Source organism: Pararhizobium qamdonense, from assembly GCF_029277445.1.
Lineage (GTDB): Bacteria > Pseudomonadota > Alphaproteobacteria > Rhizobiales > Rhizobiaceae > Pararhizobium > Pararhizobium qamdonense.
In genome coordinates this window covers 2,796,716-2,851,838 of sequence record NZ_CP119566.1, presented here as the reverse complement: position 1 = coordinate 2,851,838, position 55,123 = coordinate 2,796,716, and the positions used below count along the sequence as shown (strand labels likewise).

Annotated in this window: 59 protein-coding genes and 3 tRNA genes (2 of these 62 cut by a window edge); 45 read left to right on the top strand and 17 right to left on the bottom strand. The window is 59.2% G+C overall.

Going from position 1 to position 55,123, the window contains the following annotated elements; genetic code table 11:
- The 9 genes from scpB to PYR65_RS13795 all read left to right on the top strand — a co-directional run.
- Nucleotides 1-592 carry the 3' portion of an SMC-Scp complex subunit ScpB gene (gene scpB, locus PYR65_RS13835; protein ID WP_276118416.1) on the top strand. Its footprint begins 140 nt before the window's first position, so 592 of the gene's 732 nt are visible here — the last part of the coding sequence; the start codon falls outside the window, past its left edge; its stop codon occupies nt 590-592.
- A 236-nt stretch (nt 593-828) separates the two neighbouring features.
- Nucleotides 829-1,035 (top strand): twin-arginine translocase TatA/TatE family subunit, encoded by a 207-nt coding sequence (locus PYR65_RS13830; RefSeq protein WP_060638243.1) that lies wholly within the window; start codon nt 829-831, stop codon nt 1,033-1,035.
- 72 nt (nt 1,036-1,107) lie between these two features.
- Nucleotides 1,108-1,743 carry a Sec-independent protein translocase protein TatB gene (tatB, locus tag PYR65_RS13825; protein ID WP_276118415.1) on the top strand — a complete coding sequence of 212 codons (636 nt, stop codon included), beginning with the start codon at nt 1,108-1,110 and terminating at the stop codon, nt 1,741-1,743.
- Nucleotides 1,740-2,558 (top strand): twin-arginine translocase subunit TatC, encoded by an 819-nt coding sequence (gene tatC, locus PYR65_RS13820; RefSeq protein WP_060638241.1) that lies wholly within the window; start codon nt 1,740-1,742, stop codon nt 2,556-2,558. The genes tatB and tatC overlap by 4 nt, the downstream gene beginning before the upstream one ends.
- 67 nt (nt 2,559-2,625) lie before the next feature.
- Complete coding sequence (serS, locus tag PYR65_RS13815; protein WP_276118414.1) at nt 2,626-3,909, top strand: serine--tRNA ligase; 1,284 nt, start codon at nt 2,626-2,628, stop codon at nt 3,907-3,909.
- Nucleotides 3,910-3,934: 25 nt separating this feature from the next.
- Entirely contained in the window at nt 3,935-4,705 is a 771-nt protein-coding gene (gene surE / locus PYR65_RS13810) for a 5'/3'-nucleotidase SurE (protein ID WP_276118413.1), read from the top strand.
- A 35-nt stretch (nt 4,706-4,740) separates the two neighbouring features.
- Nucleotides 4,741-5,355 carry a protein-L-isoaspartate(D-aspartate) O-methyltransferase gene (locus PYR65_RS13805; protein WP_407951327.1) on the top strand — a complete coding sequence of 205 codons (615 nt, stop codon included), beginning with the start codon at nt 4,741-4,743 and terminating at the stop codon, nt 5,353-5,355.
- 301 nt (nt 5,356-5,656) lie between these two features.
- Nucleotides 5,657-6,313: a hypothetical protein gene (locus PYR65_RS13800; protein ID WP_060638237.1), complete on the top strand. Its 657-nt coding sequence runs from the start codon at nt 5,657-5,659 to the stop codon at nt 6,311-6,313.
- A gap of 279 nt (nt 6,314-6,592) precedes the next feature.
- Nucleotides 6,593-8,122, top strand: coding sequence for a peptidoglycan DD-metalloendopeptidase family protein (locus tag PYR65_RS13795; protein WP_276118412.1), 1,530 nt, complete (start codon nt 6,593-6,595; stop codon nt 8,120-8,122).
- A gap of 90 nt (nt 8,123-8,212) precedes the next feature.
- On the opposite strand, the gene PYR65_RS13790 is transcribed toward PYR65_RS13795, so the two are convergent.
- On the bottom strand, nt 8,213-9,085 hold the full coding sequence (locus PYR65_RS13790; protein ID WP_060638235.1) for an ATP-binding protein: 873 nt from the start codon (nt 9,083-9,085) through the stop codon (nt 8,213-8,215).
- A gap of 242 nt (nt 9,086-9,327) precedes the next feature.
- Between PYR65_RS13790 and yajC the strand changes: the two genes are divergently transcribed.
- The 5 genes from yajC (at nt 9,328) to PYR65_RS13765 (ending at nt 14,097) form a co-directional block, all read left to right on the top strand.
- Nucleotides 9,328-9,663 (top strand): preprotein translocase subunit YajC, encoded by a 336-nt coding sequence (yajC, locus tag PYR65_RS13785; RefSeq protein WP_060638234.1) that lies wholly within the window; start codon nt 9,328-9,330, stop codon nt 9,661-9,663.
- Between the two features lie 58 nt (nt 9,664-9,721).
- The gene (gene secDF, locus PYR65_RS13780; protein ID WP_276118411.1) at nt 9,722-12,280 is read left to right on the top strand and encodes a protein translocase subunit SecDF; all 2,559 of its coding nucleotides are present in this window, start codon (nt 9,722-9,724) and stop codon (nt 12,278-12,280) included.
- Nucleotides 12,281-12,667 (top strand): Mth938-like domain-containing protein, encoded by a 387-nt coding sequence (locus PYR65_RS13775; protein WP_276118410.1) that lies wholly within the window; start codon nt 12,281-12,283, stop codon nt 12,665-12,667.
- 9 nt (nt 12,668-12,676) lie between these two features.
- Entirely contained in the window at nt 12,677-13,546 is an 870-nt protein-coding gene (locus PYR65_RS13770; RefSeq protein ID WP_276118409.1) for a phytoene/squalene synthase family protein, read from the top strand.
- Nucleotides 13,547-13,662: 116 nt separating this feature from the next.
- Complete coding sequence (locus tag PYR65_RS13765) at nt 13,663-14,097, top strand: hypothetical protein (RefSeq protein ID WP_276118408.1); 435 nt, start codon at nt 13,663-13,665, stop codon at nt 14,095-14,097.
- Here the strand turns inward: PYR65_RS13765 and trmFO are convergent.
- The 3 genes from trmFO to PYR65_RS13750 form a co-directional block, all read right to left on the bottom strand.
- Nucleotides 14,085-15,506, bottom strand: coding sequence for a methylenetetrahydrofolate--tRNA-(uracil(54)-C(5))-methyltransferase (FADH(2)-oxidizing) TrmFO (gene trmFO, locus PYR65_RS13760; RefSeq protein WP_276118407.1), 1,422 nt, complete (start codon nt 15,504-15,506; stop codon nt 14,085-14,087). The genes PYR65_RS13765 and trmFO overlap by 13 nt on opposite strands.
- Before the next feature lie 145 nt (nt 15,507-15,651).
- A complete protein-coding gene (locus PYR65_RS13755) occupies nt 15,652-15,795 on the bottom strand; it encodes a DUF1127 domain-containing protein (RefSeq protein ID WP_081927849.1) in 144 nt (47 codons plus the stop codon).
- Nucleotides 15,796-16,301: 506 nt separating this feature from the next.
- Nucleotides 16,302-16,445, bottom strand: coding sequence for a DUF1127 domain-containing protein (locus tag PYR65_RS13750; RefSeq protein ID WP_068955544.1), 144 nt, complete (start codon nt 16,443-16,445; stop codon nt 16,302-16,304).
- Between the two features lie 1,059 nt (nt 16,446-17,504).
- Here PYR65_RS13750 and PYR65_RS13745 point away from each other — a divergent pair.
- The 4 genes from PYR65_RS13745 (at nt 17,505) to tig (ending at nt 21,131) form a co-directional block, all read left to right on the top strand.
- Nucleotides 17,505-18,617 (top strand): DUF2157 domain-containing protein, encoded by a 1,113-nt coding sequence (locus tag PYR65_RS13745; RefSeq protein WP_276118406.1) that lies wholly within the window; start codon nt 17,505-17,507, stop codon nt 18,615-18,617.
- Nucleotides 18,614-19,195, top strand: a complete 582-nt coding sequence (locus PYR65_RS13740; protein ID WP_060638226.1) for a GDYXXLXY domain-containing protein — start codon at nt 18,614-18,616, stop codon at nt 19,193-19,195. The genes PYR65_RS13745 and PYR65_RS13740 overlap by 4 nt, the downstream gene beginning before the upstream one ends.
- Nucleotides 19,196-19,407: 212 nt before the next feature.
- Nucleotides 19,408-19,492 (top strand) — tRNA-Leu (locus PYR65_RS13735).
- A gap of 172 nt (nt 19,493-19,664) precedes the next feature.
- Complete coding sequence (gene tig / locus PYR65_RS13730; RefSeq protein WP_276118405.1) at nt 19,665-21,131, top strand: trigger factor; 1,467 nt, start codon at nt 19,665-19,667, stop codon at nt 21,129-21,131.
- 274 nt (nt 21,132-21,405) lie between these two features.
- Here tig and sthA read toward each other — a convergent pair whose 3' ends face one another.
- The gene (sthA, locus tag PYR65_RS13725; RefSeq protein WP_276118404.1) at nt 21,406-22,812 is read right to left on the bottom strand and encodes a Si-specific NAD(P)(+) transhydrogenase; all 1,407 of its coding nucleotides are present in this window, start codon (nt 22,810-22,812) and stop codon (nt 21,406-21,408) included.
- Nucleotides 22,813-23,052: 240 nt separating this feature from the next.
- Between sthA and PYR65_RS13720 the strand changes: the two genes are divergently transcribed.
- Nucleotides 23,053-24,144: a magnesium and cobalt transport protein CorA gene (locus tag PYR65_RS13720; protein ID WP_276118403.1), complete on the top strand. Its 1,092-nt coding sequence runs from the start codon at nt 23,053-23,055 to the stop codon at nt 24,142-24,144.
- A gap of 12 nt (nt 24,145-24,156) precedes the next feature.
- Here the strand turns inward: PYR65_RS13720 and radC are convergent, their stop codons facing one another.
- Genes radC through phaC form a run of 4 tightly spaced genes read right to left on the bottom strand, consistent with a single transcriptional unit; the run spans nt 24,157 to nt 28,406 of the window.
- Nucleotides 24,157-24,948 (bottom strand): RadC family protein, encoded by a 792-nt coding sequence (gene radC, locus PYR65_RS13715; protein WP_060638222.1) that lies wholly within the window; start codon nt 24,946-24,948, stop codon nt 24,157-24,159.
- A gap of 8 nt (nt 24,949-24,956) precedes the next feature.
- Nucleotides 24,957-25,784: a type I methionyl aminopeptidase gene (gene map / locus PYR65_RS13710; protein ID WP_060638221.1), complete on the bottom strand. Its 828-nt coding sequence runs from the start codon at nt 25,782-25,784 to the stop codon at nt 24,957-24,959.
- Between the two features lie 30 nt (nt 25,785-25,814).
- The gene (sfsA, locus tag PYR65_RS13705; protein ID WP_276118402.1) at nt 25,815-26,534 is read right to left on the bottom strand and encodes a DNA/RNA nuclease SfsA; all 720 of its coding nucleotides are present in this window, start codon (nt 26,532-26,534) and stop codon (nt 25,815-25,817) included.
- A gap of 18 nt (nt 26,535-26,552) precedes the next feature.
- Nucleotides 26,553-28,406 carry a poly(3-hydroxyalkanoate) polymerase subunit PhaC gene (gene phaC / locus PYR65_RS13700; protein ID WP_276118401.1) on the bottom strand — a complete coding sequence of 618 codons (1,854 nt, stop codon included), beginning with the start codon at nt 28,404-28,406 and terminating at the stop codon, nt 26,553-26,555.
- Between the two features lie 211 nt (nt 28,407-28,617).
- Between phaC and PYR65_RS13695 the strand changes: the two genes are divergently transcribed.
- The 4 genes from PYR65_RS13695 (at nt 28,618) to recJ (ending at nt 33,600) form a co-directional block, all read left to right on the top strand.
- Entirely contained in the window at nt 28,618-28,929 is a 312-nt protein-coding gene (locus tag PYR65_RS13695; protein ID WP_276118400.1) for a hypothetical protein, read from the top strand.
- A gap of 122 nt (nt 28,930-29,051) precedes the next feature.
- Nucleotides 29,052-30,269, top strand: a complete 1,218-nt coding sequence (locus PYR65_RS13690) for an LL-diaminopimelate aminotransferase (protein WP_037101088.1) — start codon at nt 29,052-29,054, stop codon at nt 30,267-30,269.
- An 82-nt stretch (nt 30,270-30,351) separates the two neighbouring features.
- Nucleotides 30,352-31,674: a homoserine dehydrogenase gene (locus tag PYR65_RS13685; protein ID WP_276118399.1), complete on the top strand. Its 1,323-nt coding sequence runs from the start codon at nt 30,352-30,354 to the stop codon at nt 31,672-31,674.
- 123 nt (nt 31,675-31,797) lie between these two features.
- Complete coding sequence (gene recJ, locus PYR65_RS13680) at nt 31,798-33,600, top strand: single-stranded-DNA-specific exonuclease RecJ (protein WP_276118398.1); 1,803 nt, start codon at nt 31,798-31,800, stop codon at nt 33,598-33,600.
- Between the two features lie 76 nt (nt 33,601-33,676).
- Here recJ and PYR65_RS13675 read toward each other — a convergent pair.
- Nucleotides 33,677-33,751 (bottom strand) — tRNA-Glu (locus PYR65_RS13675).
- Nucleotides 33,752-34,164: 413 nt separating this feature from the next.
- Here PYR65_RS13675 and PYR65_RS13670 point away from each other — a divergent pair.
- On the top strand, nt 34,165-34,938 hold the full coding sequence (locus PYR65_RS13670) for a hypothetical protein (RefSeq protein ID WP_276118397.1): 774 nt from the start codon (nt 34,165-34,167) through the stop codon (nt 34,936-34,938).
- Nucleotides 34,939-35,221: 283 nt separating this feature from the next.
- Here PYR65_RS13670 and PYR65_RS13665 read toward each other — a convergent pair whose 3' ends face one another.
- Nucleotides 35,222-36,001, bottom strand: coding sequence for a hypothetical protein (locus PYR65_RS13665; RefSeq protein ID WP_276118396.1), 780 nt, complete (start codon nt 35,999-36,001; stop codon nt 35,222-35,224).
- A gap of 128 nt (nt 36,002-36,129) precedes the next feature.
- Here PYR65_RS13665 and PYR65_RS13660 point away from each other — a divergent pair, with 128 nt between their 5' ends.
- The 8 genes from PYR65_RS13660 (at nt 36,130) to PYR65_RS13625 (ending at nt 41,116) form a co-directional block, all read left to right on the top strand.
- Complete coding sequence (locus tag PYR65_RS13660; protein ID WP_276118395.1) at nt 36,130-37,380, top strand: phage portal protein; 1,251 nt, start codon at nt 36,130-36,132, stop codon at nt 37,378-37,380.
- Nucleotides 37,373-37,714 carry a gene transfer agent family protein gene (locus PYR65_RS13655; protein WP_276118394.1) on the top strand — a complete coding sequence of 114 codons (342 nt, stop codon included), beginning with the start codon at nt 37,373-37,375 and terminating at the stop codon, nt 37,712-37,714. The genes PYR65_RS13660 and PYR65_RS13655 overlap by 8 nt, the downstream gene beginning before the upstream one ends.
- The gene (locus PYR65_RS13650; protein ID WP_276118393.1) at nt 37,711-37,935 is read left to right on the top strand and encodes a hypothetical protein; all 225 of its coding nucleotides are present in this window, start codon (nt 37,711-37,713) and stop codon (nt 37,933-37,935) included. The genes PYR65_RS13655 and PYR65_RS13650 overlap by 4 nt, the downstream gene beginning before the upstream one ends.
- Nucleotides 37,936-37,938: 3 nt before the next feature.
- Entirely contained in the window at nt 37,939-38,508 is a 570-nt protein-coding gene (locus PYR65_RS13645; protein WP_276118392.1) for an HK97 family phage prohead protease, read from the top strand.
- A gap of 2 nt (nt 38,509-38,510) precedes the next feature.
- Nucleotides 38,511-39,674, top strand: a complete 1,164-nt coding sequence (locus PYR65_RS13640) for a phage major capsid protein (RefSeq protein ID WP_276118391.1) — start codon at nt 38,511-38,513, stop codon at nt 39,672-39,674.
- A 70-nt stretch (nt 39,675-39,744) separates the two neighbouring features.
- On the top strand, nt 39,745-40,221 hold the full coding sequence (locus PYR65_RS13635) for a phage tail tube protein (protein ID WP_276118390.1): 477 nt from the start codon (nt 39,745-39,747) through the stop codon (nt 40,219-40,221).
- A 20-nt stretch (nt 40,222-40,241) separates the two neighbouring features.
- On the top strand, nt 40,242-40,805 hold the full coding sequence (locus PYR65_RS13630) for a hypothetical protein (protein ID WP_276118389.1): 564 nt from the start codon (nt 40,242-40,244) through the stop codon (nt 40,803-40,805).
- Nucleotides 40,802-41,116, top strand: a complete 315-nt coding sequence (locus tag PYR65_RS13625) for a helix-turn-helix domain-containing protein (protein WP_276118388.1) — start codon at nt 40,802-40,804, stop codon at nt 41,114-41,116. The genes PYR65_RS13630 and PYR65_RS13625 overlap by 4 nt, the downstream gene beginning before the upstream one ends.
- Before the next feature lie 346 nt (nt 41,117-41,462).
- Here the strand turns inward: PYR65_RS13625 and PYR65_RS13620 are convergent, their stop codons facing one another.
- Nucleotides 41,463-41,873, bottom strand: coding sequence for a GIY-YIG nuclease family protein (locus tag PYR65_RS13620; protein ID WP_276118387.1), 411 nt, complete (start codon nt 41,871-41,873; stop codon nt 41,463-41,465).
- Nucleotides 41,874-42,007: 134 nt separating this feature from the next.
- On the opposite strand from PYR65_RS13620, the gene PYR65_RS13615 reads away from it, so the two are divergent.
- The 8 genes from PYR65_RS13615 to PYR65_RS13580 all read left to right on the top strand — a co-directional run bounded on the left by PYR65_RS13615 (nt 42,008) and on the right by PYR65_RS13580 (nt 48,767).
- Nucleotides 42,008-42,298 carry a head-tail connector protein gene (locus PYR65_RS13615; RefSeq protein ID WP_276118386.1) on the top strand — a complete coding sequence of 97 codons (291 nt, stop codon included), beginning with the start codon at nt 42,008-42,010 and terminating at the stop codon, nt 42,296-42,298.
- Complete coding sequence (locus tag PYR65_RS13610) at nt 42,295-42,699, top strand: HK97-gp10 family putative phage morphogenesis protein (RefSeq protein ID WP_276118385.1); 405 nt, start codon at nt 42,295-42,297, stop codon at nt 42,697-42,699. Before PYR65_RS13615 ends, PYR65_RS13610 begins: the two co-directional genes overlap by 4 nt.
- Complete coding sequence (locus PYR65_RS13605) at nt 42,696-43,208, top strand: HNH endonuclease (RefSeq protein WP_276118384.1); 513 nt, start codon at nt 42,696-42,698, stop codon at nt 43,206-43,208. Before PYR65_RS13610 ends, PYR65_RS13605 begins: the two co-directional genes overlap by 4 nt.
- Complete coding sequence (locus PYR65_RS13600) at nt 43,208-43,615, top strand: DUF3168 domain-containing protein (protein WP_276118383.1); 408 nt, start codon at nt 43,208-43,210, stop codon at nt 43,613-43,615. Before PYR65_RS13605 ends, PYR65_RS13600 begins: the two co-directional genes overlap by 1 nt.
- Nucleotides 43,615-43,938, top strand: a complete 324-nt coding sequence (locus PYR65_RS13595; RefSeq protein ID WP_276118382.1) for a phage head closure protein — start codon at nt 43,615-43,617, stop codon at nt 43,936-43,938. The genes PYR65_RS13600 and PYR65_RS13595 overlap by 1 nt, the downstream gene beginning before the upstream one ends.
- 1 nt (nt 43,939) lies before the next feature.
- Nucleotides 43,940-44,353 (top strand): phage terminase small subunit P27 family, encoded by a 414-nt coding sequence (locus PYR65_RS13590; RefSeq protein ID WP_276118381.1) that lies wholly within the window; start codon nt 43,940-43,942, stop codon nt 44,351-44,353.
- Between the two features lie 2 nt (nt 44,354-44,355).
- Nucleotides 44,356-45,999, top strand: a complete 1,644-nt coding sequence (locus PYR65_RS13585) for a terminase large subunit (protein WP_407951236.1) — start codon at nt 44,356-44,358, stop codon at nt 45,997-45,999.
- A 197-nt stretch (nt 46,000-46,196) separates the two neighbouring features.
- Entirely contained in the window at nt 46,197-48,767 is a 2,571-nt protein-coding gene (locus tag PYR65_RS13580; protein ID WP_276118379.1) for a lysozyme family protein, read from the top strand.
- 15 nt (nt 48,768-48,782) lie between these two features.
- Here the strand turns inward: PYR65_RS13580 and PYR65_RS13575 are convergent, their stop codons facing one another.
- Both PYR65_RS13575 and PYR65_RS13570 read right to left on the bottom strand, forming a co-directional pair.
- A complete protein-coding gene (locus tag PYR65_RS13575) occupies nt 48,783-49,628 on the bottom strand; it encodes a hypothetical protein (RefSeq protein WP_276118378.1) in 846 nt (281 codons plus the stop codon).
- 45 nt (nt 49,629-49,673) lie between these two features.
- Nucleotides 49,674-49,952, bottom strand: a complete 279-nt coding sequence (locus tag PYR65_RS13570; protein WP_276118377.1) for an Arc family DNA-binding protein — start codon at nt 49,950-49,952, stop codon at nt 49,674-49,676.
- 90 nt (nt 49,953-50,042) lie between these two features.
- On the opposite strand from PYR65_RS13570, the gene PYR65_RS13565 reads away from it, so the two are divergent.
- Genes PYR65_RS13565 through PYR65_RS13555 form a run of 3 tightly spaced genes read left to right on the top strand, consistent with a single transcriptional unit; the run spans nt 50,043 to nt 51,530 of the window.
- Entirely contained in the window at nt 50,043-50,207 is a 165-nt protein-coding gene (locus PYR65_RS13565) for a hypothetical protein (protein WP_276118376.1), read from the top strand.
- Nucleotides 50,207-50,464 (top strand): hypothetical protein, encoded by a 258-nt coding sequence (locus tag PYR65_RS13560; RefSeq protein ID WP_276118375.1) that lies wholly within the window; start codon nt 50,207-50,209, stop codon nt 50,462-50,464. Before PYR65_RS13565 ends, PYR65_RS13560 begins: the two co-directional genes overlap by 1 nt.
- Nucleotides 50,465-50,468: 4 nt before the next feature.
- On the top strand, nt 50,469-51,530 hold the full coding sequence (locus PYR65_RS13555; protein ID WP_276118374.1) for a tyrosine-type recombinase/integrase: 1,062 nt from the start codon (nt 50,469-50,471) through the stop codon (nt 51,528-51,530).
- 93 nt (nt 51,531-51,623) lie between these two features.
- Here the strand turns inward: PYR65_RS13555 and PYR65_RS13550 are convergent.
- From PYR65_RS13550 to PYR65_RS13540, 3 genes are all read right to left on the bottom strand, one after another.
- Nucleotides 51,624-51,698: transfer RNA gene (locus PYR65_RS13550), tRNA-Glu, on the bottom strand.
- 137 nt (nt 51,699-51,835) lie between these two features.
- Nucleotides 51,836-53,263, bottom strand: coding sequence for a YcbK family protein (locus PYR65_RS13545; protein WP_276118373.1), 1,428 nt, complete (start codon nt 53,261-53,263; stop codon nt 51,836-51,838).
- Nucleotides 53,264-53,533: 270 nt separating this feature from the next.
- Nucleotides 53,534-53,974, bottom strand: coding sequence for a VOC family protein (locus tag PYR65_RS13540; RefSeq protein WP_276118372.1), 441 nt, complete (start codon nt 53,972-53,974; stop codon nt 53,534-53,536).
- Nucleotides 53,975-54,169: 195 nt separating this feature from the next.
- Here PYR65_RS13540 and PYR65_RS13535 point away from each other — a divergent pair, with 195 nt between their 5' ends.
- A complete protein-coding gene (locus tag PYR65_RS13535) occupies nt 54,170-54,748 on the top strand; it encodes a cold-shock protein (RefSeq protein WP_060638213.1) in 579 nt (192 codons plus the stop codon).
- Nucleotides 54,748-55,123, top strand: the 5' portion of a protein-coding gene (locus PYR65_RS13530) for a DUF192 domain-containing protein (protein ID WP_276118371.1). It continues 110 nt past the right edge of the window; only the first 376 of its 486 coding nucleotides appear in the window; it begins with the start codon at nt 54,748-54,750; its stop codon lies off the right edge, out of view. The genes PYR65_RS13535 and PYR65_RS13530 overlap by 1 nt, the downstream gene beginning before the upstream one ends.

Below are 55,123 nucleotides of genomic sequence, written 5' to 3'. Positions count from 1 at the left end.
GGTCTCCGAAGGCTATATTGCCGCCCGCCTGCCGCAAGGCGCAGACGTCAGGCGCATCATGATGCGGCTCAAATCCATCTATGCCGGCCGGGGCGTCAACCTGGTGCAGGTTGCCGATTACTGGGCGTTCCGCACGGCCGCCGATCTCTCCTTCGTGGTGCAGGCGGACGAAAACGAGGTGCGCAAGCTCTCGCGCGCAGCCCTCGAGGTTCTGGCGATCATCGCCTATCATCAGCCGGTGACGCGGGCCGAAATCGAGGATATTCGCGGTGTCCAGACCTCCAAGGGCACGCTGGACGTGCTGATGGAAGCTGGATGGATCCGCTTTCGCGGACGGCGCCGCACACCCGGGCGGCCGGTGACATTCGGCAGCACGCGCGATTTCCTCGACCATTTCGGGCTGGAGGAACTGCGCGATCTTCCGGGTCTTGAGGAGTTGAAGGGGGCCGGCCTGCTTTCCGGCCGCATTCCTGCGAATTTCCAGATCCCGGTTCCGCTCGGCGACGATGGTTTTGGCGATGACGAGGATCCGATCACGCAGCTCGATCTGGAAGAACTCGGGCTTTTGCCGCCATCGGGCGGGGACGGCTGATAGCGCCGTGTTCTGATCCTGCTCTTTCCACCGTTTTCCGGTCACGTCCCCGTGAGCATACGGTAAAATGCGCTGGAAAGCTTCGATATTCCGGCAGTTGGCTCTATCGCCGCCTCAGTCTCGCTGTAAGGATTGCGCGACGCGCACCTTTCCGCTAACCAGCGAAATGAATTGCTGTTTGAAAAAGATGGTTGAACATCTTAAATCGGGGTTACAGGCTTCAAGGGAGTAAGAATATGGGTTCCTTTAGTATTTGGCATTGGCTGATTGTTCTCGTCGTGGTTCTGCTGCTGTTTGGCCGTGGCAAGATCCCCGAACTGATGGGCGACGTTGCCAAGGGCATCAAGAGCTTCAAGAAGGGCATGACGGACGACGAAGCGGCGGCTGCCGAAAAGGGCGTCGATGGCAAGACCGTCGAACACAAATCCGACGAAGTCCGCTGATCATGCATTTTGTTCAGGGCCTGACCTTTAAGGGCGGGCCCTGTCGCCTTCGGTTTTGTGGAGTTCCTGAGAATGCTTGATGTCGGCTGGACCGAGCTTGTCGTTATCGCGATCGTTCTGATCATCGTGGTGGGGCCGAAAGACCTTCCGCCCATGTTACGAACCTTCGGCAAGATGATGACGAAGATGCGCGGCATGGCGAATGATTTCCGCCAGCAGTTCGATGAAGCGCTCAAGGAGGCCGATCTCGACGACGTGCGAAAGACGTTGAGTGACGCTCAAAAGCTCAATCCGGCCCACACCATCCGCGAGGCGATGAACCCGCTGCGGCAGATGGGCAACGAGATCAAGGCCGATCTGCAAAAGGCAACGGCCGCCGAGAGCAAGCCGGCGGCGCAACCGGATGTGCCGGCTGCAGCTGAAGTTTCCGCCGATGCCGTCGTTCCCGCAGAACAGCCGAAAGTCGATCCGGTTGCCGCCGCCGCTGTCGCTTCCGCAGCCAAGCAGCTGAACCGGGCAGCAGAGGCTGAAAAGCCGAAGGTCAAGCGTGTTTCCAAGCCGAAGATTGTGGCTGCTGACGCCGCTGCCGTTGTTGTGCCGGTTGCCAAAGCACCGGCAAAGCGGGCGAAAGCGGTTCTTGCCGGCGATGTGAAACCGGCTGTGAACAAGCCAGCTGCCAAGACGACGAAGAAAAAAGGTGACGCATGAGCGGCGATATTGAAGACAAGCCCCAGCCGCTGATGGCGCACCTGATCGAACTGCGCGCCCGCCTGATGTGGGCGGTCGGCGCATTTTTCGTGGCGTTTCTTGTCTGCTTCTATTTTGCCAAGGGCATCTTCAATATCCTGGTCCAGCCTTTCAAATGGGCCGTTGACTGGGCAGGGCTCAATCATGGTTCGGTCGAGCTGATCTACACGGCGCCGCAGGAATTTTTCTTCACCCAGATCAAGGTGGCGATGTTCAGCGCGCTGGTGATCGCGTTTCCGGTGATCGCCTCGCAGGTCTATAAGTTCGTGGCGCCGGGGCTTTACAAGAACGAGCGCGCGGCCTTCCTGCCGTTTTTGATTGCATCGCCGCTGCTGTTCATCATGGGCGGCTGCCTTGTCTATTTCTTCTTCACGCCGATGGTCATGTGGTTCTTCCTGGCCATGCAACAGGATGGCAGCAACGGGCAGGTGTCGATCCAGCTTCTGCCCAAAGTCTCCGAATATCTCAGCCTGATCATGTCGCTGATCTTCGCATTCGGCCTGGTGTTTCAGCTGCCTGTCATCACCACGCTTCTGGCGCGCGTTGGTTTCGTGACGGCTGATGGCCTGAAGGAAAAGCGAAAATACGCGATCGTCATCGCCTTCATCGCTGCAGCAATCCTCACGCCGCCGGATCCGGTTTCCCAGATCGGCCTTGCCCTGCCAGCCATCCTTCTCTACGAGATTTCCATCTACACGGCCCGACTCATCGAGCGGCAACGGGCGCGCGACGCTGCTGCGCGCGAGCTTGCCGAGGCGGAGGAAAACGCCGGCTGATACCAGAAGTATCAGCCGAGGCGTTCGGGTCATAGCTTTACCAAGACCGATCAGGACCTGAACGACCATGCTTGATATCAAATGGATTAGGGACAATGCCGAAGCCCTGGACGCCGCACTGGCAAAGCGCGGCGCGGAGCCCCTGTCGGCCGCACTGATTTCACTCGATGAAAAGCGCCGTTCCCTGGTCCAGTCGCTGCAGGACATGCAGTCGCGCCGCAATGCCGCCTCCAAGGAGATCGGCGCTGCAATGGCGCAGAAGAACGGCGCGCTGGCCGACACGCTGAAGGCAGAAGTGGCCGAGTTGAAGACCACGATGCCGGCGCTGGAAGAGGAAAACCGGCTGACGGACGCCGCCCTCATCGAGGCCTTGTCCAGCATTCCCAACATTCCACTCGACGATGTGCCAGTCGGCAGCGACGAGCATGGCAACGTGGTCAAGCATACCTCTGGCCAGAAGCCGGGCTGGAACCACAAGCCGAAGGAACATTTCGAAATTGGCGAGGACCTTGGCTGGCTCGATTTCGAGGGCGCTGCCAAGATTGCCGGTTCGCGCTTCACCATCGTCAAGGGCCAGCTGGCGCGCCTTGAGCGGGCGCTTGGGCAGTTCATGCTCGACCTGCACACGAGCGAGCACGGCTATCTCGAAGTCCAGCCGCCGCTGATGACGCGGGATGAGGCCATGTATGGCACCGGCCAGCTTCCGAAATTTGCCGAGGACCTGTTCAAGACCACCGATGGCCGCTGGCTGATCCCGACAGCCGAGGTGCCGCTGACCAATATGGTGCGCGAGCAGATCCTTGAGGCCGACACGCTGCCGCTGCGCTTCACGGCGCTGACGCCATGCTTCCGGTCCGAGGCCGGCTCGGCTGGCCGCGATACGCGCGGCATGCTGCGCCAGCATCAGTTCAACAAGGTGGAACTTGTCTCGATCACCGACGCGGAAAGCTCGATCGATGAACATGAGCGGATGACGGCTTGCGCCGAGGAAGTGCTGAAACGCCTCGGCCTGCATTACCGCGTCATGACGCTCTGCACCGGCGACATGGGTTTCGGTGCCCGCAAGACGTATGATCTGGAAGTCTGGCTGCCTGGACAGGATGCCTACCGCGAAATTTCGTCCTGCTCTGTCTGCGGCGATTTCCAGGGGCGGCGTATGAACGCGCGCTACCGCGTCAAGGACGACAAAGCGCTGAAGTTCGTTCATACGCTGAACGGCTCCGGCACCGCCGTCGGCCGCGCCCTGATCGCCGTCATCGAAAACTATCTGAATGAAGACGGATCGGTAACCATCCCGGAGGTATTGTTGCCCTATATGGGCGGCCTCACGAAGATCGAAAAGGCCGGTTGAGCCGCGTCTTGCGGCAGGGGTTAAGATGCGAATTCTGCTGACAAATGACGATGGCATCCATGCCGAGGGCCTTGCCGTTCTCGAGCGGATTGCCCGCACGCTCTCCGACGACGTCTGGGTGGTGGCGCCGGAAACGGACCAGAGCGGCCTTGCGCATTCCCTGACCCTGTCGGAGCCCTTGCGGCTGCGGCAGATTTCGGAAAAGCATTTTGCCCTGCGCGGCACGCCCACCGATTGCGTCATTATGGGCGTGCGCAAGGTTCTCGACATCAAGCCGGACCTCATCCTCTCCGGCGTCAATGTCGGCGCCAATATGGCCGATGACGTCACCTATTCCGGGACGATCGCCGGTGCCATCGAAGGCACGCTGCAGGGCATCCGTTCGTTTGCGTTGAGCCAGGCGTTTCGCCATACGGACGGCGGCATCGTTCCCTGGGATGTCGTGGAAACCCATGCGCCAAAACTTTTGAAAAAGCTGATGACGCTGGATCTGCCCGACGGGACATTCCTCAATCTGAATTTTCCCAATTGTGCCGCTGATGCGGTTACTGGCACCGAAGTGACCTGCCAGGGCAAGCTCGATTTCGGCCTGACGATCGACGAGCGCTCCGACGGGCGCGGCCATCCGTATTTCTGGCTGCGTTTCGGCGAGCGCTTTGGGGATTTCCGGGCAGGGACCGATATTCATGCCATCCGCGAAAACAAGATCTCCGTGACGCCGTTGAAGCTCGACCTGACGGATTATGCCGTGCAGGACCGGGTCGCCCGAGCGCTTCTTGACGGAGAGGCCGATTGAGCCCGCGCGTCATCGAGCAGGAGGGATTTGCCGCCTTGGTGTTGCGCCTGCGGGCCGAAGGCATTTCCAGCAAGGAATTGCTCAACGCCGTCGAGCAGACGCCGCGATCGATATTCACGCCGCCGCAATACCAGGAAAACGCCTATTCCTCGCGGCTGGTACCGCTCGATTGCGGGTCGTTCATGGAAGGCTTCGATTTTGCCGTGCGGCTGTTGCATTGCCTCAATGTCAAATCCGGCCAGCGCGTGCTTGAAGTCGGCACCGGCAGCGGATTTACAGCCGGCGTCATGGGGCGGATGGCGGAGCGCGTGCTGACGATCGAGCGCTACAAGACACTGGCGACGGGCGCCCAGCGCAACCTCGAAAAAGCAGGCATCCGCAACGTCATCGTCCGTCACGCCGATGGTAGCATCGGCCCGACGGGCGAGGGGACCTTCGACCGCATCCTGGTGACCACCGCCTTCTCCAGCCTGCCGCGGGTGTTTTCCGATCACCTCGTTTCCGGCGGCATTCTCATCGTGCCGATCATGATGAGCGAAACAGAATGCCGGATCGTCCGGTTGACGCGCACCGGCAGCCGCTTCGACCGCGAGGACCTGTTCGAGGCGCCTTACCTGCCCTTCGTGCCGCAAGTCGCTTCATTCCTGTAAGTTCAGATATCCTGCCTTTGGCATGACGAGCGTCCGGGAAGCTTCGGGCAATCGCCTTGAATGCAGGCCGATTCCATCGGCTGCCGGGCAAAGCGGAAATTTGTGCGCGCTCACGGCTGCTTATCCGGTGATTTATTCCTGCAGAAACAGAGTGTTAACCCTCCGTTAACTTTGGTCAGTTTCGCGCAAGCTTCGGAGCCTAACCGAAGTCTGTACGCCATAGTCATACCGATGAGCTGACCTCTGAGCGGAAGCGTATATGTCAGTTCCGGTCCGGGCGTCAAAACGCAGGAGACGGCAGATGCAGATCGCGAACAGATTGACCTCGGCAGCCACCGGCGACGGCCTGAACAATCTTGCCGGCCGCGCAGGCGCGCCGGGCGCATCGGGCAACCGGGAGGACGGCGGCGCAGCAGTCTTGCCAGTGGGCGGCTATGATCCTTCCTCGCGTGTCTCGCTTTCGGCGGAAGCACTGCTGTTCCTCGGCCGCACCAAGCGGGTTCAGGAAAAATATCCGCCACTGACGCGGGACGAGTGGAGCAACCAGCTCTCACCGCAGCTTGCCGCACGCGAATACCAGGCTTTCGGCAAATATAGCGAAACAGGCGATCACAAAGCCTATTACCGCGCCTTCATCGAATATTACGACAACCTTCGGCCGGAAGATCAAAACAGCCTTCGCTATTTCGGCACAAGGGATGCGGCCATCGCCGGCGCCCGCTCCGTCGCCTATAATGACGAAAGTGGCATCGATGGCGCAGCGGCATTCCAGACGCTGGTCAGCGTTCTTCTGGACACGGACAAGGTACAGTCCGAACTGACTTCGACGCAGCCGACCGCCGGCATGGTCACCGGCGACATGTTCGGCTGGGACACCGGCACCATCAGCTACGAGGATGTCACGCAGACCCGTAGCCCCGTCTCCGGGATAGAAAAATTCTACCGCGAAAATTTCTGATCCCCGTATAAAAACCGCAAATGCAAAGCTTCCTGGGCTCTCGGGGCCGGGCGCTGGTTAATACGGAAGCCCTTTGATCATAAGGCGTCAGCGCCAGTCCGTGGCTTGTCTGCATGGGCATTTCCCCGGGCAAGCCAGGCTTGGTTCAGTCGGCTGCGGCGATCATGGTTATCAATTCATCAAAAAATATGGGTGCCGGGGGGGCGTTTTAACTGCGCGGTAACTCTAATGCGTTTTAATCATTTTACACCGAGTTGTGTTCCAAGTGGGTAAAGTGTCATGCGTATGAGAGTTTCGTCGAGTGTGGGAAAATCCGCTGTTCGCCTGCTTGCAGCGGTCTTGCTGGCAAGTGTCGCGACAGGATGCAGCTCCGATGCGAGCCGCTTTGGCGGGCTTTTTTCGAAGTCCGATAATCTAACGACCAGCTCCGTTCCCAATAACAATGTCCCCGTTCCGCGCAACGATGTGCAGGGTGGCGGCATGGCGATGGCGCCGGCGGCGAACAATCGACAGGATGCCGTCGATCAGCCGTTCCCTGATCCGGTGAACACCGCATCGATGCCGGTTTCACGGGCTCGTGAAGCCTCTACGCCGATCAACGTCCAGCGCGGCGTTCTTACCGAGCCCACCGCAAAGGCGCGCGATACCTCGCTGCAGCAGCCTTTCCCATCGGCCCGCGAAACGGCGAAGGCTGAGCGGAAGCTCAATGCCGATCCAGTCACGACAGCGACGACATCCAAGGGTGGATGGTCCACGGCAAATGCGCCGGCCGTCCTGCTTCGCCAAGGCGATACGGTCGCCACGCTCTCCAAGCGGTTCGGCGTGCCGGAAAAGGAAATCCTGAAGGCAAACGGCCTGACATCTTCGTCGCAGGCTGAGCCCGGCCAGCGCATTCTGATCCCGACCTTCGGCGTTGCCAGCAGTGCTGCCAAGGCGTCCGCATCGGATGCCGCCGCCAGCCTCGATGTCGACAAGCAGAAGAACATTCCGGTGCAGCCGGACAGCCGCGATGTGGCCATCCTTCCCGGACAGTCCCAATCCCGCGAAAAGGGCGTCAACCGTACCGACATGGCTGCCGGCAAGCAGCCGGTTTCGGGCGACGGCAACGGGCAGAGCGGCACCTACACCGTCAAGGCGGGCGATTCCATCAACCGGATCGCCAAGGCTAACAACGTGTCGGTCGATGCCCTGCGCAAGGAAAACGGCCTGACCAGTGCTGCAATCCGTATCGGCCAGACGCTGAAAATCCCAGGCGGCAATGCCGCAGGCGCCGATCAGGTCGTCACGGCTTCCGTTCCGAAAAAGGCCGAGGCGAAGGTTGCCAAGGCGGAAAGCGGCAAGCCTGCCGAATACACCGCGCCGGTCGCCAAGCAGTCGGTGACGGAAGTTGCCTCGAAGGAGGACACGACCGAGGCGTCGCCGAAGGCAACCGGGATCAGCAAGTACCGCTGGCCGGTGCGTGGCGCTGTCATCGCCGGCTATGGTGCCAATGTCGAAGGCAACCGCAATGACGGCATCAACATCTCGGTTCCCGAGGGAACGCCGATCAAGGCAGCCGAAAATGGCGTGGTCATCTATTCCGGCAGCAGCCTGAAGGAACTCGGCAACGCCGTCCTGGTTCGCCACGACGACGGCACGGTCACGGTCTATGGCAATGCGTCTGAGCTGAAAGTTCAGCGCGGCCAGAAGATCCAGCGCGGCCAGACGCTGGCTGCATCCGGCATGAGCGGCACGGCAACGCAGCCGCAGGTTCACTTCGAAGTGCGCAAGAACGCCGCTGCGGTCAACCCGGCGACCTTCCTCGAATAGCCGCTCCTGGCGCCATTAATCAGCACAGGAAAAGCCCCGTTTCGGGGCTTTTCTGCGTTTTGGCGCGCTTCCGGCTGACGATGAAGCGCTTTAGACCAGATCGATCTTCTTCTGCGCGCGCCCGGCGAGGTCCTGGATGAATTGCCAGGCGACGCGGCCGGAGCGCGCGCCGCGTGTCGTGCTCCATTCCAATGCATCCGCATGCAGCTGTTTGGGATCGGTCTCCAGCCCGAAATGAGCGGCATAACCGTCGATCATCGCCAGATAATCGTCCTGGCTGCACTTGTAGAACCCGAGCCAGAGCCCGAAACGGTCCGACAGCGACACTTTTTCTTCGACGGCCTCGGAGGGATTGATGGCGGTCGATTGCTCGTTTTCCATCATGTGACGCGGCAAGAGATGGCGCCGGTTGGAGGTCGCATAGAGCAGAACATTGGCCGGACGGCCCTCGATGCCACCATCGAGAACCGCTTTCAGCGACTTGTAGGACGTGTCATCGTGATCGAAGGACAGGTCGTCGCAAAAGACGATGACCGGAACCGGTGCGGCTTTGAGGATCTCCATCAGGGTGGGCAGCGTCGCGATATCCTCGCGATGCACCTCGACCAGTTTCAACCGCACGCCGGCATCCGCCGCAACGCTGGCATGGACCGCCTTGACCAGCGACGATTTACCCATGCCGCGCGCGCCCCAGAGCAGCACGTTGTTGGCCGGAAAACCCTGCGCAAATCTGAGCGTATTGTCGAACAGGATATCGCGGACATGATCGACGCTCTGAATGAGCTTGAGTTCGACGCGGTTCGGCTTGACGACCGGCTGGAGATGCAGGCGCTGGGGGGACCAGACGAAGCATTCGGCGGCATCCCAGTCGTTGACGGCAGGGGCGGGACCGGCGATCCGCTCGATTGCATCAGACAGCTTGCGCATCTCGGCGATCAGAAGGTCGATTTTCGTATCCTGCATGTGAACTTCCCCAAGAATGATTGTGGTTTTGGCTGTGGGGCCGAACTGTCCGGTAGCATGGCTGATCTAACGGTAAAAGGCGTGAAATCCAGTAGAAAGGGCTTCTCCTGAGACCGATTTCATGTATGAGGCTGAAGACAGAAGCCGGTTGGTCTGTTGTTGCATTGAAATCAGCCTTTCCTATAGTCCGGCGATCCGAAACGCGGGCATCCGTCCGCCAAACTGCATTCAAGGAGTGATTGATGTTCATTACCGAGGCATTCGCCCAGACGGCACCCGGCGCAAGCGCCGGCGGCGCTGATATTCTCATGTCGATCCTGCCGTTCCTGCTGATCTTCGTCGTGATGTACTTCCTGATCATCCGTCCGCAGCGCGCCAATATGAAGCGCCGCGAAGAACTGCTGAAGAACATCCGCCGTGGCGACCAGATCGTGACCGGTGGCGGAATTCTCGGCAAGGTGACGAAGGTCGTCGATGACAGTGAACTTGAAGTCGAAATTGCTGACGGCGTGAAGATTCGTGTGGTACGCAGTGGTGTATCCGAAGTCCGTGTGAAGGGCGAACCTGTCAAGGAATAAGCTTGCAGGGGGGCCGGGCACACTGGCCACCTTGTAACGACATACCTTCGAGAGCTTCATGCCGTATTTTTCCCGCTGGAAAACCATCATCGTCTGGCTCGTCGTGCTGTTCAGCATTCTGGTGGCTGTGCCCAACGCGGTACCGACCGCGACGCTGGCCAGCCTGCCGGACTGGCTTCCCAAGAAGCAGATGATGCTCGGCCTCGATCTTCAGGGCGGATCGCAGATCACGCTGAAGATCGAACGGGACGATGTCGTCAAGGCGCGGCTCGAAGCGGTGATCAACGATGTCGGCACGCGCCTTCGCGCTGCCGGCATCGGCTATTCCGGGCTTTCGGGAACGGGCCAGGCAATCCAGCTTCGCCTTCGCGACCCTGCCCAGGCTGACGCGGCGCGCGCGGCACTCAAGCCTTTGACCGATCTGGTCAAGGCTGCCGGCTTGACCAAGTCCGACTTCAACGAAGTCACCATCACCACGTCGCCGGACGGAACGCTCTCGATTGCCATCACTGACGAGGGCATCAACCACAGGATCGCAGCAACGGCCGATAGCGCGATCGCGGTTCTGCACAGCCGTTTGACGGAACTCGGCTCCCTGCAGCCGAAAATCCGCAGGCAGGGTGGCGACCGGATCATCGTCCAGATCCCCGGGCGCTATGATCCAGAGCAGGTCAAATTCATTCTCGGCCAGGCGGGGGCTCTGTCCTTTCGCAGCATCGATATGTCGATGCCGGTGCAGGACGCGGTCAACGGCCAGCCGCCGGTCAATTCTGAAATTCTCTATTCGGCCGATGACCCGCCGATCGGCTATCTGTTGCGCCGTCAGCCCATCATCGACAACAATGACATCACCGACGCCCGGTCGGCCGTCAATGCCCAGTCGGGAAATCCCGTCGTCAACCTGCGGCTTGGGCCGGATGGCACGACGCGGCTTGCGCAGGCGACGGCCGATAGTTCCGGCACGACGATTGCGATCGTTCTCGATGGCGCGGTCATTGCGACGCCCCTGGTGCGCAAGGCGATTACGGACGGTACGATCCAGCTTGCTGCGGATATGAGCACGGAAGGCGCTGACGATCTGGCGCTTCTGTTGCGCGCCGGCGCCTTGCCGACGCCGCTGACCGTTGTCGAGGAACGGTCCATCGGGGCTGGACGCGGCGCTGATTCGATCCACTCGATCATGACAGCCGGCGCCATCGGCGCCGTCCTCGTCATTGCCTTCATGGTTGGTTTCTACGGATTGTTCGGCGCGGTTGCGAGCCTTGCAGTCACGCTCAACGTCGTGATGATCATTGCGGTTCTGACCGCAACCGGTCTGCCCTTGACACTGCCAGGCATTGCCGGGATCGTGTTGACCATCGGCATGGCGGTTGATTCGAACGTGCTTATCTATGAGCGTATCCGCGAGGAGGTCCGCCAGGGCCGCTCGGTGCGGGACGCTCTGCAATATGGTTTCTCGCGCGCCTTTGCGGCCATCGTCGATGCCAATATCACCACCCTGATCGCCGCCATCATCCTGCTGTTTCTCGGAACCGGCTCAGTCCGCGGCTTCGCCGTCACGCTTGCCATCGGTATCGTCACCACGCTGTTCACCGCCTTTACGCTGACGCGTGTGATGCTCGAAATCTGGGTTGATCGCCGCCGCCCGACGGCCCTGCCGGATGGGATCCGCACCGGCATATTCGATGGTGCCGCCTTCCGCTTCATGGCGATTCGCAACTACGTCTTTTCGCTGACGGCAATTTTGTCCGTCATCAGCATGCTGCTGTTCGGCGCGCTCGGCATCAATCTCGGCATCGATTTTTCCGGCGGCTCGGTGATCGAGCTGAAGGCGCGCGAGGGCAATGCCGATATCGAGGATATTCGCGGCCGCCTCTATGAACTGAATATCGGCGATGTCACGGTCAGGCCGTTCGGTTCGCCGCAGGACGTGGTCGTACGGGTGCATTCGCGCGACGGCGGCGAAAATGCCGAGCAGACATCGGTGATCATGATCCGCGGCGAGCTTGAGGATCAATACGAGTTCCGCCGCGTCGAAGTTGTCGGGCCGTCGGTATCGGCCGATCTCACCACCGCTGCCACCATCGGCGTGCTGGTGTCGCTTCTGGCGATCCTGATCTACATCTGGGTGCGGTTCAAATGGCAGTTCGCTGCGGGCGCCATCGTCGCCACGCTGCACGATGTGCTGTTGACCATCGGCCTGTTCGTCGTGACCGGCATGGAGTTCAATCTGACGAGCATCGCCGCGCTTTTGACCATTGTCGGCTATTCGCTCAACGATACCGTCGTCGTCTACGACCGTGTCCGCGAGAATCTGAGGCGATATCCGCGCATGCCGCTGCCGATCCTGATCGATACGTCGATCAACCAGACCCTGTCGCGCACCGTGCTCACAGGCGCCACGACGATGCTGGCGCTGGCAGCGTTGTGCATCTTCGGCGGTGAGGCGATCCAGGCCTTTGCATTCGTCATGCTGTTCGGCGTCGCTGTCGGCACCTTCTCGTCGATCTATGTGGCGGGCCCGGTCCTCATTCTTTTCAAGCTCGGGCAGGGCACGCCCGGTGACGCCGAAAAAGCCGGCGGGATCGGCGTGCAGACGGCCAGGGGAGTGCAGTAAATGCGCAAGCCCATCGAAATCCGCCAGGCTCATTTTCCGGGCCGGGCGCCGATCGACAGCTATGGCAATGGTGGCTTCCGTTTTGCCGAAATGTCCCATCGCGGTTCGCTGCTGATGCTGCCTTCGGGCATTTACGGCTGGGACATGGTGGAAGGCGATCCCTTGACGCCGGAGAATTTTCAGCGAGTTTTCGAGGAAGCGGCCGATATCGAGGTTATTCTGGTGGGGACCGGCAAGGATATCCGGCCATTGCCCGCCGCCTTGAAGATGAAGTTCAAGGAATACGGGATTTCATCCGATCCGATGAGCACGGGCGCCGCCATCCGCACCTATAATATCATGCTTGCCGAAGGCCGCGCCGTCGCCGCCGCTCTCACTGTCCTTTGAACGATGCCCATGCCGGAAAATACCACGCCTGTTGCGCCGCCCGTTTACGATTTCAGCCTGGCCGCGCTGCGTGACAGCGACCGCGACCGTTATCTCGCTTGCCTGCTCTCGCCGCCGGATAAACGCGGACCGCTTTCGGCGCTCTATGCGTTTCACGCAGAGATTGCCCGCGTGCGCGACCTCGTGCGGGAACCCTTGCCCGGCGAAATCCGGCTGCAATGGTGGCGCGACGTGCTTGAGGATCCAACTGGCACAAGCGGCGAGGGCAATCCGCTCGCCGAGGCGCTCATGGACTGCATCAAGGCTCACAATCTGCCGGTCAATGTCCTCACCGACATGATCGATGCCCGCATCTTCGATCTCTATGACGATCCGATGGAAAGCCGCGCCTCGCTCGAAGGCTATGCGGGGGAAACGGCCTCAGCGCTCATTCAACTGGCCAGCCTGATTCTTGATCCGGCACATGCGCAGAATTCTGCTTCAGCGGCAGGGCACGCCGGCGTTGCCCAGACAATTGCCGGTCTGCTTCTGCTCCTGCCGCTGCATCGCCGCCGTGGTCAGGTCTATTTTCCGGCGGAGCTTCTGGCCGCGACCGGGCTGGACCGCGACAGTTTCCTGACGGGCAGCAACGAACAGTCGGTAACCTCCGCAATCCGCGCCTTTGCCGGTCTCGGCCGCGAACACCTGGCAAAGGCCAGGGCAGCAGCCGGTTCCATTTCGCACATGAACCGCTCTGCGTTCACCGCATTGGCGCTGGCAGAGCCGGTCTTCGATCGTGCCGAAAAGGCTGGCGCAAAGCTCTTTGATCAGTCGATCGTGCCGCCACAGTGGCGCCGCCAATGGTGGATGTGGGAAGCGGCCCGAAGCGGCAGATGGTAGAAGTGCCGGTTTTAGGATCAGCTCTTGGAATCAGGCGGCGGCACATTGGCGCAAGGTTCGCCTTTTAGGGTCGCTCCCGTGTTATAGTGATGAACTGTGTAAAAGGATGCGGCGTCATGGGTTGGCCGATTGTCATCATCTGCGTTCTGATCGCCGCCATGTTCTACATGCGCATGAAAGCGCGCGCCGACAAGGACAGGCGCGAGCCGGATGCCGGCATCGCTATCCTTGATTTCGGGCGGGCCTTTCCGGACGAGGCCATTCGGGCCATTCATGCGACTGCGGATGAAAAGGCCTATTTCGTCCGTCTCCACGACGGCAAGGCCGGCTTCATGGCGGCCCATGGCACGCATTTCGTCTGCCACCTCATCGAAGCCGGGAAGGTGAATGTCGGGAACGCGACGAGCGGTCGCGGGCTGATCATGCATTTCACCGACTTTTCGCATCTGGATGGTGTCTACGAATTCGAAAGCCCGGACATTGCAGCCGAGGTGTCCCTCTGGCTGCTGGGCAGTTTCCATCCGATATCCGAGCCCGTTCAGGCGCGTTGATCCGCCTGCAGCCAGGCCGCGCAGTCGTCGAGCGCGCGCTGCGCCACCAGCTGCTTCTTCATCACCGTCTTGTCCTTGCCGCGAAAGCGCTTGACGCCCTCCGGCTTGACAATGGCGCCGGGCTCCAGCAGCGGAAACAGGCCGAAATTGATGTTCATCGGCTGGAACGAGCGCTTGCCCGGTTCGTCATCCGAGACGATATGCCCGCCGGTGATGTGGTTGAGCAGCGCCCCGAAGGCGGTGGTCTCCGGCGGCAGCGGCAGCGGCTGGCCCTTGCGCTCGGCAGCGGCAAAACGGCCGGCCAGAAGGCCGATGCTGGCGCTTTCGACATAGCCTTCGCAGCCGGTGATCTGACCGGCGAATCGCAAGCCTGGCCGGGATTTCAGTGTCAGCGACCGGTCGAGCAGCACGGGCGAATTGATATAGGTGTTGCGGTGCAGGCCGCCGAGGCGGGCGAATTCGGCTTTCTCCAGTCCGGGGATCATCCGGATGACTTCGGCCTGCGCACCATATTTCAGCTTCGTCTGGAAGCCGACCATATTGTAGAGCGTGCCCAGTGCATTGTCCTGGCGCAGCTGCACGACGGCATAGGCTTTGACCGTGGGATTATGCGCATTGGTCAGGCCCATCGGCTTCATCGGCCCGTGACGCAGGGTTTCGCGGCCGCGTTCGGCCATGACCTCGATCGGCAGGCAGCCGTCGAAATACGGCGTGCCTTCCCATTCCTTGAAGCCGGTCTTGTCGCCGGCGATCAACGCATCGACGAAAGCATTGTACTGCGCCTCGTCCATCGGGCAGTTGATATAATCCTTGCCCGTACCGCCCGGTCCGACCTTGTCGTAACGGGACTGGAACCAGCAGACATCCATGTCGATGCTTTCGGTGTGGATGATCGGCGCGATGGCGTCGAAGAAGGCGAGCGCATCGGCCCCGGTTTCGGCCTGGATCGCACTGGCAAGCGACGGCGCCGTCAAAGGGCCGGTGGCAATGACGGCGAGATCCCAGTCTTCCGGCGGCAGTCCGCTGACTTCCTCGCGCGTCACGGTGATCAGCGGATGCCTGCTAATCGCCGCCGTCACGGCATCGGAGAAGCCGTCGCGATCGACAGCCAGCGCGCCGCCGGCTGGAACCTGGTTCTTGTCGGCGCAGGACATGATCAGCGAACCGGCAAGCCGCATCTCGGCATGCAGCACGCCAACCGCATTGCTGGTGGCGTCATCGGAGCGGAAGGAGTTGGAGCAGACCAGTTCGGCCAGCCCATCGGTCTTGTGCGCATCCGTGCCGCGCACGCCGCGCATCTCGTGAAGGATGACCGGAATGCCGGCCTCGGCGATCTGCCAGGCAGCTTCGGAGCCGGCAAGGCCGCCGCCGATAACATGGATGGGGGAGTGGGAAGATGTATCTGTCATGCGCCGTTTCTTAGAGCAAGGCGGGCAGGAAGGAAACCGGTTCCATGCGGATGATATCAACGCAAGGCCCGGAATCAAAAACGGCACCCGATGGTGCCGTTTTTAGGTCCTCGACATTCCCGGTCCGGTCAACGGACGGGTCCGATTAACGGAAGGAACGCGAAGCAATGTTGCGGATGTCGAAGCGGGTGATGCCGATGTCCGTCAGGGCGTGGTTGGACAGGTTGCCAAGTTCAGCAACGGTACGGCGATAGTTGATCCAGCTTTTTGCGATACGAATCGGGTTCATGATCTTTTCCTTGAGATACCAAATGAGCAGTGCAGTGATTGCCTGCTTCGTTGACATCCTTGTACGCCTTGCGCGGGAAAAGATGGAGTGCAAAGAAAATGCATCTGCTATGCGTTTGTGCAATGCGATGCTGTTTCGCTGAGCAATTCGCGCGAATGCCGAAAAAGAAGCCACAGGTTAACGCTGGCGTTGGTGGTGCCAAATTCCGTTTAACTCTCTGTTTCTTTGGTGTGTTTTTTGTGGCGAAATTGTGCCCAGGCGAGGATACGGTCAAACCAGCGGCGCCGGGCGTCACGCAGACAATATTGCCAAGGAAATAGGCAGCATTCAGATGCTGCACCGCGTCGAAAGCTATGGTTGATCTGCGCCGCCATCAGGGCTGGCTTGAACGTTCAACCGGTAAAACCAGCGCGTAAAATCTGGACGAAAAAAAACGCCCGCCGGTTGGAGCCGGAGGGCGTTTGGTCGCTGCGCACCTGGCCGGAAAAACCGGCCGGTTGCGAGACTTACTTGACTGCCTGACGGGCAACGTACTGGATGTCGCCACGGCCGATGCCGAGGTCGTTCAGTTCGCGGTCGCTCATGCGGCCGAGTTCGTTGCAGGTCTGACGGTACTTGCGCCAATTGTTGAACGAGCGAGCGATATTCATGATGCTGGTCCTTTCTAGGTTTGCCAGCACCGCGCTGGCCCTCATCTGATGGTCGGAATATAGGTGGTTTACCCCTAAAATTACAGAGACAATGCTGCATCGCACCCATGCGTCGATTGCAAGCCTCAGAATTCAGATGCCCACCATGTGGCCAAAGTCTGTGCGCGTGCACGGGTGCTAACTATGGAAAGCTGATTTGCTTTGGAGGGGGTGAACAAAAGACAACGCCCGTCAGGGGAGGAGGTCCGACGGGCGTTGCTTGTTCTGATCGACACCTGGGAGGAGGAGTGTTGCCGATCCCATCAGGGCGCGCTGGGAGGAGGAGTGCGCTGCCCTGAAGCTGTATTCAAGATAATGCCGGCTGGCGTGAATGTGTAGCGGCAATGCTGAATGGCACCCATGTGGCGAATGCATAGCTGTCGGCTTTATGCTGGCGCATCTGATCAAATTTTAAGCGAATGCGCACATAAGGTGCAGCCAAGGGGAACGGCGGGTTCCATGAAAGACCGGAACGAATAACGCCCGCTGGGGGAGGAGATCCAGCGGGCGTCATTTGAGGGGATGAGCAACTGGGAGGAGGAGTGTTGCCCATCGGATCGGAGCGGCGCTGGGAGGAGGAGTGCGCCACTCCGAATTCTACAAGGCGAACCTTCCGGTCCGCCGGCCTTTTCCACTTCTGAGCGGAAGCGGCTGGCCTTGCCGCTGACGGCCCCGATCGCTTGCGCTGATCTCATTCCGTCTTCTTGAGTTCAATATAGGCAATCATCCGAAATTTGTGCAGTGCAATGTCATCATGGATGATATGCAGCTTGCGCATGACCTCGGTGGTACGTCCTTAAACACCATGCTCGCATGCAAACCTTCACGCTTCGTTAACGATGATCCTGCTCTGCGAAAACTTTCCTCGCGGCAGTGCCTGACTTCGCTACAAAGGTTCTGGTTCCGGGTTGAACGGGGCAGGTCGCCTTGATTCGATTGGGAATTACCTGCCAGCCCGGTTGCCGCTGCTCTTGTCCATGATATGTGTTGGCCGACACGCGCATGCAAGGAGATCGGCCGATGTACCGGGGACGGATCGAAAAAGACTTCAATCTATGGGTTTCAAAGGGCCTGCTCGATGCCGGTGCGGCAAGAGCGATGCTGGCGGAATATGACGGACGCGAAACCGTCTTCAGCGCCGGCCGCGTTCTTCTGGTTCTGGCGGCGATCCTTGTATCGGCCGCCATCCTCCTTCTTGTCGCTGCCAATTGGGAAGCCATCCCGCGCGTTGCGCGCGTTGCCGGTATCGTCGGCCTGATCTGGTCATTCTATCTGGGGGCCGCCGCCTGCCTGGGGCGCGGGTTCAAGGCGATGGGTGCCGCATTGCTGGTGCTGGCGACCATGACCTTCGGCGGTGCGATCGCGCTGGTCGGGCAAATGTACCATCTGTCGGGGGATTCGACCGATGCGTTGCTGGTCTGGTTCGCAGCAGCCTGCGTGGCGGCCTTGGCCTTTCGCTCCGCCGCACTGGCGGTGTTTTGCGGTTTTCTGGCCTGGGCGATTTTCGGGGAACTGGTCGTCGATAACGATGCGTCCTTCGAGGGCAACGGCTATATCTACCTTGTGCCGATGCTGGTCATCGTCGTCATGGCCTTGGTGCGGTACGCCAATGCCGGCATGGCCCGGCATCTCGCCTATCTTCTGGCGCTCGCCTGGCTCGGCTGGTTTTACATCGAATTGCCGGAGCTCTGGGTCGCAAGCCTGCTCTTCGGCGCAGGCCTCGTGGCGTTTCTATTGGCAAGTCTTCCCCTGTCGCCGCTCTACCGCCTGGCCCGCGATGCCGGAGCAGCCCCAGCCTTCTACAGTTTCGCGCTGACCGTGATGGGATTGGCGGCGCTTCACACCGAAGTGGAAGGTCTGGGACAGGATATCGCGATTGGTGCGACGACGCTTGCGGTGGCGCTCGGTGGCATCGCTATTGCCGGACGGCTGAACGGCCCGGTGCGTTTTCTCGGCTACACGGTTTTTGCCGTCGAAACCCTTTATCTGGCCTCCGAGACGCTCGGCAGCATCCTCGGCACATCCGGTTTCTTCCTGATCGCCGGCCTTGTCGTGGCATTGATTGCCTGGCTTGTCATCCGGCTGGAGAAACGCCTGTCTGGTAAAACCCCGTTGGAAGGGAGCGTGGCATGAGCGGCAATCCGTTGATAAGACCCTTGTTCGCAGCGATCCTGGTCGCTCTCTTGCAGACAGCCTTCCTCGGCTACATGATCGAAAGCCGCGCCTCGATCCTGCGCAACGGGGTCGATGTGGTGCTGAAAACTGTTCCCGTCGATCCGCGCGATCTCCTGCGCGGCGATTATGTCATCCTCTCCTACGATATTTCGGCCATCCCGGCGGAGAAAGTGACAGGCGGCTTTCCCACCGAGGCAACCGATGCGCAGCTTTCTGTGCGGCTGGAACCGCAACCGGACGGTTTCTGGGCCGTTTCGGAAGCGTCCTTCAACGCTCTGCCGCCAAAGGACGGCAGCGTCATCGCCAAAAGCGCACCATTCTATTTCTATCCGGCGGTGGACAGTCCGCAGGGTTCGTTGAATGTCGAATACGGGATCGAGCGCTATTATGTGCCGGAAGGCGAGGGCAAGGTTCTGGAAGAGGCGCGCAATGCCAGCGCATTGTCGGTGACCGCAAGGGTCGATGACGACGGCCGCATGCAGATCCGCCTGATCGCGATCGACGGCAAGCCACTCTACGAGGAGCCGCTTTATTGATGCCGGGACGCGGTTTCCCGGCGTGAAGGTGACAGAAACACGACAAAAGCCGCATTTTTCCATTCACCCCGATTTTTCCTTTGATCCCTTGGAAACGGGTGATATAGAGACGCCGCGCTCGGGAACGCCCTGAACCCGGTGCAGGTCTGCCACAGGCGTTGCCGCCGTGACTGTTCTGTGCCGATGCGAGCAGGCGCTGCGGTTTTCTGAACGCGGGTATGGTGAAATTGGTAGACACGCCAGATTTAGGTTCTGGTGCCGCAAGGCGTGGGAGTTCAAGTCTCTCTACCCGCACCAGAATGAAGGGACGTCCAGGGCTTGCCTTGGCGTCGATCGAGAGGACGGCGCCATTTTGCTTGCAAAACGGTGACTGATTTGCGTAAAGCCACTCCCGGCAAATGGATCGGCTCAAGTGCTCGTGTACAAGAACACCGACAGAGCCCTGTCAACGTGAAATGAAGGTTTGAACATGCAGGTTATCGAAACGCTCGCTGAAGGGCTGAAGCGCGAACTCAAGGTCGTTATCCCGGCCAAGGACATGGAAGCTCGTATGAACGAGCGTCTTGCCGAAACCAAGGACAAGGTCCGCATCAACGGTTTCCGTCCGGGCAAGGTGCCTTTCGCACATCTGAAGAAGATGTACGGCAAGTCGATCATGGCCGAGCTCGTCAATGAACTCGTTCGCGAAAAGCCGACCGAAATCCTGTCCGAGCGCGGCGAAAAGTCTGCGACGCAGCCGGAAATCGCGATGACCGAGAACGAAGCCGAAGCGGACAAGATCCTCAGCGCTGAAGCCGATTTCGAATTCACGCTGGCTTACGAAATCATCCCGGCGATCGAACTCAAGGACGTCAGCGGCATCAAGGTGACCCGCGAAGTCGTTGATATCGACGAAGCCGAAGTGACCGAGCAGATCCTCAAGATCGCCGAAAATGCCCGTACCTACGAAACCAAGAAGGGCAAGGCCGCCAATGGCGACCGCGTGACCATCGATTACCTCGGCAAGGTCGATGGCGAAGCCTTCGACGGCGGCAAGGACGAAGATGCTGAGCTGGTTCTCGGCTCCAACCGCTTCATCCCGGGCTTCGAAGAGCAGCTGGTCGGCCTGAAGGCTGGCGACGAGAAGGTCATCAATGTGACGTTCCCTGCTGAATATCCGGCTGCGAACCTTGCTGGCAAGGAAGCCACCTTCGACATCACCGTCAAGGATGTTGCTGCCGCTGCCGACGTTGAAATCAACGACGAACTCGCCACCAAGCTCGGCCTGGAATCGGCTGACAAGCTGAAGGAAGTCGTTCGCGGCCAGATCGAAAGCCAGTACGGCTCGATGACCCGCCAGAAGGTCAAGCGTCAGATCCTCGACCAGCTGGACGAACTCTACCAGTTCGATACGCCGCAGCGCCTCGTCGATGCCGAATTCGACAACATCTGGCGCCAGATCAACACCGACCTCGAGCAGGCCGGCAAGACCTTCGCCGATGAAGACACGACGGAAGAAGAAGCGCGCGGCGAATACCGCAAGCTGGCTGAACGCCGCGTCCGCCTCGGCCTGGTTCTCTCCGAAATCGGCGAAAAGGCCGGCGTTGAGGTAACCGACGAAGAAATGCAGCGTTCGCTGTTTGAACAGCTGCGCCAGTTCCCAGGCCAGGAAAAGCAGATCATCGACTATTTCCAGAAGACCCCAGGTGCCGCCGCCTCGCTGCGCGCCCCGATCTTCGAAGAAAAGGTCGTCGATCACCTGCTCTCCGAAGTTAATGTCACCGACAAGACCGTCAGCAAGGAAGAACTGCTGGCTGACGACGAGGACGACGCTTCGGACGTGAAGAAGGCTCCGAAGAAGAAGGCTGCCAAGGCTGAAGCTGCGGAAGGCGAAGAAGCCGCTCCGAAGAAGAAGGCTCCGGCCAAGAAGAAGGCCGCTGACGACAGCGCCGAATAATCTCGCGCCTCAAAAGCATGATTTTGGAAAGCCGTCCCGCAAGGGGCGGCTTTTTCCGTTTGCGGAATTTGGACGATTATTTCTGTCTCAAGCGCGGCATAACGGCTGCGGGCGTTGGGCGCGTCGCAATCGTGTCAGGGGTGGATTTCAGCGATAGGGAATGAAACGGGATCGTTCAGGCAGGCTTGTTGAGCCGCTGCCGCCGGCAGATGAAGGTAGCAGCCGCCGCCTTCATTTTATCTGGATGTTCTCAAAGGCAATGCCGGCAATCCGGCTAAATCTTTGGAGCGATCTCGCCCATCCGGTTGCCGGCATCCAGGCCTGCGATCTTGTAGGCTTCGGCAAGCGTCGGGTAATTGAAGGTGTTTTCGACGAAATATTCGACCGTGCCCTTCAGGTTCAAGACCGCCTGGCCGATATGGACAAGCTCGGTCGCGCCTTCGCCGACAATGTGCACGCCGAGCAGGCGGCGGGTCTTCAGCGAGAAAATCAGCTTCAAAAGCCCGGAATCCAGCCCCATGATATGGCCGCGCGATGTTTCGCGAAACCGGGCAATGCCGCATTCATAGGGTATGCCGCGTTCCTTGACCTCTTCCTCTGTCAGGCCGCAGGTGGAGATTTCCGGAACGGCGTAGATGCCGTAGGGGAAGAATTTTGGCGGTTCCTTGGCGATCGCCCCGACGGCGACGCGCGCTGCGATGCGGCCCTGTTCCATCGAGGTGGAGGCAAGGCTCGGGAAGCCGACGACGTCGCCTGCGGCATAGATGTTGGGAACCGAGGTCTGGAACGTTTCCGGATTGACGCTGAGGCGGCCGCGATTGTCGGCTTGCAGGCCGGCAGCCTCCAGATTGAGCGAATCGGTGGCGCCCATGCGCCCGGCAGCAAACAGCACCATTTCGCACAGAATGACGCGGCCGCTATCGAGCTTGATCGAGCATTTGCCGTCCGCCGTCCGCTCCACCTTTTCGGCCTTCTGACCAAGATGCAGCTTCATGTTGCGGTCGCGCAGCTGATAGGTGAAATCCTCGACGATCTCCTTGTCGATGAAATCGAGCATCATGGATTTTGGATCGATGAGGGTGACCTGCGTATCCAGCGCACTGAAGATGGTCGCATATTCGATGCCGATGACACCGGCGCCGATCACGGCCATGGAGCGCGGCAGCTCCTGGATTTCCAGCAATTCGTCGCTATCGAGAACGGTCTTGCCGTCGAAGGGAATATAATCCGGCCGGAACGGTTTCGTGCCGACGGCCAGCAGGATGCTGGTCGCGGACACCTGGATGATCTCGCCATCTTCCTTCAGGATCTGCATCGTCCGCGGATCGATGAAGCTTGCCTTGCCGCGAATATGCTGGACGCGGTTGCGGGCAAACTGGTGTTCCAGCACCTCGACCTCGTGATCAAGGGTGATGAGCAGGCGCCGGCGCAGGTCCTCCGCGCTGATCTCTTCCTTTACCCGGTAAGCGCGGCCATAAAAACCGCGCTCGCGCCAGCCGGTGAGGTTGAGTGCGGTTTCGCGCAGGGTTTTCGATGGGATCGTGCCGGTATGCACCGAAACGCCGCCGACACGCTTTCCCTGCTCGATGACAAGAACCTTCTTGCTCAGCTTGGCGGCCTGGATGGCGGCCCTGCGCCCTGCAGGTCCACTGCCGACAACCACGAGATCATACTGGTTCATGACGCGTTTCCGATGATGGAGGAGAATCATTGTGCGTTGCGGCAAATGTCGCCCGCAAGCGTCTATATCGTCAATCTTACAGTTTAATAAAGCCTTTGGAACAGGCCCGGGCGTGGCGATGCTTATTTTACCAAAAGGGATTATATTGAGCCGAAGCAATGTGCTGGTTGGCTAAGGAGAACGCTTTCCGCACAATGCCGATAGACCGGCACAATCCGGCTTGCGTGATGGGAGGGTACCATGGCTTTGCAGGATGCAGAAGACAGGCTCGGCAGCGAGAAAGCTGCATCGCCCGATGCCGGCGGCTCCGGTGCCAGTGCATCCGGTACGGACCACGCGCCGCCCAACAAACCGCGCAGCCGCCCCGGCGTCATCGCGGCCGCCGTCTACGAACATGGCCAGCGCATCCTCGATATCGAGATCAAGGACGCGCATACCTGGAAAGGACGCGACAAGGCCGTCGTCTGGATCGGCCTGCATGAGCCGGATGAGGCGCTGCTGCGCGAGGTCCAGGCCGAGTTCGGCCTGCATGAACTGGCGATCGAAGATGCCGGCCATGCCCATCAGCGCCCGAAGCTGGAAATCTACGGTGACGCGATCTTCGTGGTGGCGCGAACTGCCCATATGATGGGCGAGGAGATCGTCTTTGGGGAAACCCATCTGTTCGTCGGGCGCGGCTATGTGGTCTCGGTGCGCCATGGGCCCTCGACCTCCTACAATCTGGTCAGGCAGCGCTGCGAGGCGTCTCCTGCCGCCCTGGCGCATGGCGAGAACTACATCCTCTATTCCATCCTCGATTTCATCGTCGACAACTATATGCCCGTCGTGGAAGGCATCCATGCCGAAGTCGAGGAACTGGAAGAAAGAGTTCTGCGCGACCGGCTGAACAAGAAAGATATCGAGCGGCTTTATTTCCTGCGCCGCAGCCTGCTGCGGCTGCGCAATGCGGTCGTGCCTCTGGTCGATGTCTGCCGCCGCCACGAGCATCTCGATCTGCCCGGAATGGACGCAACGCTGCACGCACTGTTCCGCGACGTGACCGACCATGTCCGCCGTGTGCAGGAGGATATCGATACGCTGCGCGAGGTGCTTGCCTTCACCTTCGAGGCCAGCTTGATGATAGGCCAATCCGAGCAAACGGAAATTTCGCGCAAGCTCGCATCCTGGGCGGCAATCCTCGCGGTTCCGACAGCGATTGCCGGGATTTACGGGATGAATTTCGATGACATGCCGGAACTGAAGTTCAAATACGGCTATTTCGTCGTCCTGGCATTGATCTTCGTCGTCTGCAGCATGCTCTACCGGATGTTCCGGCGGGCGAAGTGGCTCTGAAGCTGGCTGCGATCAGATCAGGCGCAGCCCCTTCAGGCTGGCATGGCCATCCTTGCCGATGATGATGTGATCGTGAACGGTGATCCCCAGCGGTTTGGCGGTATCGACGATCATCTTCGTCATCTCGATATCGGCCCGCGAGGGCGTCGGATCGCCGGACGGATGATTGTGGACGAGAATGAGGGCGGTCGCCGACAGTTCCAAAGCGCGCTTGACCACTTCGCGCGGATAGACCGGCGTGTGATCGACGGTACCGGTCTGCTGTACTTCGTCGGCGATCAGCGCATTGCGCTTGTCGAGGAAGAGAATGCGGAATTGCTCGCGGGTTTCGTGCGCCATGGCGGCATGGCAGTATTCGATCACCGACGACCAGGAAGCGAGAACCTGCTTGCCCTTGAGATCGCTTTTAAGCGTCCGGTGCGCCACGGTCGAAATCAGCTTCAGATCGAACGCCACCGCTTCGCCGATGCCCTTCACTTCCTGCAGCAAAGCCGGGGAAGCGCCAAAAACGCCGGCTAAAGTTCCAAAGCGCTCCAGCAGCGCCTTGGCGATAGGCTTGGTGTCGCGGCGCGGGATCAGCCGGAAGAGCAGGAGTTCGAGGATCTCGTAATCGGCCAGCGCCGTGTCGCCGTGATCCTTGTAGCGCGTGCGCAGCCGGTCGCGGTGGCCGTGATAATGGGCATCGTCCTGCGGCGCTGCGGGCAGCGTCAGCGCCGGGCGCTTGGATTGCTGTTCGGCGAAAAAGCCCCTCTCATCAGGCGGTTGCGAATGGTCACCGTCGAAAGAGAAAGGGGGCTTGCTCATGGAAAACCCTATGCTGGCAGGCCTGGACGGTCGAGCCCGCCCGGCGACAGGGTGAAAATCTCACAGCCGGTGGCAGTCACGCCCACGGCATGCTCGTATTGCGCCGACAGGGACCGGTCGCGGGTGACCGCCGTCCAGCCATCGGCCAGAACTTTTACATGCGGACGGCCGAGATTGATCATCGGCTCGATGGTGAAGATCATGCCTTCGCGCATTTCCGGGCCTTCGTTGGCCCGGCCGTAATGCAGGATATTCGGCGCATCATGAAACAGCCGGCCGACCCCATGGCCGCAAAAATCGCGCACCACTGAACAGCGCTCGGCTTCGGCAAAGGTCTGGATCGCTTCGCCGATCGCTCCGGTGCGGGCGCCGGGCTTGACGGCGGCGATGCCGCGCATCAGGCATTCATGAGTGACCTCGAGAAGCCGCTGGGCGGCCCGCTTGATTTCGCCGACCGGATACATGCGGCTGGAATCACCGTGCCAGCCGTCGATAATATAGGTGACGTCGATATTGACGACATCGCCTTCGCGCAGCGGCTTTTCGTTGGGAATGCCGTGGCAGACCACATGGTTGATCGAGGTGCAGGACGACTTGGTATAGCCACGGTAATTCAGCGTGGCGGGCAGGGCGCCGTGATCCATGCCGAAATCGAACACGAACCGGTCGATCTCGTCGGTCGTCACGCCCGGCTTGACGCGGCTTGCCAGTTCGTCGAGGCAGAGCGCGGTGATCTGGCAGGCGCGCTTGATCCCGGCAAAATCCTGCGGCGTGTAGAGGCGGATGACGCCGGTATTCTTGTAGGGCGCTGACGCCGCCTCGATATAGGTGACCATTACAATACTTTCAGTTGTCTTTCCCTGATGTCATAGATCAGCACAGGCGGGTTCGTCTATCGGGATCAGCCCGCCAGGCGTAATTTGCTGCGGCCAAACCCGGCATTTGACGGCGAAGGCCTCAACCCCGCGCTGCATGGCCCGGCGGAACGCCGTTGCATAAACCGGGTCAAGATCGCAGCATATCCTGAACCTTGTGCAGTCGTCGCGCTGGATCAGATAGATCATGATGCCGCGATGGCCGGCCTCGACCATGTCGCCGAGTTCTTCCAGATGCTTTGCACCGCGCGCGGTCGGGCTGTCTGGAAATTCGGCAAGCCCCTGAGAGCGGATGAAATGCACGTTCTTGACCTCGACATAGGCGCGGCCGCGCTCCGGGTCGCTCAACAGCATGTCTATGCGGGAATTGCGGCCATATTTCTGCTCGCGCTGGATGGTCGCGTAAAGGTGGAGGTCGCCGACCTGTCCGGCCCGGATGGCTTCCTCAGCCAGCCTGTTGGGAAGGCCGGTATTGATGCCGACGACGGTGCCCCCGACGTCGACCATTTCAAACATATGCTGATATTTACGTGTCGGACTGTCGTGCTCGGACAGCCAGATGCGCGAACCCGGCGTCGTCAGCCCGCGCATCGAGCCGGTATTGGGACAGGAGCCGGTGATGGCGCGCCCATCCTCAAGCACGGCATCGAACAGGAAGCGTTTGTAGCGCTGGATCAGGACGGCGGGCATCAATGGCCTGTCGAAGAACATGGAATATCCGTATCCCGGTCAGGCGCGCGCGCGGACATAGGAGCCCGGCGCTTCTTCCAGGGAGTTTAGCTTTCCGCCCGTCTTTCGTGCCGGCACGCGTTCGCCGTCCAGCGTCTCGATCCAGGCTTGCCAGTGCGGCCACCACGACCCCGGCGTTTCCTTGGCCGTTTCCACCCAGCTTTCGAAGTCGCCGATAGCCGGTCCGCCGGTCCAGTACTGGTATTTTCCCTTGTCCGGCGGATTGACGACACCGGCAATATGCCCTGAGCCCGACATGACATAGGTGACATCACCGCCAAAGAACTGGCTGCCGACGAAGACGGATTTCGCAGGCGCGATATGATCTTCCTTGGTGGCCAGATTGTAGATCGGGATTTTCACGTCACCGAGCGATATCGTCTTGCCGGCCAGCACCATGGCCCCCTGCGTCAGGTTGTTCTGCAGATAGCAGTTTCGCAGATAGAAGGAGTGGTTGGCCGCAGGCATCCGGGTCGAATCGGAATTCCAGTAGAGCAGGTCGAAGGCCGAGGGCTCCTGTCCCTTCAGGTAGTTGTTGACGAAATAGGGCCAGATCAGGTCCGACGCCCGCAGCATGTTGAAGGCCATGGCCATCTTCGAGCCGTCGAGATAGCCGGTCTCCTTCATCCGCTCTTCCATCTGGGCGATCTGCTCCTCGTCGGCAAAGACCTTGAGGTCACCGGCATGGGTGAAATCGACCTGTGTGGTAAAGAGGGTGGCCGAGCGGATGCGCGTGTCGCCTTCCTGCGCATGCAGCGCAAGCGTTGCGGCAAGCAGGGTGCCGCCAACGCAGTACCCGATCGCATTCACATCCTCTTCGCCGGTCGCCTGGCGGATGGTGTCGAGCGCAAAGCCGATGCCCTCGCGCGCATAGGATTCCCAATCCTTGCCGGCATGGCGCTCGTCCGGATTGACCCAGGAGATGACGAAGACGGTATGGCCCTGGTCAACCGCCCATTTTATGAAGGATTTCTGCGGGTTGAGGTCCAGCACGTAGAACTTGTTGATCCATGGCGGGCAGATCAGCAGCGGCCGCTTCAAAACCGTTTCGGTCGAGGCATCATATTGCAGCACCTGGCAGACATCGCTCTGGGCAATCACCTTGCCCGGCGTGATGGCGATGTTTTCGCCAACCGCGAATTTGCTGACATCGGTCTGGCGCAGTTTCAGGTCACCCTTGCCGGCGGCGATATCCTCGGCCAGCATCTGCATGCCCTTGACGAGGTTGGCGCCGCTGGAGGCGACCGTTTCGCGGTAGAGCTGCGGATTGGTTGTGACGAAATTAGCCGGCGACAGGGCGCTGGAAATCTGCCGCACATAGAAGGCGGCCTTGTGCTTGGTGTGGTCGTCGAGCCCCTCGGCGTCGCGCACCATCCGGTCGGCCCAGTTGGACGTGATGAAATAGGCCTGGCGCAGGAAATCGAAGAAAGGGTTGGAGACCCAGTCCGCATCGGAAAACCGCTTGTCGTTGCGCGGCACGCCGTCGGGATCGCCGACCGTCTCGCCACCCATTTTCTGCAGCGTGCGCGTCCACATCGTAAAGAAGCTGCCCATCAGGTGGGTCTGGGCTTCGAGCGTGCGTCTCGGATCAGACAGCCAGTATTCGGAAACCTTGGAAAGGGTCTTGACCATATCGACCATCGGGTCGGCGACCATGTCGGTCTTTTCGCCGCTTTCGCGGGGGGCAAGCCAGGCAGACGCAGCCTTGCCGAGTTGCTCGACGGAGCGGGCAAGGTTGATCGTAAAGGCTTCCGGGTCCCTGACAATGTAGGGTTCGACGGATTTCGGGTCGAAACCGGGAAAGCCATCCGTGCTGTTGCCGGTCTGGCCCTCGGTCTTCCTGTCTTCTGCCACCCAGTTTCCTCCACAGATGTTTGTTTGTTTTGTATTTTTACATTCTGCCTTAAAATGATTACAAGTGCCAGCGCATGTTGGACTCGGGGCACGTTGCTCGTCTGCCGGTTTCGGTCGTAGTTTCAACCAAAGGCCGGGCAGGGGCAAGATGACGAAGTCGGGGAAGACAGTGATGACGCGGATGGTGACGGCCTTAAGGATGGCAGCCGGGATGGCAGGTTTGACGCTTGCGCTTGCCGCCTGCACGTCGGCAAAAGTCGAGGAGCAGCCGTCGATCTATTCGGCCACCATGGCCAAGCCTATTCCTGCCGATGTCTATCCGGTCATCGAAGGCAAATTGCCGGCGGCAACGACGCAGATGAGCAATGAGGCGGCCGCCAGCCAGTCGGCGCGGCTGACCGCTTTGGGCGCTGCACGATCGTCCGGCAAAATCTCCGAGGCGGAATATCAGCGCCGCATGAAGGAGCTGCAGTTGCTGGCCACGAACCACGGCAGCGATACGCTGAAAGAGATACAGAAATAGCGCTTGCGTTTCAGGTGATTTGGACGCAAATCGTTTCATGGCCGCGTGGGCCTGATTGCACCGCGCGCGTCTCCTTGCACGCATGAATCCTGCACGGGGACGGCGCAAGACGAGGTTTAGAGATGGAAGAGTTTCACAAAGTCCGGCGTCTGCCGCCTTACGTTTTCGAACAGGTCAACCGTTTGAAAGCCAGCGCGCGAGCGGGTGGAGCTGATATCATCGATCTCGGCATGGGCAATCCGGACCTTCCGACGCCGCAATCTGTGGTCGATAAATTGTGCGAGGTCGTGCAGGACCCGCGCACCCACCGCTATTCGTCCTCCAAGGGCATTCCGGGCCTTCGCCGCGCGCAGGCCGCCTATTACGCCCGCCGTTTCGGCGTCAAGCTGAACCCGGATACCCAGGTCGTCGCGACGCTCGGCTCCAAGGAAGGCTTTGCCAACATGGCGCAGGCGATCACCGCGCCCGGCGACGTGATCCTGTGCCCGAACCCGACCTACCCGATCCATGCCTTCGGCTTCCTGATGACCGGCGGCGTCATCCGCTCGATCTCGGTCGAGCCGGACGATACGTTCTTTCCGCCGCTGGAGCGGGCGATCCGCCATTCGATCCCCAAGCCGATCGCGCTGGTCATCAACTATCCGTCAAACCCGACGGCGCATGTGGCAACGCTGGATTTCTACAAGGAAGTCGTTGCGTTTGCGAAGAAGCACGACATCGTCATCCTGTCGGATCTGGCCTATTCGGAAATCTATTTCGACGGCGTTCTGCCGCCGTCCGTTCTGGAAGTTCCAGGCGCGATGGACAACACGGTCGAGTTCACCTCGATGTCGAAGACATTCTCCATGCCCGGCTGGCGCATGGGCTTTGCCGTCGGCAACGAGCGCCTGATCGCTGCGCTGACACGGGTAAAGTCCTATCTCGATTACGGCGCGTTCACGCCGATCCAGGTGGCCGCGACCCATGCGCTGAACGGCGATGGCTCGGATATCGCGGAAGTGCGCAATATCTACAAGCGCCGCCGCGACGTGCTGGTCGAAAGCTTCGGCAAGGCCGGATGGGATGTGCCGCCACCGGCTGCGACCATGTTTGCCTGGGCGAAGATCCCGGAAAAATTCCGTCATCTCGGTTCGCTGGAATTCTCCAAGCTTCTGGTCGAAAAGGCCGATATCGCGGTTGCGCCCGGCATCGGCTTCGGCGAGCAGGGCGACGACTATATCCGCATCGCGCTGGTTGAAAACGAGCATCGGATTCGCCAGGCCGCCCGCAGCCTCAAGAAGTTTCTCTCGACAGCCGACGATACGTTGCACAACGTCATCTCGCTGAACGCTCACCGCTGAGGCACCGGTAATCCGGTCCCCTCAAAATCTGCTCCGCCGTCTCAGGCGGAGCGCTCTCTGTAGGTTATGTTAGGAATTGTGTATGGCAGATGCCCTTAAAATCGGCATTGCGGGCTTGGGAACTGTTGGTGCCTCGCTCGTGCGTATTCTCCAGGAGCGCCACGAGGCGCTGGCGACGACATGCGGCCGGGCCATCGAAATTACTGCCGTCACGGCACGCGACAGGAACCGTGATCGCGGCGTCGATATTTCCAACATCGACTGGCATGCGGATGCGCTTTCGCTGGCAAACACCGCGGATATCGACGTTTTCGTCGAATTGATGGGCGGTGCCGGTGAGCCGGCGCTGTCGGCCGTCAAGGCAGCCTTGTCGCGCGGCGTACACGTCATCACCGCCAACAAGGCGCTGCTCGCTGCCCACGGCATCGAACTGGCCGGTCTGGCCGAATCTCATGGCGCGCTGTTGAACTACGAAGCGGCCGTTGCCGGCGGCATCCCGGTGATCAAGGCGCTGAGGGAATCGCTGACGGGCAACACGATTTCGCGCGTCTACGGCATCATGAACGGTACCTGCAATTACATCCTGACCAAAATGGAAAAGGAAGGCCTGTCGTTCGAGGACTGCCTGAAGGAAGCGCAGCGCCTCGGTTACGCCGAAGCCGATCCGGCCTTTGACATCGAAGGTAACGACACCGCCCACAAGCTGTCCATCCTCACCAGCCTTGCCTTCGGAACGGCGATTGCCGCCGATGACATCTATCTGGAAGGCATCACCAATATCTCGATCGACGATATCCACGCCGCAGCCGATCTCGGTTACCGCATCAAGCTGCTCGGCGTCGCTCAGCGCACGGAAAGCGGCATCGAGCAGCGCGTGCACCCGACCATGGTGCCGCTCGATTCGGTGATTGCGCAGGTTGACGGCGTGACCAATGCGGTAGCGATCGAATCCGACATTCTCGGCGAATTGCTGATGGTCGGACCGGGTGCTGGCGGCAACGCAACGGCATCCGCAGTTCTCGGCGACATCGCCGATCTCGCCAAGAGCCGTCCCGGCGCCCAGCACGTACCGGCTTTCGGACGCCCCGTCACGGCGCTCTTGCCCTACAAGCAGGCGCAGATCCAGAGCCATGAGGGCGGATATTTCATTCGCCTCAAGGTTCTCGACAAGACCGGCGTCTTTGCAAGCATTGCAACCCGCATGGCGGAAAACCGGATTTCGCTGGAATCGATCGTCCAGCATTCAAAACAGCCCGTCGATACCGACGGCCCGCAGACGATCATTCTCGTCACCCATGCCACGACCGAGGATTCGGTCCGCAAGGCCGTGGCGTCCATCAAGGGCGAAGGTTATCTCGTTGGCGAACCGCAGGTGATCCGCATCGAGCGGCCGAAAGCCGCCTGATCCGATCTTGTCGTGAATTATTTTGCGGCCCCATCCGGCTTCTCTCCGGATGGGGCCGTTTTCGTTGCGGTTTGCGCAGGATGCAAAAGCCGCGTACGAACGGTCAAAAGTCATGGGTGTACGATGAGTGATGTGCCAGATCCCGTCCAGCGGGCGTTTCTCAATGTCGAGCGTTCTGTCAGCGGACAGCGCTGGGTATCGCGGCTGGATCAGGCCGGGCAGAACCGCGCGCTGGCGATCAGCCAGGTCCATGGTTTCTCCGACCTGATTGCCCGCGTTCTGGCCGGGCGCGGCGTGACGATGGACGATGCGGTCGCCTTCCTTGATCCCACCATCCGCTCGCTGATGCCCGACCCCGATACGTTGACCGATTGCGGCAATGCTGCCGCCCGCATCGTCGCTGCCGTCAAGGCGGGCGAAAAGGTTGCGATCTTCGGTGATTACGATGTCGATGGAGCCGCATCCTCGGCTCTCATGTTCCGGTTCCTGCGCCATTTCGGCGTCGAAGCGGAAATCTATATTCCCGATCGCATTTTTGAAGGGTATGGCCCCAATCCGGCGGCGATCAATCAGCTCATCGACAATGGCGCCAAGCTGATCGTCACCGTCGATTGCGGCTCCACCAGCCACGAATCGCTTGCCGCGGCCGCCGCGCGCAGCATTGATGTGGTCGTGATCGATCACCATCAGGTCGGGGCGGAACTGCCGCAGTGCGTGGCACTGGTCAATCCGAACCGGGAGGACGATCTGTCGGGGCAGGGGCATCTCTGCGCCGCTGGCGTCGTCTTTCTCGTTCTGGTCAATGCCGTGCGCCTGCTGCGCGAGGCCGGTGACAAGCGCGTCGCCTCCTTCGATCTGCTCGCCCTGCTGGATATCGTGGCACTGGCGACCGTCTGTGACGTGGTGCCGCTCAAGGGCCTGAACAGGGCCTATGTGGTGAAGGGACTGGTCGCCGCGCGGCATATGCAAAATCCCGGATTGTCGGCGCTGTTTCGCAAGGCCGGGCTCGGCGGTCCGGTTACGCCCTATCATTTCGGCTTCCTGATCGGCCCGAGAATCAACGCGGGCGGACGGATTGGCGATGCCGCACTTGGTAGTCGTCTGCTTACGCTTGAAGACGAAGGCGCCGCCGAAGAGATCGCTGCAAAGCTCGACGAACTCAACCGTGAACGCCAGGTCATGGAGGTTGCCATGCTGGCCGAGGCGGAAGCCGAAGCGCTGGCGGAATACGGCACTGGCGAGACCGCATCGATCATCGTGACTGCACGCGAAAACTGGCATCCCGGCATTGTCGGGCTTCTCGCTGCGCGCCTGAAGGAAAAGTTTCGCCGCCCGGCTTTTGCGATCTCGTTTGATGCCAATGGCAGGGGCACGGGATCCGGCCGCTCGATCAGCGGATTCGATATCGGCAAGATCGTTCGTGCCGCCGTCGATAACGGTCTCCTGGTCAAGGGCGGCGGTCATGCCATGGCAGCCGGTTTGACGGTTGAGCGCGCCAACCTTGGAAAACTGCGGAATTTCTTCGATGAAAAGGCGCAAAACACCGTCAAGGACCTGGTTTCGTCCGAAACATTGAAGATCGACGGCGCTCTGGGGGCCGCCGGTGCCAATCTGGCGCTGATCGACCAGCTGGAGCAGGCGGGACCCTATGGGGCAGGGCACCCGCAGCCCATCTTTGCACTCCCGGCCCATCGCTTGCACGATTCCCGCCAGGTTGGCGCCAACCACGTCAAGGTGACGCTGGAGGGCCAGGATGGCTCGCGGATCGAAGGCATCGCCTTTCGCGCGCTGGAGACGCCGCTTGGCGATTTGCTGCTGTCGGAACGGGGAACATCCCTGCATGTGGCAGCATCGATTTCCGCGGACCTGTGGCAGGGAACACGGCGCGTGCAACTACGGGTGATCGACGCGGCCAAGGCGTTATGAGCGGTCGCAAAAGACAGTTGGCAGCCGCAAAAGGCAGTTTCCAGAGGGGACATCAATGTGGGAAATTTGAGAACCATGGTACGCCCTAGGGGAGTCGAACCCCTCTTCCCAGAATGAAAATCTGGTGTCCTAACCGATAGACGAAGGGCGCATCAGTGGTGTGCGCGTCTTATAGTCAGACATGCCGGATGCTGCAAGCGCTAAATCGCATTTTTTCAAGGATTTTTCGCAGTAAAAACAGCGCTGAAACGGGGTGAATTTCCACGCGGAAAAAAGCCCTGCGTGTGGCCTTTTCAGCCACCAGGAGATATCGTTTCATCGATGTCGGGGAGGTGCACAATGGTACGCCCTAGGGTTCTGCCACAATTGAACCTGTTCAATAGCTTAGCGCTGCTAACCTGCAAAAACCGCGCCTTTGATAAGAAAAGGCTATTCCCAAAATCTGCTAACCGCCTTTGTGGGGCAATGAGCATCGATCCCGGCTGACCTCAGAACGAGAAACGCCCCCATGACTAGGAACCATGAGGGCGTAGTGTTGCAAGAAGCGAGAACCAAGACACATCAATGCAATTGATTGCATGGGGGTATCAGATGAATAATATTGATCAAGTGGTCACCAAGGTCAAGCCTAAGCTGATAATCATTTCCAAGCCGAAGGTGGTGACGGTCGCTCAGGTGCTTCCCGATTTCACTCACGTATTCACCGCCGAGCTTTTGGCAACGGCTTATGACGGATCGCGGAAGCTCCTTGAACAGATCACGGAAGCCGTGGCGGCAAACGCTGCGACACAGGCGGCATTCGAAACGGGCAGCCCGACCGCGTCATATGCCACCAAAAAGCAAAAAGCGTTTGCTTCGGATTGGTGGACTCACCTGACGGAACTGGTTGTCGGTGGACCCCAGGGCGATGATAAAGCGCTCCATAAGGCGCTGGACTTTACCGTGAAGCAGACCTTCGATGCGGTTTTCCACAAGATGCTCACGGGAAAGGACCTTCCCGAGAGTAAGGACGGGTTCGGACACAATGCGATGCAAGCGCTACGCAAAGCGACTGGGCACGGGGATGCGGCGATATTTCTCTACCGGCTTCGGTACTGGTGGCCCAGGGCGAAGATAGTCATCGACGGCCGGAAGTGGATCGCCAAGACGCATAGCCAGTGGGCGGAGGAGCTGGGGATGGAAGAACGTAGCTTTCGCACAGCCTATAACCATCTCCTCAATCTCAGCCTTATCGAAGCAAGGAAAAAGCCGTTCAACGGTCAGACTATGAACCATGTCCGGCCGACCGAAGTCACTGAAAAGCTGTTCGCGAGGCTTGAGAAAGCACCGACCGATTGACGAAATTCGTCAGCACCGATTGCCGGAAACAGTCAAAGGGTGTGACGGAAATCGTCAATCGGGTGTGACGAAATTCGGCAATCCGGAATGACGAAAATCGGCAATCCTTATAACAAGAAGATACCTTCAATAAGATACCTTCATGAAGATACAACAACAGCCTCTCTGTCGCTCGTTTCACGGCAACAGCATTCCCGAGCCTAATTGTCTCGGAGAGGAAGAACCTCGCTTCGCTCAGTAGCTTCCCCTCCGGGAAAGCCTCACTCCCCCGAAGCCCCCTCGCTCAACTCATGTCAAGGTGAGCGCCGTCTCCACTGGTCACTTGCCAAGATTGATCGGTAAGCCGGTTAAACCTGATTTGCTCTGATGTCCGAGCATCCACTATGAAGTTTTGCCATTCAGTGAAGTGATTACTTACCCCGGTGAAATCCTCGTAAAAAACGTTAGCGATAATATCGGCCACGATTTTTTCTCCAGCGCTAACGATGGCTTCGTCCTCAATTAGCTCTACCAGTTCAAAATGGTCCTCATAAATTTCATTAGGAGCCAGCGATATCGCTGACGTTTCAGCTTCTGCATTGGTCTCAACAACTTTATCGGGATGGGCCGTGTACTGACAATACAACCGCTGTGCCGGTGTTTTTCCAATGTTCTGCACCTTCATCGATCCCGTGACACTGATTTGGATGCCGTGGGTGGTTGTTTCCGTCCGCATTTGACCGATAACCATGTTCTTCACGATTATCCATGGGCGGGTGTCTATGCGATAATTTTCCTCTGTGAGGGCATTACCCGCCCGCGCCTCATCCAAAGCAATCCTTGTTTGTCTGATTGTGATTATCAGCCCAATTACACCACCGGCGCTGATCGCTGTACCGACGGCAGATACTACGAGCGTCAACTTGGCCCATTTCGACATGTCTTGCTGCGCGTTCAGGTCAGCTTCAGCACGTGCTTCAATACGTGCTTCCTTGAGATTGTTTGTGTCCGGCAAATACATCGCGGCAGCGCACAGCGTGGGCAGCAAAACAAGTATCAACGTCGCAACCAGTTGGCGCAGCATACGCAATTCCTCTGTGTATTTTGTGTTCGGTATCATCGGCGTACCATTTCCCCCTTTGGCGGAAAAGACTTGATGCAGACTTGGTTAAAGGGGTTAAAGAGGGTGTCACCTTAACGACCGGTGACACAATGTTCGGACTTGGACGCAAGAAGACAGAGACCGCAGCCGTTGCGATGGCGGAGCAGCGTTCCCTGGCATCGCCAGACAACTGGCTGCTGGAGCTGTTCGGGGTAACTCCCTCCACCGCAGGCATCATCGTCAATCCAACGAACGCCCTACAGGTCCCCGCCGTGGCAGCGGGGGTCAAAGCCCTTTCCGAGCCCATGAGCATTTTGCCGTTGCCGGTTTATCGGCGCGGTGCCGATGGAGCGAGAGACCGTGACACAGATCATATTGCCTCCCGCCTCCTGAACGGTGACGCCAATCCCTGGACCCGTGGACCCCAGCTCCGCGAACTCCTCACCGCTGATGCGATCTGCTACGATGGCGGGGGATTTGCTGAGATCGTTCGAGACGGTGAGCGCAAGCCCCGCGAACTCCATCGCCTTCACCCCAGCACTGTCACCATCGAAACCGACAGCGTGACCGGTGAACCCCGCTATCGTGTCACCATCGGCACCGGCCAGCGTTTCATCGATTTCAGCGATATCCTCCATATCCGCGCCCCGTCACCGGTCTGCATGAACTCCGTCAGCGGCAAGAGCCCGCTCATGCAGGCAAAGGATGCCATCGGGCTGCTGATCACCATGCAGGCTCATGCCTGCCGCCTGTTCGCCAACGGTGGCCGTCCCTCCGGCATCCTGTCCTTCCCCCAGAAGTTGGGCTCTGAGGTCGCCAAGCGCATCAAAGCCTCATGGCAAGCCGCCACCAGCGGGAACGCGTCGGGTGGCACGGCGGTGCTGGAGGAGGGCGGTGCATTCACACCCCTCAGCTTCAATTCCGTAGACAGCCAGTTCCTCGAAATCTGGGCTCTGGCCATCACCGAAGTGGCCCGCATCCTGCGTGTGCCTCCCGTCCTGCTTATGGACTACAGCCGACAGACATGGGCAAACGCTGAGACCGGTGGCCAGCAGTTCCTGACTTACAGCCTCGCACCATGGCTGTCCCGCTGGGAAGCGGAAGTCACCTTGAAGCTGATCGAACCGGACGACCGCGCCACCGTTTTTGTTGAGCACCTCACCGATGCGCTTCTCCGCGCCGACTTCGCCAGCCGCGCCACGGCATACGGCCAATATCGAAGCATGGGCGCAATGACCGCGAACGAGGTGAGGGCCGGTCTGAACCTCCCGCCGCTGCCAGACGGCAACAGCCTCTCCAATCCCTACACCTCCACCGGCAAGCCCGCTGACAAGATCGATGGGGCATCCGCCGATGAATGAGCTTCCCGTCCATCGCCAGTTTTTAGGAGATGCCGAATACGGTTTCCGGCTGAGCCCTGAACTGATCCTCGAACTCGAACGCAAGACTGGCACGGGTATCGGGTCGATATCCAAACGGTTCTTTGCCGGTGAATTTGGTTTCCTCGAACTCACCGAAACCATCCGCCTTGGCCTCATCGGTGGCGGGACCGATCCGCAGGAAGCTGCTGCGCTGGTCACCACTTACTCCGCCCGCATGTCGGTAACCGATCTCTACACCGTCGCCCTGCCTGTCATGGACGCGCTGATGTTCGGCATGCGCGCAAAGCCGAAAGGCCGGAAGGTGCCGAAATGAGCAAGGGACCGGGCCGCGTACAGAGGGCAATCATCGCTGCATTCGAAGCAGCACCCAGCAGCCGTTTCACCACGCAGGAACTCGCCGCATCGATCTTCACCAACCCGCCGACCGCCTCGCATGTAGAGACCGTCAGGCAAGCGCTGGTCAAATCGAAGTTCAAGAAAAGCCGCGCCGGTCACCTGAAAACGGGTGGCTGGCATCACGTTTGGGGAGTTTAAGACTTGGACCACCTGCCATTAGCTGCATACGAAAACCGCGAAGCGCAGACCCGCGACACGCTGGACTTCGATATTCGTTTCTCTGCGGACGACGCAGGAACGTTCACGGGCCACGCCGCCGTTTTCGGTGAGCGCAATAGCTTCAACGAGATCGTGAAACCGGGTGCTTTCGTCCGCACCCTGTCCGAACATCAGGCCCGCGACATTCGCCCCCCTATGCTATGGTCTCATCGGACAGACGAAATCATTGGCGTATGGACCGACATCCGGGAAGACGCCACCGGACTGTCTGTCACCGGTAAGCTGGTCACGGAAACGGCCAAGGGCCGGGAAGCCCACGCCCTGCTGAAGGCCGGTGCGCTTAGCGGTCTCAGCATCGGTTTCCGTGCCCGCACACAGGAACGTGGGGCGAACGGTCTCCGCATTCTCACCGATATCGAATTGGTCGAAATCTCCCTCGTGGCCCTGCCGAGCGCAGGCAACGCCCGCATCAAACAGGTGCGGTCCATGAGCGATGTTTCGGCCTTCACCCGCGCAGTGTCGCGCACCATCGAAACGCTTCGAAAGGATTGAAGATGACGAAGCATATGAAGATCGAGACCCGCAGCGCGGCACCCCTCGAAACACGTGAAGATGATCCGCTTGCCGCAGCAACGCAGGCCGTCAACGAACTCCGCACCGCTGCCGAAGAACGCCATACGGCTCATCAGACGGAAGTCCGCACTTTGACGGAACGCCTTGCCGGTCTGGAAACGCGTCTGAACCGTCCTGGCACTCAGCAGGAACAGACCAGCGAAGCATCGGAAGAGCAGCGAGCCTTCGGTTCTTATCTTCGCCGTGGCGAACAGGGCCTGTCTGATGTAGAGCGCCGCGCTCTTACAGTTGGTGCAGATGCGACAGCCGGTTTCCTCGCTCCGCCTGAGTTCGGTAACAGGATCATCGAAGCTCTCACGATGTATTCGCCCGTTCGGCAGTACGCCAATGTTGTGCAAGTTGGTGGGCGCGAAATCCGCTATCCCCGCAAGGTTTCGGGTACGAGCTTCCAGTGGGTCAGCGAAACGGGCAACCGCCCCGAAACACAGCCGAGCTTCGATCAGGTCACGCTAACACCGTGGGAACTGGCTGGCTTTACCGAAGTGTCGCGCCAACTTCTGGAAGACAGCGTTTTCGACGTTGAAGCGTTCATCCGCAATTGCTTCGCCATCGATATCGCTCAGAAAGAAGGGGCTGCATTCGTGGCCGGTGACGGCGTAGGGAAGCCTACGGGTATTCTCGCGGCAACCGGCATCGCAGAAGTCGTTTCCGGCAACGCTGCCACACTTGGCACCGCACCCGGTGATCTTCTCATCGACGTGACTACGAAGCTGGGTACACCCAACGCTGCGAACGGCACGTGGATGATGAATGGCAAGACGCTTGGCGTCGTGCGCAAACTCAAGGATACCCAAGGCAACTATCTTTGGGCACCGGGGCTCACCAACGGCGCGCCGAATACCATTCTCGGACGGCCGATCATCGAAGCGCCAGACATGCCAGACATCGGCGCTGGAGCATTTCCGATCATCTTCGGCAATTTCCGCGAAGGCTACACCATCACCGACCGCGTGGACATGTCCGTCCTCGTAGACCCCTTCACCCGTGCCACGAATGGCATCGTCCGCTTCCACGGCCGCAAGCGTGTGGGCGGTGACGTGACCGACCCGAGCCGCTTTGTGAAGGTCAAGGTCGCCACGGCCTAATCCGAGATCACAGGCGGCGGGACATCCTGCCGCCATTTCCCTTTCCCCATCATCCTGAGAGGAAAATCCAATGGGTATTACAACCACAGCCAAGACAAAGGTCTCCATCGGCACCACCGCCGCATTCGCTACAGCCGTCGCATATGCCGGTGATACATGGACCCCGATTGCCAATATCTCCGATGTCGGTGAGGCTGGATCAGAAGCCGAGGTAGTTATCGGCAAGTTCGTGGACCAAGACTATGTTCGCAAGCTCAAGGGCTCCCGCGACAACGGCACCATGGAACTCACCGTCGCCCGTGATAGCGCCGACGCGGGCTATGCGGCTCTGATCGCCGCTGAGGCCACCAGTTTCGGCTACAATTTTTCCGTGGAGCTGAACGACAAGCCCGCTGCCGGTGCCAGCCCGAAGAACAGCAAGTTCTACTTCAACGCCTTGGTGGCATCGAAGAAGAACAACTTCGGTGACGCGGACAACATTGTCAGCACGGTTTTCAGCCTCGCCATCTCCGGCGCGATCATCGAAGTCCTGGCGTCTGCCACCTGATCGAATGCGGGAGCATCACCATGAAGCTGGCAGAGACCATCCTTGTCGAGATCGCGGGGGAAGAGATTGAGCTTCGGCCATCTCTCCGCCATGCGATGCGTCTGGAACGCCGTGAGGGGAGTTTCCGCCAGCTTTTTCGTGAGATCAATGAAGGCTCTCTCACCGCAGCCGTCGATATCATCGAACCCCATTTCTTCGGTCAATACCTCAAGAACCGGGTACTTGACGCGCTGCCGACCCTGACACCGGCATTGACCGCATATTTGCTGGCGTGCGCTGGCATCGATCCTGAGGCCCCGGCCAATGACACCGCAGGGGCGAAATCTGGGAAAACCCAGACATTCAGCGAATACCTGCAGCAACTTTATCGATACGGCACGGGGTGGCTGGACTGGACCCCTGAGACCACTCTGGACGCGACCCCGGCTGAAATCCTTGAGGCCTACAAGGGCAAGCTCGAAATGCTGAAAGCCATCTATGGCACCAGCGAGAAGGCCAAGCCGGTCGATGATCGCCCCTTGGATGACAAGTTTCGCTCCCTGTTTGCCGGTATCGGAACCCAGAAGGTGGAGAGCGCAGCATGAGCAGCGATTGGCAGAAACTTGTCCGTGATCTTCAGATCGAGCAAGGCATCTCGGAACGGAAGCTTGCCGTCCTCGCCAGACTAAATCGTACGACGCTCCGGCGGTTCTTGACGCGTAAGGGGAGCATGGAACTCGAACGGATTGAGCGGCTTCTGTCCGTTTTCGGCTATGAACTCGATGCTGTGATGGTTGGCGAACCATATACAGCCAGTGTGAAATCGATTGCTGTGTCCGACCCGGCACCCACACCCACGCCACCAAAATTCAAGCTCATTCGACCTGCTGGGATGAGCAAGTGGGAGCGCTTCTGATGCCATATAGCGCCCCATCCCTCCGCTCATGTGGATGCGTCCTGATCTCAGGCCAGAAGTGTGTGCATATCCAAGCTGCCGACCGTGCGCGAAAAGCCCGGTTTGAAGCTCAGAGGCCATCGGCCCGTGCCCGTGGATACGACAGCAAGTGGGAAAGCGCCCGCGTCTGTTTCCTCGCCAAGCATCCCCTTTGCCAGCGTTGCGGGGCACCGGCCACCGTCGTGCATCACTCCACTCCTCATCGTGGAGACAAGGCCATCTTCTGGGACCGCAGCAAGTGGGTGCCTGCATGCCAGCCCTGCCACGATGGTCCCCTCCAGTCTCAGGAGAAAAGAGGATGATCGGTTTAACGACGGCTACGGTTCAAGCGGGGGTTCAACTGCTGGATAAGCAGACGCTCGATATCCAGATGCGGACGAACCATGCCTGCAACGGTGGCAATCTCTGGCGGTTGATGTACCACCGCTGTCAGGGTTTGTTCTCTGACAAGATCAAGCCAAGCATTTGCTTCCCAAAGAGGGGTTCCGCCCCCAAGGCCAGCCAGCGCCTTGTTGATGTAGCGATTATATTGGAGCAGGCGTTTGCTGACCTTTGGCTTGGACGTCCCGATGCGCAAGGCATTTCCGCTGCCATCCAGCCAGACGTAAACGGTCTCAGTCAGTTGTGCGGAAACCACGTCCGTTATGGAGACATGGATGCCGTTACCGTCTCCCGTGACCTTCATGTCAGCAACCGCCGTGAACTCAGACCAATCCACTCTCACCTCCCTGTGCCGTACTCGCTCACAGGGGGGTATCGCCAAACTTTGCCTAGTGCAACGGGGACCGGCCTGGGGAGCGTCGTTGTAGAGAGAGACCATTTCACCGCCGCCAAAATCACAAGGAAATCAGCATGAGCGTGATCACCGTAGAAGACGTAAAGCGGCACCTGAACGTCGTCGGCACCGATGATGACCTGTTGATTGCCGACAAGATCGCAGCGGCTGAGGCCTTCATCGGCCGTTGGACCCTGACCCCGCTTGCCGCGATGACGGAAGTCCCGGCCGACCTGAAAGAGGCGGTGCGCCTCCTAACCGGTCACTTCTACGAGAACCGGGAGGCCTCCATCGTCGGGGTAAGCGCTGAGGAAATCCCGTTTGGTCTTTGGGACCTGATCAATCCGCATCGGGAGTACAGCTTTTGAGCGCTCAGACAGACCGTCTATCCCGTCGATTGAAGGCCATCCCGGTGGCCGTGAAGAAAGCAGTTGTTCCAGCGCTCGAAGGTGCAGGGGCAGAGCTTGTCGGTGCGATGCGAAACCTCGCTCCCGAGGATACCGGGGACCTGAAATATTCGATCAAATACACGATGCCGGGGGACAGTACCCCGCCATACAGCCAGCCGGGAGGCTCTACCGTTGCCGCCGAAAATCAGTTGCTCGTTACGGCTGGCAACGACGATGTCCGTTATCCGCACCTTGTCGAGTACGGCACGAAAGACGCCGAAGCGCAGCCATATTTCTGGCCCGCGTATCGCCTGAAGAAAAAACGTCTGTCCAACCGGATCAAACGCGCCATCCGCAAAGCAGTGAAGGAAGCACGATGAAGACCCCTAAGCTCACGCACGAACGGCTCCTCGAACTCCTGCATTATGATCCTGAGACCGGCGTCTTCACGTGGCGGGTGGACCGTTGGCGCGGTCGCGGCATGGGCGTCCTTGCCGCCGCTGCCGGGAGTGTGGCCGGATCGGTGAATGGCGATGGCTATGTCTGCATCAAGATCGATGGCGAGAACCATAAGGCACACCGCTTGGCCCGGTTCTACGTAACGGGGGAATGGCCAAGGGCAATGGTCGATCACCGCGATCTGGACCGCTCGAACAACCGCTATGACAATCTCCGCAATGCCACCCGTGGCCAGAACCGCGCCAACTCGACCAGCAAAAACAAACATGGGTTCAAGGGGGTGGCCAAGGTGCGCGGCCGGTACATGGCTCAAATCCGCAAGGACAAGAAGAACATAAACCTGGGTTATTTCGACAGCGCAGCGGAAGCCGGTGCGATCTACGATACTGCCGCCAAGGGTGTTCACGGTGAATTCGCGAGGGTCAAATAATGGAGCCATCCCTCGAACTCCAGAAGGCTATCCGCTCCCGGCTTGTCGCGTCATCCGCCGTTATCGGCCTCGTACCCGCTGCCAACATCGTGGACCGCAACGGCTTGCCTGCCGTGTTCCCGTGCATCCTCATCGGTGAGGGGCAGACCGTGGGAACCGGTGCCGTCGCCCGCAACCGTCATGAGGTCTTCACCGACCTGCATGTATGGGCCAAGGAAACCGGCCTTGTCACGTCGAAGCAGATCGTCGGCACCATTCGCGCCGCCCTGGCTGACACGGTTTGGCCTGTTGTGGGGCTCCATGTTGCCGATCTGCATGTTGCATCCACCCGTTTCCTCCGTGACCCCGGTGGCCTCTACTCGCATGCCGTCGTCAGCCTTGAGGCCATTGTGTTGGAGGTGGCGTGATGCGTGCCGGGAAACTCGACAAGACCATCACCATCGACCGCGCCGCCACCACCGTGGACGAGTACGGAGCCCCGACAGAGGGATGGACGACCATCACCACAGTTCGAGCGCAGTTGATCCAATCCACCACCGAAGAGTTCATTCAGAGCTTTGGCTCGTCGTCGAAAGTGGCTGTAATATTTCGCATTCGTCATCGTGATGGCATCGCTGTTTCCGACCGCCTGACCCATTCGGGGCAAGCATACGACCTGAAGGAAATCAAAGAGCTTGGGAGACGTGATGGGCTCGACCTGCGTTGCACCGCTCAAGGAACGGGGAACTGACATGGCGCATCGTGGTGTAAAACCGGCTCTGAAGGAAATCGCCGGGTGTCTGGAGGCGGTGCCTGCGATGCCGTCGCACTTGCCGTTGAGCATGCGCCAAGAATGGATCGTCTTGGCAACCGACCTCACAAATCGGAAGATGATCACCTCCGCGACCCTGGGTACGCTGGAAACCTATGTCCGATCCCTCTGGCTTGCTCGTGAAGCGCAAAAGGCAATTGAGGAACATGGCCTTATCGTGAAGACCGAAAAAGGATCAACGAAAGCCAACCCAGCCACCACCACGTTGAACGAAAGTCAGACGACCATTGCACGGCTTGCATCCGAGCTGGGACTGACACCGGCATCCCGCTCCCGTTCCGGCATGGGTGGAGATACACCCAAGCCTGACAACGATGATGCGCTAGGGCTGTAACCATGGGCGCGATCAAGATAATCAAGAAAGCGGCGGTGCCGAAGCCTAAGACCACCTATCCGGCGTGGGCATTCGACAACAGCCCGATTGCGGACCCGCTTGGCTATGGCGAACGGGCCGTGAAATTTCTCCGCGCCTTGAAGCATCCGAAAAACCCCTTGCCGGGAAATCCTTTCCAGCTCGACAAATGGCAGGAGCGCATCGTCCGCGCCATCTATGGACCGCGCAACGCCGATGGCACCCGTGTGGTTAAGACCGTTGTCATGTTGCTGCCACGGGGAAACCGGAAGACATCGCTCGCCGCCGCGTTGGCGCTGCTCCACACATTCGGGCCGGAACGCGTCCCCGGAGGCGAAGTCCTGTCCGCTGCGTCCGACAGATCGCAGGCCAAGATTGCGTTTGAGGAAGCCGTTGCCGTCATCAGGATCATGCCGAAGATCGATGACATCGCCCGGATCACCGACCACAAGCACCGTATCAAGAACTCGCGGCACAACAGCTTTTACGCCTGCGTATCCAGCGATGCCGCCAGCGCCCATGGCCACACCCCTGTCTTTGCTCTCATTGATGAAATCCACGCATGGAAAAAGCGTGATCTCTGGGACGCGATCAAATCCGGGATGAGCAAGACCCCTGGCTCTCTGATGATCATTGCCACGACGGCGGGGCGGGGGCAGGAAAATCTGGCGTTCGAACAGATCGAATATGCCCGCAAGGTTGCCAAGGGCGAAATTCACGATCCGGCAACGCTGCCGATCTTGCTCGAAACTCCGAATGATGCGGACTGGCAGGATGAAACAGTATGGCACCGGGCAAACCCTGGCCTCGCTCATGGCTATCCAGACATCGAAGGGCTTCGCCAACTTGCCCGTGAAGCTGCCGAGCGTCCCGGCGACAAGCTCGCATTTCAGCAATTCCACCTCAATATGTGGCAGGATCATTCCGAAGCCGCCTTTGTCGAAATGTCCACCTACGATCAGGGGAAAGAGCCTTTCGACCTTGCGGACCTGAAGGGAAAACCGTGCTGGCTGGGCGTCGATCTGTCGTCTACGTCCGACCTCACCGCCGTGGTCGCTGCATGGCGGGACGGTGACGATGGCTATGTTGTCCGCCCGTGGTTCTTTTGCCCGAAAGACAACCTCGACAGGCGCACCCAGCAGAGCGGATATCCCTATAATCAATGGGCCGAAGACGAGGTTCTGACCCCCACACCCGGCAACGTGGTCGATATCCGCGCAGTCGAAAACCATATCCGCGACCTCTGCGAACAGTTCGAGGTCCGGGAAATTGCCTTCGATCCGCATTACGCCCGCATCACGATGGCCAACCTTGTGGAGGATGGTTACCCCTGCGTGGAGTTCCGGCAAGGCTGGATGACCATGGGACCGGCAATCCAGATACTTGAGAAGGCCCTTTTATCGGGAAAATTCCAGCATGGCGGTCACCCGATCCTGCGATGGAATTTCGACAACGTGGTGATCCACGATGACGGCAAGGGCAACAAATCTTTCCACAAGGGCAAGGCCCGCGACAAGATCGATGGAGCCGTTGCCACAGCCATGGCCGTGGCCCGCGCAGCAACCGGCGAAGATACCCGCTCAATTTATGACACCGATGATCGGCCGGAAGGCCTTCTGATCTTCTGAAAGGGACACCCATGCCGACCGAAACAGAACAGCTTGTCGTCGCTCTTGAGGCCCGCATCCGGGATTTCGAGAAGAATTTCCAGAAGGCGAACCGGACGGCCACCAACAACTTTTCGGCTATCGAGAAGCGAGCTGCAGCCAGTGCCGACCGCCTCGAAAAGTCATTCGCAGGAGCGGGCAAGGGCATCAACCTCGCCATGGCCGCACTGAAAGGCGGGATTGCTGGCCTTGTGACCGGCTTCTCTGTTGCCGCATTGTCCGGCATCGTGTCATCTGCCCGTGAGATTGCCAAGGGAGTTGCGTCTATAGGCGATGAAGCCCGCCGCGCCGGTCTGTCCACCAAGGCTTTTCAGGAGCTGAAATTCGTTGCGGAACAGAACCGTGTGGGCGTCGATGCTCTCGTGGACGGCTTCAAGGAACTATCCCTACGCGCCGATGAGTTTTATGTGACGGGACAGGGCAGCGGTGCCGACGCCTTCAAGCGTCTAGGGTTCTCCGCCGCCGATCTGAAGCGCAAGCTGCAGGACCCGTCCGCGCTGTTCTCCGAGATCATCGGCAAAATGGGGCAACTCAATAAGGCAGCACAAATCCGCGTTGCCGATGAGATTTTCGGGGGAACCGGAGGGGAGAAATTTGTTCAGCTGATCAGCCAAGGCGAGGAAGGTATTCGGCGCACCGTGGCGCAGGCCAATGAACTAGGGCTTGTTCTCGATGACGAAGTGATTGAGCGTGCGAACGAGATCGACCGGAAATTCAACGCTATCGCCGGGACAGTCGGCACCGCCCTGAAAAAGGCTGTGGTCGATGTCGTCGGGGCGATGGATGACTGGCTGGATCGAATGAACCGGCTGGAGGAGCAGACCGACCGAAACATCCAGTCTCAGCTCGTCGGCACTTATGACAAGCTCCGCGAAGCGAAAAAGCTGCTGGAAGACCTGCAAACCGACAAGATTGCCTTCCCGGAAGATGCCGCCGTTGACCTGAACATCGATAAGCAGAAACAGCTCATCGAAGACCTCACCTCCGAAGCGCTGAAACTCCGCGATATCCTTGACCGGCGCAGCGGCTATTCCGAGAATTTCATCTACAAGACCGGGGAGGACGCCAAGACGGCAAAGCCTCCCGTCGATACCCTGAACACGTCTCTGGACAACAGCGGCACTTCAGCCGCCAACGGTGCCACCGGCATCAACTCGTATGCTGATGCCATCCGTGCCCTGAAAAACGAAGTGCCGGAACTGGCCAAGAGCCTTGCCGATCTGGACGCACAAACCAAGATCAACGGCGCTTATCGTGCCGCCCTGGGCAAGGCTACCACGGTGCAGGAGGTGCTCGAGGCAAACGCGCTGCGTGATCAGGCCACCAAAGCCGTCAAGGGCCGTGGCGCTGCCGAAGCTGCCAACAAAGGCTTCCTCGACCTCATCGGGTACGCAGAAGGCACCGACAAGGGCAGGGGTTATAACGAGACGCTTGCCCGTGGTGCGTTCACAGGCGGGGACCGCAACCTCGTGATGATGACGCTCGACCAGATCGACGCCATGCAGACGGCTATGCTCAGGCACCCCGGTAACAAGTACAATTCCAGCGCAGTGGGCCGTTACCAAATCGTGCAGAAGACCATGCGTGGTTTGCGCGGGACGATGGGGCTTTCCGGTTCCGACATGTTCAGCCCTGACATTCAGGATCGCATGGCACAGCAGCTCATGCGTGGCCGTGGGAACGACCCGGCAGGCCTGCGAAATGAATGGGAGGGCCTACGCAACGTCGATGAGCAGACAATCCGGGGAGCCTATGACGGCAGTTCGGTTTCCATGCCATCCATAGACCCCGGCATTGCGCAGAAGAACGAAGCTCTGAAGGATCAGGCAACCGCCTATCAGGACATCATCACCCAATCCCGCGCTTTCGTGTCGGAACAGACGACGGAACAGCAAGCCCTTGGGATGAGTGCCGTTGCCGCATCGAAGCTCCGTTATGAGCAGCAAATGCTCAATGAGGCGCAACGCGCTGGTATTGCCCTCACGCCCCAGCAGCGTTCGGAGATCAGCCAGCTTGCACAGGGCATGGCCGAAGCCGAGCAAGCAACTCAGCGCTTTGCCATGACGCAGGAGCAAGCCAAGGATGTGAGTGATTTCTTCGCATCGACGGCATCGGACGCGTTGACCGGCCTGATCATGGGAACGACCACCGCCGAAGATGCCCTTAAGGGGCTCATCGCTTCACTGGCCAAAGCTGCGCTGCAGGCGGCACTCCTGGGCGAGGGGCCGCTTGCCGGTCTTCTGGGTGGAGGCGGTGGCAAAACCGGTGGCGGGGGATTGCTGGGCGGTATCTTCGGCGCGATCTTCGGTGCCAAGGATGGCGGGGAAATCCAAGCCTTTGCCGGTGGCGGCAGGGTACGCGGTCCCGGTGGACCCCGTGCCGACAAGGTGCCCGCTTATCTCAGTGATGGTGAGTTCGTGGTGAATGCAGCCGCGACTGCCAAGAACCGCGCCGCTTTGGAGGCCATCAATTCCGGCCGCACTCCCGCGCTGGCTACCATGCCCGGTGCCGGTGGCGGAAAGGTCAATCGACAGGTCAATCAAATCAGCAATGTCTTCTCCCCGACGATCCCGATCACGGTGCAAGCGTCTGGAAATCAGGAGGCCGATGCGAAGATGACCGAACGTCTAACCGCCGAGATGGGCACTCTGCTGGAAAACAAGATGACGGAGTTTGTGCAGAAGAACCAGCGCACTGGTGCGATGTTGAACCGGAAGGGTTTTGTGTGATGGCAAGGGGGCTTATCAATACTCGGTCTTCATTGAGGAACTAACCCGGAATGGTGGGAAGTAAATTCCGTGTCTGATTTTGTTGAGCAAGTCCCAGTACAGCTCTCTGGCTAGCGGATTGTCCACTCCTTGTGGATATGTGAACCGATACATGCCATCCGGCAGTGGAACGCGAGAACGGTTGTACTCGATGGCCAAATATCGGTGGATCGCATACCGCAAATCGTTCAAGAATTCGCCCATAGTGCTGGAATGGTAGATGAAAACATCGTCGTTGAACCAGCTCTTGAAGTCCTCAATCGCAGTATAAGCCTGACCCTCATCGATATCTTTACCGGCATTTTTGACGATACGTCTGAGCTTACGTACATCGGCCTCTAGACGTGCGAAGTTATGCTTGGAAAGGTTTCCGCAGAGTTTGATGAACTCCATTCGTTCAATTTTGATATCGAGTTCCACACTGATCCGGGAAAGCCAGACCTGTGGAACTATCGTGTAACCGTCCAACCAATCCGAAAATCGATTGATCACGTCAGCAATTCCGGACGGATCAGAAGCCAGCAGAGGATCATCGCAGACCTGTCGAAGATAAAGCAGATAGGTTTTATCGCTCGACCTTGCGCCGAGTGCTGGACGTGGAAGATCAAAGGGGAGAGGTTTGTTGCGCTCCCCTCGCGGTTGTGAGAGGAAATCGGTGAGCAAAATGGCGAACAAGCTTCGCGCATTGCTGTCCTTGAAAAACAGATTGGTATCGCGATCACCAATTGGCTTCTCGAATATCGCCAGATTGACCATGTCATCGATCATATCCAGCACCGCATAGAGAATTATCGCTTCTTGCTCAATTTTTGTGAACGGCATGTAACCTCCCATGCAATCAATTGCATCGTTTCGGTTTCGTAACGATTAATCTGGATCGTGCTGGATATGCCAATTGAGGTGAGCCGTCATTGTGCCTTCCAGCGCTGTGAGCCTTTGCTCGAAATCGTCAAACTTCGCACCCCTTGAGACATTCACGAGCTTATCATCCCCCTCTAGGCTTTGCTCCAGTCGATAGAGGATTTCAGCCGTGAGAGTTCGCCCGTTCAGAGCTGCAATCCGTTTCAGCGTTTCCCGCATGTCGGACCCCTCATTGAACCGCAGCAGCAGTTGCGCGCCTTCACGCTTGCGCTTTTCGTCTTCCATAAAATATATCCCACATATCCAAGTGATATTGACTGCCAGTTATCCCGTGGATATATACATGAACGTTGAAGCAAACATAAGGAGCTTTCAGTGTCGAACCGCAAAATAGCATCGTCCCTTTTGGTCCGCCTTCCACCACACCTCAAAGACTGGCTCGCAGACTATGCCGAAGAGAATTCCCGCAACATGACCGGGCAGCTTATTGAACTGATCAAAGCCGAGCGTGAGCGGGCTGCAGCGAAGGAGCAAGGGTAATGGGAAAAACCTTAAGCCTCCTCCCTCCATCGCAGGGGAAGGGCGAGGGATTGGCGTTCGCCCGTGCCGTCTCCAAATTTCGTGCCCCAGCGACGAAACCCTTGTTCAGCATACCGAAGATGAAACAGGTGGCAAAACTAGCCAAAGACCTTGGCCAGACTGTTACCGGTTTCACCGTCAACGGGGACGGGGGCTTTTCTGTCACCACGACCGAACCCGGCGCGATCTCCAGTACCCAGCCTAGTGAATGGGATTGAGCCTATGGCGAAACAGCGCGTCAAATACAAACGCCCCAAATATCTGCATGTCTTCACCGACCGGCACGGCAAGAATGAGCGCATCTACTTCAATCGTCCTGGACAACGGAAGATCGCTATCCGTGGGCCTGAAAATTCTCCTGCGTTCTGGGAGGACTATCTAGCCGCCTCCAACGACATGCCGAAAGTCGCTACCGGGGCAGGGGTTTCCAAGACCGTATCCGGCACCATCAACGCCCTCATCGTTCAATACTATGAGAGCGCGGGTTTCATCTCGAAAGCAGAGGCGACGAAGCGGAACTACAAATCGATAATCGAACCGTTCCGCAAAGATCATGGCGACAAGCGTGTTTCCACCCTGCAGACGCACAACATCGACAAAATCCTGGGTGAGGTCGCAGCGAAGTCCACGGCACAGGCGAAGAACCTCCGCAAGCGCCTTTCCATGCTCATGCAGTTGGCCATCAAGTGGAAGTATCGCACCGATAACCCCATCCTCAACGCCGACAGGGTGCAGCACAAGAGCAAGGGTTATCAGCCTTGGACCGAGGACGATATTGAGGTGTTTCGCAACCATTGGGGGGATGAGACGCCGCAGCGTGTAGCCGTCGAGATTTTGCTCTATACCGGCCTAAGACGTTCTGATGCGGTGAAGATCGGGCGGCAGCATATTCAGGGCGACTTCATTGTCATGACGACACAAAAGAGCGGTCACACCGTCGAACTGAACATCCCTATCCATGCAGACTTTCGGAAGGTGCTGGACGGTATCGCGAAGAAGCACCTGAATTTCATCGTGACCGCCTATGGCGCGGCACGATCTGAGAAGGCGTTCACCAACTGGATAATCGAAGCTGCACGAAAAGCCGGTCTTCCTCCGCACCGGTCGCCGCACGGCCTTCGTAAATCAGCGATGACGATGCTTGCCGAAGCGGGATGCTCTGCGATGGAAATCATGGCCATTACAGGCCATCAGGACATCAAGGAAATCGAGACGTATATCGCCAAAGCCAATCAGAAAAAGATGGCTCAGAACGCCATAAAGAAGCTGAAAGCAATCGCATGAGAACGGACAGAAAACATATTTCTGCTAACCCCGTAGCCCGGTTAGCAGATCGTCGCTGCAAGGCTCTGAAATCATTGATGCGAGGGAACACAATGGTACGCCCTAGGGGAGTCGAACCCCTCTTCCCAGAATGAAAATCTGGTGTCCTAACCGATAGACGAAGGGCGCAGCCGTTGTGTGGGCGTCTTATAGTCAGGGGTTTTGAATACCGCAAGCGGCAAATTTCATTTTCCTGTAAAAAAGTTCTGATAACGCGCTGTTTTCAAATTTTCAGTGAATTATTGAATTAAAACAGGTGGTTACTGTCAGCCTTTGCGGCGGCGGCAGCGCCAATTCCAGTCGCGGGACTCGCCCGTATCGATATGGACCGATTCCGTGTGGCAATAGGTTCCCACGCCGCCGCGCCCTGGAATCGTGCGCAGATATTCGGCAAGGTCCCACTTGCTGACGCCGGGAACCTGGATATCAGCAGCCTGGCAGGTGGTGTGCAGCGAGTGCTTGCGTCCGCCGGCGCTGGCATTGTGTTTCAGGTCGCGCAGGCCGGATGTCACCATGATCTTGCGGCCGTAATGGGTCTCCACCACTTTCAGGACCTTCAGCAGGTCGGGCTGGAAACAGCCCGTCTCCACCTTTTCCGTTTGCAGCCAGAGCCCGGTCGGCGCAAGGCGGGCAAGTCCCGACAATGACGCCATTTCCACCGGAGCGCTGTCGTCATCATGTCCGGGCTGCGAATCATCGACGGTGGCAAACATCGACGTCGTGCGCACGCCGGGCAGGGCGGTAAAACCGAGTGCCGCCATCTGCTGTGGTTTCAGGTTGCTGGCAACCTGCGTGTTTTTCTCCGGCGCCTTGGCAAAACGGTCATTGTTGAACTGGCTCCTGCTTTTGCGTTTGGCAGCAAACAGGCCGGCCAGCGTCAGGGCATTTTCGGGCTCTTCCGTCTGACCATCCTTCTTCCGCGAAGGGCCGGAATGGGGAATAGCGGCCGTCGTGGTGTTCAGCCCCTCCATGGAAGCGGTTTGCACGGCCGCTGCCTTTTCTGGCGCCCCGCCGCGCATGCTGTCACCGCTCAAGGGGACCGGTACGGCGACAGGAAGCGGCGTGCCGTCCGCGCCGATCTCAGCGCTTGCCATCTGTTGAACTGCGGCAGCGCCATTGGCATTGCTCGCGCCTTCCAGCGGCAGCGGTGTCGGGTTGGCAGCCGGCTGGCCGCTGTTGAACAGACTGTTTGTCGCGGGATTGACGCCGGTGGCATGCCCGGCCGGCACCGGCGCATTGCCGGTCGCCGTCGTGGCGCCTTGAACCGGCGCCGCATTGGGCGTCTGCACGGCAAAAATGCTGTTTGAGGTGGCGTTAAGGCCGGTACCCTGCATGGTCAGCGACGCCGGCTGGCCGTTGCCGGCGGCAGGCATCATCGCATTTGCCTGTGTGCCCGGTGCTTGCGCGCCAGGCTGTGGCTGCCCATTGGCGCCAACGGCGGAAACCTGCTGATCCCGATAGGCACCGGGTGCATTTTGCGCTGCATTGCCGGACGCGAGCTCCGGCACCACATCGTCCTTTGCGGATGCCGCTTCGGCCGTGTCCTTCGCGGCGGACACGCAGCCCGACAGCATCATCGCCGAAACGCTCAACGCAAGCGCGCAGCCAAGGCCGCGAATCGTCGCCGCTTTCTCGAAAATATGGCGCAACGTTGGATCCCCACTCAATGCGGGCCGGGCGACATGTGCCGTCATGGCCTTTCATCAGACGTTTCAAACCGCATCGTCGGCATGGCCCTTTTTAAGGATTGCCACGCGTCCTCCCATGCGATTTGACCGGTTCAGCCGGAAAAATGCGCGCGCAAACCTCAAAATGCGTGCGGCATGTTTCCATTAACGTTCGCTCAAACATTAATGAACGGACCGTTATTTGTAAACCTGCGCTGACGCAGGCGATATGGGCAGCCCCGCGAAGCTTGGTGCGAGTCACTGCAGCACATATCGCCCGGCGGCATTGTGCGGAGCTTACCAGGCGCCGGTATTGCCCATCGAGGACCAGGGTTCCTGCGGTTCCAAATTGTCGCCCTTCTGCAAGATCTCGATGGAAATGCCGTCCGGAGAGCGCACGAACGCCATGTGGCCATCGCGCGGCGGCCGGTTGATGATGACGCCATTGTCCATCAGCTGCTGGCAGGTCGCATAGATATCATCGACCTCATAGGCGAGATGGCCGAAATTGCGCCCGCCTGTGTAATCCTCGGTATCCCAATTGTAGGTGAGTTCCAGGCACGGGGATAATTCGGCTTTCGCGCGATCGAGATCGTCTGAGGCCGCCAGAAAAACCAGGGTGAAACGGCCTTTTTCATTCTCGTAGCGGCGAATTTCCACAAGGCCGAAAAGCTTCGACCAGAAGTGAAGAGAGGCGTCGAGATCTTTGACGCGAACCATTGTGTGCAGATAACGCATTGGAATATCCTTGTTTTGCTGAAGATGGGGTATACTTAGCCGACAACCAGCCAGAGGCAAGGCTCGGCAGCTAGCGTGTTTCGACGGCAAATTTCATCGCAGGGCTTGCACATAAGCGGCGGGACGATGTTATTCTGATTGTCAAGAATCAGTTAACCGTAATGATGTGACGCGTAATCGAGGGGCTGGACAGGCATGGCGGACAGAATTTCAGCAAAGGGCGTCACGCCGGATGACGGTTTTGCCAATGACGCGCTCGATCTGGTTGAAATAACCGGCGTCATCAAGTGGTTCGACGTCGCCAAGGGTTTCGGTTTCATCATCCCCGACAACGGCATGCAGGATGTCCTTCTGCACGTCACATGCCTGCGCCGCGACGGCTACCAGACTGTTCTGGAAGGTGCGCGCGTGGTGGCGCTCATTCAGCGGCGCGACCGTGGCTACCAGGCCTTCCGCATTCTCTCCATGGACCAGTCGACGGCTGTACACCCATCGCAGCTGCCGCCGGTCAAGACCCATGTTCAGGTGACGCCGACCAGCGGGCTGGAACGCTGCCTGGTCAAGTGGTTCAACCGTACAAAAGGCTTCGGCTTCCTGACGCGCGGCGACGGGACCGAGGATATCTTCATTCACATGGAAACCCTGCGTCGTTTCGGGCTTACCGAGTTGCGCCCGGGACAGACCGTGCTGGTGCGGTTTGGCGATGGCGACAAGGGCCTGATGGCAGCCGAGATCCATCCGGACGTACCGGCTCCGATCGGCCGGGCACACTGATGGGCGCGCCTTTTCAGCGCCTGTTTGGAAGCGCCCTCGTGGCGCTTTTTTTATGGCTTGTCCCGTTCTGTGCCGCAGCCGCCGATATCACCTTTGAAACGGCGCCGCTGCAGATCATCTCCACCGGCGGCAAGGTGCATACATTCACCGTCGAACTGGCTGTCGATAGCGATCAACGCGCGCAAGGCCTGATGAACCGCCGCCATATGGCGCGCGATCACGGCATGCTGTTTGATTTTGGCGTGACGCGTCAGGTGATGATGTGGATGAAGAATACCTATCTTCCGCTCGACATGCTGTTCATCGCCAAGGACGGCAAGATCGAGACGATCCGCGAAAATGCCGTGCCGCTATCGGAAGCCATCATCGATTCCC

Coding starts and splice junctions, on each gene's coding strand:
- PYR65_RS13535 (WP_060638213.1), top strand. CDS start 54,170: ATGGCGGACAGAATTTCAGCAAAGGGCGTCACGCCGGATGACGGTTTT.
- PYR65_RS13660 (WP_276118395.1), top strand. CDS start 36,130: ATGTTCGGACTTGGACGCAAGAAGACAGAGACCGCAGCCGTTGCGATG.
- tatC (WP_060638241.1), top strand. CDS start 1,740: ATGAGCGGCGATATTGAAGACAAGCCCCAGCCGCTGATGGCGCACCTG.
- yajC (WP_060638234.1), top strand. CDS start 9,328: ATGTTCATTACCGAGGCATTCGCCCAGACGGCACCCGGCGCAAGCGCC.
- PYR65_RS13545 (WP_276118373.1), bottom strand. CDS start 53,263: ATGACGGCACATGTCGCCCGGCCCGCATTGAGTGGGGATCCAACGTTG.
- PYR65_RS13590 (WP_276118381.1), top strand. CDS start 43,940: ATGGCGCATCGTGGTGTAAAACCGGCTCTGAAGGAAATCGCCGGGTGT.
- PYR65_RS13570 (WP_276118377.1), bottom strand. CDS start 49,952: ATGGAAGACGAAAAGCGCAAGCGTGAAGGCGCGCAACTGCTGCTGCGG.
- PYR65_RS13560 (WP_276118375.1), top strand. CDS start 50,207: ATGGGAAAAACCTTAAGCCTCCTCCCTCCATCGCAGGGGAAGGGCGAG.
- secDF (WP_276118411.1), top strand. CDS start 9,722: ATGCCGTATTTTTCCCGCTGGAAAACCATCATCGTCTGGCTCGTCGTG.
- map (WP_060638221.1), bottom strand. CDS start 25,784: ATGGTCACCTATATCGAGGCGGCGTCAGCGCCCTACAAGAATACCGGC.
- PYR65_RS13655 (WP_276118394.1), top strand. CDS start 37,373: ATGAATGAGCTTCCCGTCCATCGCCAGTTTTTAGGAGATGCCGAATAC.
- tig (WP_276118405.1), top strand. CDS start 19,665: ATGCAGGTTATCGAAACGCTCGCTGAAGGGCTGAAGCGCGAACTCAAG.
- PYR65_RS13800 (WP_060638237.1), top strand. CDS start 5,657: ATGCAGATCGCGAACAGATTGACCTCGGCAGCCACCGGCGACGGCCTG.
- serS (WP_276118414.1), top strand. CDS start 2,626: ATGCTTGATATCAAATGGATTAGGGACAATGCCGAAGCCCTGGACGCC.
- recJ (WP_276118398.1), top strand. CDS start 31,798: ATGAGTGATGTGCCAGATCCCGTCCAGCGGGCGTTTCTCAATGTCGAG.
- radC (WP_060638222.1), bottom strand. CDS start 24,948: ATGAGCAAGCCCCCTTTCTCTTTCGACGGTGACCATTCGCAACCGCCT.
- PYR65_RS13690 (WP_037101088.1), top strand. CDS start 29,052: ATGGAAGAGTTTCACAAAGTCCGGCGTCTGCCGCCTTACGTTTTCGAA.
- PYR65_RS13685 (WP_276118399.1), top strand. CDS start 30,352: ATGGCAGATGCCCTTAAAATCGGCATTGCGGGCTTGGGAACTGTTGGT.
- PYR65_RS13745 (WP_276118406.1), top strand. CDS start 17,505: ATGTACCGGGGACGGATCGAAAAAGACTTCAATCTATGGGTTTCAAAG.
- PYR65_RS13720 (WP_276118403.1), top strand. CDS start 23,053: ATGGCTTTGCAGGATGCAGAAGACAGGCTCGGCAGCGAGAAAGCTGCA.
- PYR65_RS13615 (WP_276118386.1), top strand. CDS start 42,008: ATGAGCGTGATCACCGTAGAAGACGTAAAGCGGCACCTGAACGTCGTC.
- PYR65_RS13695 (WP_276118400.1), top strand. CDS start 28,618: ATGGCAGGTTTGACGCTTGCGCTTGCCGCCTGCACGTCGGCAAAAGTC.
- PYR65_RS13630 (WP_276118389.1), top strand. CDS start 40,242: ATGAAGCTGGCAGAGACCATCCTTGTCGAGATCGCGGGGGAAGAGATT.
- PYR65_RS13635 (WP_276118390.1), top strand. CDS start 39,745: ATGGGTATTACAACCACAGCCAAGACAAAGGTCTCCATCGGCACCACC.
- PYR65_RS13755 (WP_081927849.1), bottom strand. CDS start 15,795: ATGAACCCGATTCGTATCGCAAAAAGCTGGATCAACTATCGCCGTACC.
- surE (WP_276118413.1), top strand. CDS start 3,935: ATGCGAATTCTGCTGACAAATGACGATGGCATCCATGCCGAGGGCCTT.
- PYR65_RS13555 (WP_276118374.1), top strand. CDS start 50,469: ATGGCGAAACAGCGCGTCAAATACAAACGCCCCAAATATCTGCATGTC.
- PYR65_RS13585 (WP_407951236.1), top strand. CDS start 44,356: ATGGGCGCGATCAAGATAATCAAGAAAGCGGCGGTGCCGAAGCCTAAG.
- PYR65_RS13740 (WP_060638226.1), top strand. CDS start 18,614: ATGAGCGGCAATCCGTTGATAAGACCCTTGTTCGCAGCGATCCTGGTC.
- PYR65_RS13625 (WP_276118388.1), top strand. CDS start 40,802: ATGAGCAGCGATTGGCAGAAACTTGTCCGTGATCTTCAGATCGAGCAA.
- PYR65_RS13790 (WP_060638235.1), bottom strand. CDS start 9,085: ATGCAGGATACGAAAATCGACCTTCTGATCGCCGAGATGCGCAAGCTG.
- trmFO (WP_276118407.1), bottom strand. CDS start 15,506: ATGACAGATACATCTTCCCACTCCCCCATCCATGTTATCGGCGGCGGC.
- PYR65_RS13765 (WP_276118408.1), top strand. CDS start 13,663: ATGGGTTGGCCGATTGTCATCATCTGCGTTCTGATCGCCGCCATGTTC.
- PYR65_RS13770 (WP_276118409.1), top strand. CDS start 12,677: ATGCCGGAAAATACCACGCCTGTTGCGCCGCCCGTTTACGATTTCAGC.
- PYR65_RS13830 (WP_060638243.1), top strand. CDS start 829: ATGGGTTCCTTTAGTATTTGGCATTGGCTGATTGTTCTCGTCGTGGTT.
- PYR65_RS13540 (WP_276118372.1), bottom strand. CDS start 53,974: ATGCGTTATCTGCACACAATGGTTCGCGTCAAAGATCTCGACGCCTCT.
- PYR65_RS13750 (WP_068955544.1), bottom strand. CDS start 16,445: ATGAATATCGCTCGCTCGTTCAACAATTGGCGCAAGTACCGTCAGACC.
- tatB (WP_276118415.1), top strand. CDS start 1,108: ATGCTTGATGTCGGCTGGACCGAGCTTGTCGTTATCGCGATCGTTCTG.
- PYR65_RS13775 (WP_276118410.1), top strand. CDS start 12,281: ATGCGCAAGCCCATCGAAATCCGCCAGGCTCATTTTCCGGGCCGGGCG.
- PYR65_RS13575 (WP_276118378.1), bottom strand. CDS start 49,628: ATGCCGTTCACAAAAATTGAGCAAGAAGCGATAATTCTCTATGCGGTG.
- PYR65_RS13600 (WP_276118383.1), top strand. CDS start 43,208: ATGGAGCCATCCCTCGAACTCCAGAAGGCTATCCGCTCCCGGCTTGTC.
- PYR65_RS13640 (WP_276118391.1), top strand. CDS start 38,511: ATGACGAAGCATATGAAGATCGAGACCCGCAGCGCGGCACCCCTCGAA.
- PYR65_RS13605 (WP_276118384.1), top strand. CDS start 42,696: ATGAAGACCCCTAAGCTCACGCACGAACGGCTCCTCGAACTCCTGCAT.
- PYR65_RS13665 (WP_276118396.1), bottom strand. CDS start 36,001: ATGCTGCGCCAACTGGTTGCGACGTTGATACTTGTTTTGCTGCCCACG.
- sfsA (WP_276118402.1), bottom strand. CDS start 26,534: ATGTTCTTCGACAGGCCATTGATGCCCGCCGTCCTGATCCAGCGCTAC.
- PYR65_RS13580 (WP_276118379.1), top strand. CDS start 46,197: ATGGCCGCACTGAAAGGCGGGATTGCTGGCCTTGTGACCGGCTTCTCT.
- PYR65_RS13670 (WP_276118397.1), top strand. CDS start 34,165: ATGCAATTGATTGCATGGGGGTATCAGATGAATAATATTGATCAAGTG.
- PYR65_RS13650 (WP_276118393.1), top strand. CDS start 37,711: ATGAGCAAGGGACCGGGCCGCGTACAGAGGGCAATCATCGCTGCATTC.
- sthA (WP_276118404.1), bottom strand. CDS start 22,812: ATGAACCAGTATGATCTCGTGGTTGTCGGCAGTGGACCTGCAGGGCGC.
- PYR65_RS13795 (WP_276118412.1), top strand. CDS start 6,593: ATGCGTATGAGAGTTTCGTCGAGTGTGGGAAAATCCGCTGTTCGCCTG.
- PYR65_RS13595 (WP_276118382.1), top strand. CDS start 43,615: ATGCGTGCCGGGAAACTCGACAAGACCATCACCATCGACCGCGCCGCC.